Source organism: Paenibacillus sp. IHB B 3415 (genome assembly GCF_000802655.2).
Lineage (GTDB): Bacteria > Bacillota > Bacilli > Paenibacillales > Paenibacillaceae > Paenibacillus_AQ > Paenibacillus_AQ phytohabitans.
Genome location: NZ_JUEI01000017.1, coordinates 1 through 57,671, shown reverse-complemented (window position 1 = coordinate 57,671; position 57,671 = coordinate 1). Strand labels below are relative to the sequence as shown.

At 47.4% G+C, this 57,671-nt stretch carries 50 protein-coding genes, 2 tRNA genes and 1 pseudogene (1 of these 53 running past the window's edge); 11 read left to right on the top strand and 42 right to left on the bottom strand.

Translation table 11 applies throughout. The annotated features are described in order from the left end of the window. The 27 genes and pseudogenes from rfbC to lonB all read right to left on the bottom strand — a co-directional run. Nucleotides 1–355, bottom strand: the 5' portion of a protein-coding gene (rfbC, locus tag QW71_RS09560; RefSeq protein WP_039296723.1) for a dTDP-4-dehydrorhamnose 3,5-epimerase. The gene continues 206 nt to the left of window position 1, outside the view; the window shows 355 of its 561 coding nt (coding positions 1–355); it begins with the start codon at nt 353–355; the stop codon falls past the left edge of the window. Between the two features lie 20 nt (nt 356–375). Beyond that, the gene (gene rfbA, locus QW71_RS09555; protein WP_039296721.1) at nt 376–1,254 is read right to left on the bottom strand and encodes a glucose-1-phosphate thymidylyltransferase RfbA; all 879 of its coding nucleotides are present in this window, start codon (nt 1,252–1,254) and stop codon (nt 376–378) included. A 133-nt stretch (nt 1,255–1,387) separates the two neighbouring features. Continuing rightward, nucleotides 1,388–1,867: an HAD family hydrolase gene (locus QW71_RS09550; protein ID WP_039296719.1), complete on the bottom strand. Its 480-nt coding sequence runs from the start codon at nt 1,865–1,867 to the stop codon at nt 1,388–1,390. Next, complete coding sequence (locus QW71_RS09545; RefSeq protein WP_039296716.1) at nt 1,864–2,829, bottom strand: SIS domain-containing protein; 966 nt, start codon at nt 2,827–2,829, stop codon at nt 1,864–1,866. Before QW71_RS09545 ends, QW71_RS09550 begins: the two co-directional genes overlap by 4 nt. A 19-nt stretch (nt 2,830–2,848) precedes the next feature. Next, entirely contained in the window at nt 2,849–3,619 is a 771-nt protein-coding gene (kdsA, locus tag QW71_RS09540) for a 3-deoxy-8-phosphooctulonate synthase (protein WP_039296712.1), read from the bottom strand. 13 nt (nt 3,620–3,632) lie between these two features. Beyond that, on the bottom strand, nt 3,633–4,283 hold the full coding sequence (locus QW71_RS09535; protein WP_039296709.1) for a cytidylyltransferase domain-containing protein: 651 nt from the start codon (nt 4,281–4,283) through the stop codon (nt 3,633–3,635). 23 nt (nt 4,284–4,306) lie between these two features. Then, on the bottom strand, nt 4,307–5,710 hold the full coding sequence (locus QW71_RS09530; RefSeq protein WP_047013701.1) for an oligosaccharide flippase family protein: 1,404 nt from the start codon (nt 5,708–5,710) through the stop codon (nt 4,307–4,309). Then, a complete protein-coding gene (locus QW71_RS09525; RefSeq protein WP_052769949.1) occupies nt 5,707–6,495 on the bottom strand; it encodes a 6-hydroxymethylpterin diphosphokinase MptE-like protein in 789 nt (262 codons plus the stop codon). Before QW71_RS09525 ends, QW71_RS09530 begins: the two co-directional genes overlap by 4 nt. 46 nt (nt 6,496–6,541) lie before the next feature. Continuing rightward, nucleotides 6,542–7,807, bottom strand: a complete 1,266-nt coding sequence (locus QW71_RS09520; RefSeq protein WP_039296706.1) for an O-antigen polymerase — start codon at nt 7,805–7,807, stop codon at nt 6,542–6,544. 27 nt (nt 7,808–7,834) lie between these two features. Beyond that, nucleotides 7,835–8,821, bottom strand: a complete 987-nt coding sequence (locus QW71_RS09515; RefSeq protein ID WP_052769948.1) for a glycosyltransferase — start codon at nt 8,819–8,821, stop codon at nt 7,835–7,837. A 78-nt stretch (nt 8,822–8,899) separates the two neighbouring features. Beyond that, nucleotides 8,900–9,691, bottom strand: coding sequence for a glycosyltransferase family A protein (locus QW71_RS09510; protein ID WP_039296701.1), 792 nt, complete (start codon nt 9,689–9,691; stop codon nt 8,900–8,902). Nucleotides 9,692–9,840: 149 nt separating this feature from the next. Beyond that, nucleotides 9,841–10,029 (bottom strand): annotated as a pseudogene (locus tag QW71_RS41265) (DapH/DapD/GlmU-related protein); the annotation flags it as partial. A gap of 447 nt (nt 10,030–10,476) precedes the next feature. Next, nucleotides 10,477–11,607 carry a glycosyltransferase gene (locus QW71_RS09500; protein ID WP_039296698.1) on the bottom strand — a complete coding sequence of 377 codons (1,131 nt, stop codon included), beginning with the start codon at nt 11,605–11,607 and terminating at the stop codon, nt 10,477–10,479. Nucleotides 11,608–11,612: 5 nt separating this feature from the next. Then, a complete protein-coding gene (locus QW71_RS09495; RefSeq protein WP_039296695.1) occupies nt 11,613–12,491 on the bottom strand; it encodes an NAD-dependent epimerase/dehydratase family protein in 879 nt (292 codons plus the stop codon). A gap of 50 nt (nt 12,492–12,541) precedes the next feature. Further along, nucleotides 12,542–13,162 carry a sugar transferase gene (locus QW71_RS09490; RefSeq protein ID WP_039296692.1) on the bottom strand — a complete coding sequence of 207 codons (621 nt, stop codon included), beginning with the start codon at nt 13,160–13,162 and terminating at the stop codon, nt 12,542–12,544. A gap of 104 nt (nt 13,163–13,266) precedes the next feature. Further along, nucleotides 13,267–14,250 (bottom strand): stalk domain-containing protein, encoded by a 984-nt coding sequence (locus QW71_RS09485; RefSeq protein ID WP_235441432.1) that lies wholly within the window; start codon nt 14,248–14,250, stop codon nt 13,267–13,269. An 11-nt stretch (nt 14,251–14,261) separates the two neighbouring features. Next, a complete protein-coding gene (locus QW71_RS09480) occupies nt 14,262–14,924 on the bottom strand; it encodes a hypothetical protein (RefSeq protein WP_039296686.1) in 663 nt (220 codons plus the stop codon). A gap of 22 nt (nt 14,925–14,946) precedes the next feature. Then, the gene (locus QW71_RS09475; protein ID WP_039296684.1) at nt 14,947–16,779 is read right to left on the bottom strand and encodes a nucleoside-diphosphate sugar epimerase/dehydratase; all 1,833 of its coding nucleotides are present in this window, start codon (nt 16,777–16,779) and stop codon (nt 14,947–14,949) included. A gap of 42 nt (nt 16,780–16,821) precedes the next feature. Further along, nucleotides 16,822–17,508: a CpsD/CapB family tyrosine-protein kinase gene (locus QW71_RS09470; protein WP_039296681.1), complete on the bottom strand. Its 687-nt coding sequence runs from the start codon at nt 17,506–17,508 to the stop codon at nt 16,822–16,824. Further along, nucleotides 17,489–18,265, bottom strand: coding sequence for a YveK family protein (locus QW71_RS09465; RefSeq protein ID WP_039296677.1), 777 nt, complete (start codon nt 18,263–18,265; stop codon nt 17,489–17,491). The genes QW71_RS09470 and QW71_RS09465 overlap by 20 nt, the downstream gene beginning before the upstream one ends. A gap of 100 nt (nt 18,266–18,365) precedes the next feature. Continuing rightward, nucleotides 18,366–20,363 carry an S-layer homology domain-containing protein gene (locus QW71_RS09460; protein ID WP_039296675.1) on the bottom strand — a complete coding sequence of 666 codons (1,998 nt, stop codon included), beginning with the start codon at nt 20,361–20,363 and terminating at the stop codon, nt 18,366–18,368. Nucleotides 20,364–20,449: 86 nt separating this feature from the next. Beyond that, nucleotides 20,450–21,232, bottom strand: coding sequence for a tyrosine-protein phosphatase (locus tag QW71_RS09455; protein WP_039296672.1), 783 nt, complete (start codon nt 21,230–21,232; stop codon nt 20,450–20,452). 101 nt (nt 21,233–21,333) lie between these two features. Next, a complete protein-coding gene (locus QW71_RS09450; RefSeq protein ID WP_039296669.1) occupies nt 21,334–21,921 on the bottom strand; it encodes a hypothetical protein in 588 nt (195 codons plus the stop codon). Nucleotides 21,922–21,949: 28 nt separating this feature from the next. Beyond that, on the bottom strand, nt 21,950–22,615 hold the full coding sequence (gene yihA / locus QW71_RS09445; protein WP_039296666.1) for a ribosome biogenesis GTP-binding protein YihA/YsxC: 666 nt from the start codon (nt 22,613–22,615) through the stop codon (nt 21,950–21,952). Nucleotides 22,616–22,627: 12 nt separating this feature from the next. Beyond that, nucleotides 22,628–25,021 (bottom strand): endopeptidase La, encoded by a 2,394-nt coding sequence (gene lon, locus QW71_RS09440; RefSeq protein WP_047013700.1) that lies wholly within the window; start codon nt 25,019–25,021, stop codon nt 22,628–22,630. A gap of 246 nt (nt 25,022–25,267) precedes the next feature. Beyond that, entirely contained in the window at nt 25,268–25,771 is a 504-nt protein-coding gene (locus QW71_RS09435) for a hypothetical protein (protein WP_039296664.1), read from the bottom strand. Between the two features lie 703 nt (nt 25,772–26,474). Continuing rightward, nucleotides 26,475–28,184: an ATP-dependent protease LonB gene (gene lonB / locus QW71_RS09430; protein ID WP_039296661.1), complete on the bottom strand. Its 1,710-nt coding sequence runs from the start codon at nt 28,182–28,184 to the stop codon at nt 26,475–26,477. A gap of 190 nt (nt 28,185–28,374) precedes the next feature. Here lonB and QW71_RS09425 point away from each other — a divergent pair, with 190 nt between their 5' ends. From QW71_RS09425 to QW71_RS09410, 4 genes are read left to right on the top strand one after another with little or no spacing between them, the layout of a single operon-like run. Further along, nucleotides 28,375–29,838: a spore germination protein gene (locus tag QW71_RS09425; protein WP_200905906.1), complete on the top strand. Its 1,464-nt coding sequence runs from the start codon at nt 28,375–28,377 to the stop codon at nt 29,836–29,838. A gap of 43 nt (nt 29,839–29,881) precedes the next feature. Next, the gene (locus QW71_RS09420) at nt 29,882–31,087 is read left to right on the top strand and encodes a Ger(x)C family spore germination protein (protein ID WP_039296653.1); all 1,206 of its coding nucleotides are present in this window, start codon (nt 29,882–29,884) and stop codon (nt 31,085–31,087) included. Continuing rightward, nucleotides 31,084–31,293 (top strand): hypothetical protein, encoded by a 210-nt coding sequence (locus QW71_RS09415; RefSeq protein WP_039296650.1) that lies wholly within the window; start codon nt 31,084–31,086, stop codon nt 31,291–31,293. The genes QW71_RS09420 and QW71_RS09415 overlap by 4 nt, the downstream gene beginning before the upstream one ends. Nucleotides 31,294–31,324: 31 nt before the next feature. Further along, nucleotides 31,325–32,422, top strand: a complete 1,098-nt coding sequence (locus QW71_RS09410) for an endospore germination permease (RefSeq protein WP_039296647.1) — start codon at nt 31,325–31,327, stop codon at nt 32,420–32,422. A gap of 107 nt (nt 32,423–32,529) precedes the next feature. Here the strand turns inward: QW71_RS09410 and ispG are convergent, their stop codons facing one another. The 5 genes from ispG to QW71_RS09385 form a co-directional block, all read right to left on the bottom strand. After that, entirely contained in the window at nt 32,530–33,675 is a 1,146-nt protein-coding gene (gene ispG / locus QW71_RS09405) for a flavodoxin-dependent (E)-4-hydroxy-3-methylbut-2-enyl-diphosphate synthase (protein WP_039296744.1), read from the bottom strand. 128 nt (nt 33,676–33,803) lie between these two features. Further along, nucleotides 33,804–35,060, bottom strand: coding sequence for an ATP-dependent protease ATP-binding subunit ClpX (gene clpX / locus QW71_RS09400; RefSeq protein ID WP_039296645.1), 1,257 nt, complete (start codon nt 35,058–35,060; stop codon nt 33,804–33,806). Between the two features lie 12 nt (nt 35,061–35,072). Next, the gene (gene clpP / locus QW71_RS09395; RefSeq protein ID WP_039296642.1) at nt 35,073–35,663 is read right to left on the bottom strand and encodes an ATP-dependent Clp endopeptidase proteolytic subunit ClpP; all 591 of its coding nucleotides are present in this window, start codon (nt 35,661–35,663) and stop codon (nt 35,073–35,075) included. Between the two features lie 304 nt (nt 35,664–35,967). Next, a complete protein-coding gene (tig, locus tag QW71_RS09390; protein ID WP_039296639.1) occupies nt 35,968–37,323 on the bottom strand; it encodes a trigger factor in 1,356 nt (451 codons plus the stop codon). 96 nt (nt 37,324–37,419) lie between these two features. Beyond that, a complete protein-coding gene (locus QW71_RS09385; RefSeq protein ID WP_039296637.1) occupies nt 37,420–38,349 on the bottom strand; it encodes a hypothetical protein in 930 nt (309 codons plus the stop codon). Between the two features lie 150 nt (nt 38,350–38,499). Between QW71_RS09385 and QW71_RS09380 the strand changes: the two genes are divergently transcribed. Further along, nucleotides 38,500–38,573: transfer RNA gene (locus QW71_RS09380), tRNA-Arg, on the top strand. Between the two features lie 57 nt (nt 38,574–38,630). Then, nucleotides 38,631–38,704: transfer RNA gene (locus tag QW71_RS09375), tRNA-Arg, on the top strand. A gap of 556 nt (nt 38,705–39,260) precedes the next feature. On the opposite strand, the gene QW71_RS39765 is transcribed toward QW71_RS09375, so the two are convergent. The 9 genes from QW71_RS39765 to QW71_RS09335 all read right to left on the bottom strand — a co-directional run bounded on the left by QW71_RS39765 (nt 39,261) and on the right by QW71_RS09335 (nt 48,710). Further along, the gene (locus tag QW71_RS39765; RefSeq protein ID WP_152679724.1) at nt 39,261–39,548 is read right to left on the bottom strand and encodes a hypothetical protein; all 288 of its coding nucleotides are present in this window, start codon (nt 39,546–39,548) and stop codon (nt 39,261–39,263) included. An 85-nt stretch (nt 39,549–39,633) separates the two neighbouring features. Then, nucleotides 39,634–40,005, bottom strand: a complete 372-nt coding sequence (locus QW71_RS09370; RefSeq protein ID WP_039296634.1) for a hypothetical protein — start codon at nt 40,003–40,005, stop codon at nt 39,634–39,636. Continuing rightward, complete coding sequence (locus tag QW71_RS37000) at nt 40,002–40,805, bottom strand: RQC-minor-1 family DNA-binding protein (RefSeq protein WP_052769946.1); 804 nt, start codon at nt 40,803–40,805, stop codon at nt 40,002–40,004. Before QW71_RS37000 ends, QW71_RS09370 begins: the two co-directional genes overlap by 4 nt. 563 nt (nt 40,806–41,368) lie before the next feature. Beyond that, nucleotides 41,369–43,246, bottom strand: a complete 1,878-nt coding sequence (locus QW71_RS09360; protein WP_039296632.1) for a FapA family protein — start codon at nt 43,244–43,246, stop codon at nt 41,369–41,371. Between the two features lie 207 nt (nt 43,247–43,453). Then, nucleotides 43,454–44,335: a phosphate ABC transporter permease PstA gene (pstA, locus tag QW71_RS09355; RefSeq protein ID WP_039296629.1), complete on the bottom strand. Its 882-nt coding sequence runs from the start codon at nt 44,333–44,335 to the stop codon at nt 43,454–43,456. Continuing rightward, nucleotides 44,335–45,279 carry a phosphate ABC transporter permease subunit PstC gene (gene pstC / locus QW71_RS09350; RefSeq protein ID WP_039296625.1) on the bottom strand — a complete coding sequence of 315 codons (945 nt, stop codon included), beginning with the start codon at nt 45,277–45,279 and terminating at the stop codon, nt 44,335–44,337. Before pstC ends, pstA begins: the two co-directional genes overlap by 1 nt. Nucleotides 45,280–45,370: 91 nt before the next feature. Further along, nucleotides 45,371–46,234 carry a phosphate ABC transporter substrate-binding protein gene (locus QW71_RS09345; RefSeq protein WP_039296622.1) on the bottom strand — a complete coding sequence of 288 codons (864 nt, stop codon included), beginning with the start codon at nt 46,232–46,234 and terminating at the stop codon, nt 45,371–45,373. 65 nt (nt 46,235–46,299) lie between these two features. Next, entirely contained in the window at nt 46,300–47,718 is a 1,419-nt protein-coding gene (locus QW71_RS09340) for a PD40 domain-containing protein (protein ID WP_152679722.1), read from the bottom strand. A gap of 545 nt (nt 47,719–48,263) precedes the next feature. Beyond that, nucleotides 48,264–48,710, bottom strand: a complete 447-nt coding sequence (locus QW71_RS09335) for a hypothetical protein (protein WP_039296615.1) — start codon at nt 48,708–48,710, stop codon at nt 48,264–48,266. Nucleotides 48,711–49,234: 524 nt separating this feature from the next. Here QW71_RS09335 and QW71_RS09330 point away from each other — a divergent pair. From QW71_RS09330 to QW71_RS09310, 5 genes are all read left to right on the top strand, one after another. Continuing rightward, a complete protein-coding gene (locus tag QW71_RS09330; protein WP_039296740.1) occupies nt 49,235–49,966 on the top strand; it encodes an ABC transporter ATP-binding protein in 732 nt (243 codons plus the stop codon). Continuing rightward, nucleotides 49,963–51,000, top strand: a complete 1,038-nt coding sequence (locus QW71_RS09325) for an ABC transporter permease (RefSeq protein WP_039296611.1) — start codon at nt 49,963–49,965, stop codon at nt 50,998–51,000. Before QW71_RS09330 ends, QW71_RS09325 begins: the two co-directional genes overlap by 4 nt. A 66-nt stretch (nt 51,001–51,066) precedes the next feature. After that, on the top strand, nt 51,067–51,747 hold the full coding sequence (locus QW71_RS09320) for a TetR/AcrR family transcriptional regulator (RefSeq protein ID WP_039296608.1): 681 nt from the start codon (nt 51,067–51,069) through the stop codon (nt 51,745–51,747). A 280-nt stretch (nt 51,748–52,027) separates the two neighbouring features. Next, entirely contained in the window at nt 52,028–55,378 is a 3,351-nt protein-coding gene (locus QW71_RS09315) for a DEAD/DEAH box helicase (RefSeq protein ID WP_235441430.1), read from the top strand. A 481-nt stretch (nt 55,379–55,859) separates the two neighbouring features. Continuing rightward, nucleotides 55,860–56,441, top strand: a complete 582-nt coding sequence (locus QW71_RS09310) for a thioredoxin family protein (protein WP_039296602.1) — start codon at nt 55,860–55,862, stop codon at nt 56,439–56,441. A 519-nt stretch (nt 56,442–56,960) separates the two neighbouring features. Here QW71_RS09310 and QW71_RS09305 read toward each other — a convergent pair. Beyond that, a partial coding sequence (locus QW71_RS09305) for an exosporium glycoprotein BclB-related protein (RefSeq protein WP_039296597.1) occupies nt 56,961–57,671 on the bottom strand: 711 nt, incomplete at its 5' end.

Here is a 57,671-nt window from a genome sequence, read left to right as displayed (position 1 = left end):
GGGCGAACCCTTTGGGAATCAGCAGTTGCTTCTTGTTCTCGGCACTCAGTTCAATTCCAAACCACTTGCTGTACGTAGGACTGCCTTGTCTGACATCCACCGCCACATCGAATATAACTCCACGCGTGCAGCGGACAAGCTTCGTCTGAGCTTTAGGATTCAGCTGATAATGTAATCCCCGCAAGGTACCTTTTGTAGCTGAATAAGACTGATTATCCTGTACAAAAGCTATATCGATGCCCTGCTCTCTAAATTTCGCATCACTGAACGTCTCCATAAACCATCCCCGGTGATCTCCGAACACCGTAGGTTCCACGATAAATACGCCAGGGAGCGCCGTTTCCGTTAATTTCATATCCTCCACACCTTTACTGCTTAATATTGAATCTTCCCGGTAGCTACCTTGATCAGATATTGCCCGTAGCCCGTCTTGCTTAGCTTCTGCCCGCAGCTTAACAGGTGTTCTTTCGTAATCCACCCATTAATATATGCAATCTCTTCAAGAGCGGCAATCTTAATCCCTTGATGGTCTTCAATCGTCCGGACAAAGTTCGTAGCATCCACCAGACTCTGATGAGTTCCGGTATCCAGCCATGTGAAGCCACGACCCAGAAGTTCAACATCCAGCTCTCCCATTTTAAGATAAGCTTCATTAATGGAAGTAATCTCAAGTTCGCCTCTGGAGGAAGGCTGTACATTCTTAGCAATCTCTACAACACGGTTATCATAGAAGTACAGACCAGTGATCGCATAATTAGACTTAGGCTGTGCCGGCTTCTCTTCCACGCTTAACACTTTACCTTCGTCGTTGAATTCAACCACACCGAAACGCTCCGGATCTTGTACGTGATAACCGAACACAGTCGCACCTTGTGCTTTGTCCGAAGCATGCTGAAGCATTTTACGGATTCCATTCCCGTAGTATATATTATCCCCAAGAATCATAGCCACAGAGTCATCCCCAATAAACGCTTCACCCAAAATAAAAGCCTGAGCTAAACCGTCAGGACTTGGTTGAACTATGTATTGTAGGGAAATACCGAACTGAGACCCGTCGCCGAAAAGACTTTGGAATCTCGGAGTATCCTCAGGTGTGGAGATGATAAGGATCTCATTAATTCCGGCAAGCATTAAAGTAGATAGCGGGTAATAGATCATAGGTTTGTCGTAAACGGGTAGAAGTTGTTTACTGGTTACCATGGTTAATGGGTAGAGGCGGGTTCCGGAGCCGCCGGCTAGGATGATGCCTTTCATAAATATTCACCTCCAAATATAATTTTTTAGTGATAAAAAAACAACTTCTCTCCATCTTGAATTACTCGTTACAAACGAGAGTCTCAAATATTAGAGAGAAGTATATCTGACATATCCCAAATCTTATAAAAATTCACGAAGATAAATCTTCTGCATTTCGAACAAGAATATTTTCAATAAACTCTCTAACTGCTCCGTCTCCACCATTAAACCTACTTGTGAAATTCACGAATTTTTTTATAGTATCCATCGCATCTGCTGGACACCCACTATATCCACACAATTTCATGCATTCTAAATCATTTTCATCGTCTCCAATATAAGCTATATCATTAAATGCCAACTCGTATTTATCGCTTATCATCTTTAAACCCGAAATTTTATCATGTATACCTTGGTATACATCAACTATATTTAATTCTCTTGCCCTATTAGCTACAATTTCTGAACTTCGAGCAGTTAGTATAACTGGTTTAATTCCAGTCGCATTTAATTTAGTAATTCCCAAGCCATCTTTTACATTAAAAGCTTTCATTGATTCACCCTGTGGTCCAATGTAAATTTTCCCGTCAGTTAATGTCCCATCTACATCCATTATAAGCATTTTTATCATATGATAATTCCTTTGTTCAAGATTGCTTGTATTCTAACGGTTCCTACTGCTTTGTTTTGCTTATCAACTACAGGCGCACATGATATGTTTTTTTCTTTTAGTATTTGAAGAGCTTCAACTGCCATACTATCATGTTTAACGGTGACAGGAGTTTTTGTCATAATCTCATCTACTGTTAGACCATAGACATCAACACCTTTTTCCAGTTGTCGTCTTAGATCTCCATCAGTTACAACACCAATAATATTAGCCTCATTATCAACTACGGTAACTATTCCAAGACCTTTTTTTCCCATTTCAATAATTGCACTTTTTAAAGTAACATCTTTTTGTATCACTGCATTATCTTCTCCATACGCCATTACATCTTGAACTTTGATCAATAACTTTTTACCTAACGAACCGGCAGGATGGAACAATGCAAATTTCGTTTCAGTAAATCCATATACCTTTGACGCTACAACAGCTAATGCATCTCCATAAACTAAAGCAGCTGTTGTACTTGATGTTGGAGCTAAATTCAGGTAGCAAGCCTCATCAAAAAACGGAAACACCTGTGAATAGTCACTATACTTCACTAATGTAGAATCAGCATTTCCTGAGATTCCTATCAAGGTTGCACCTATTGCCTTAATATTCGCCAGCACTCTAGTAATCTCTTCGCTTTCACCGCTATAGCTTAAAGCAATAACGACGTCATCATTAGTGACCATTCCCAAATCCCCATGAAGAGCTTCTCCAGGATGTAAATAGAATGCCGGTCCCCCTAGACTTGCCATTGTTGCAGCAATCTTACGTGCAACATGACCCATCTTCCCCATACCAGTGACTACCACTTTCCCTCTGCATTCCGTTACAATTCTTAAAATATTACTAAAATCGTCATTTAAATGGTCTCTTACAAGCTCAAGTGCTTTAATTTCTATATCAAAAACTCTTTTGGCTTGATCTACATAGTCCATGCTTCTAGCCCCTATTCTATTAATTCACAGCATGATATACCTTTATTAATTTTTCTAGGATTAATTTTAAGTCACTTAACTTAACCATATTAGGACCATCAGATTTTGCATTATCTGGATCAGGATGAACTTCCATAAATAACGCATCTATTCCTACGGCCATTGCAGCTCTAGCAAGATATTGGACATGGTCTCTATTACCACCAGTTGCATCCCCTTTTCCACCTGGTTTTTGTACACTATGAGTAGCATCAAACACAACCGGATATCCAAATTTCTTCAACTCTACTAAACCGGTCATGTCAACAACTAGAGTGTTATATCCAAACGTAGTACCACGTTCGCAGAGCATAATATTTGTATTTCCACCTTCTTCTAATTTCCGAACAACATTTTTCATATCCCAAGGTGCAAGAAATTGTGCCTTTTTAACATTTATAATTTTCCCGGTTCTCGCTGCAGCAACCAGTAAATCTGTCTGTCTACACAAAAAAGCTGGAATTTGAATTATATCAGCAACTTTTGAAACAGGCTCAGCTTGATATGGTTCATGAATATCAGTTGCAATCTTTAAATTATAGGTGTCCTTGACCTTTTGCAAAATCCTAAGACCTTCCTCAAGCCCTGGTCCTCTAAATGAATCAATCGAAGTTCTATTAGCTTTATCAAACGAAGCTTTAAAATAATATTCAATTCCTAGTTCATCTGTTATTTCTTTGACCTCTTTCGCAATCTGTAATACCAATTCCTCACTCTCAATTACACAAGGTCCAGCTATTAATTTAAACATAATTCCACTCCTCTTATTTATCTTGTATTAATCGTAATGCAAAATCATAATCTTCTTTAGTATCGATATCTACCGCTTCAATACTATCAACTTCTTGTATATAAGGATTGAAACCAATTCTCCTACGATATTTAGTAAATAGTTCCTTTTCAAACATAAAAAAAGCACTTGTTTCTACATAAATAGGTTCCATATCCTGAGTACGGGGTACATCATTTAGATCATAGTTTATTGGCTCGCCCTTATACCATGCAAAAGTCTGTATTTTCTGTGCGGAGAAGGCAGAATCATTACCTTTATTCAAAATATAATTTAATGAATTACTAATAGACTCAGTTTTTATGAATGGTGAAGTCGTGTGTGCTAAAACATAAATATCTGCATCCACTTGATTAGTAAAGGCTTCGTAGATTTCAAACCCTTTTACCATATCACCATCTAATTTCTGATCTCTTTTCAGGAATTTCGCTTCTGACGGTATATAATTTTTCACTTCCTCATCACTACAAAAAACATATATTTCGTCAATGCCATCAACATTGCACAAAGTATCAACAATGTGCCAACATAAAGGTCGCCCTGCAATTGGGAGAATATTTTTATGAGGCAGTCTTTGACTATTTAGTTTTATTGGAACAAAAGCTACTACTTTTCTATTACTCAAAAATTAACCCTACCTTCTGAATATTATTTTAACAAAGACGAAAATCTTCCTTTTTTAACTGAAAAGATGATGTATATACCAAAACCAACAAGAGCTAAAGACCATCTAGCCAGAAAATAATCCATAAGAACATATGTAAATCCTACAGATAGAAACATCCAACTAATCGGTTTTATATACACCCTAAATGGAAATAAACCTTTGTCTAATTTCCTAGCAGCACGATAATGAATAACAAATGAAATTATATATGCTGCAACAGTAGTATAAGCTGCACCCAACGCTCCATACTTTGGAATGAATATAAAGTTCAATCCCAAATTCACTAAAGCAGCAATGATTGTGTTAGTTGCAATTACTTTAGTCGATTTATAATAGTATTCTAGATTAACAGATATTGAATATAAAAAAATAAAAAATGAAGCTAACACAACTGGTGGTATTAATATATTCCCACTCCAATATTCTTGTGGTGCCATAAAAACGAGCACTTCTGGGCCTATCATTAATATTCCAACCATTACAACAAGTGCAATTTCTATGTATAATGCTACACTCTGGTTTATGATTTCTTTCTTTCCATCATGTATTTTTTTATTAAACCAGGGTATCCATACACTCTCTAATGACGCAGTAACGACTGCAGCAACCATACTTAAATTATAAACTAAGCTATATATACCTGCTTCGGAAGAGCTACGAAATATAGTTAACAAAGTTCTATCAGATGTTGCTAGTATATTAATTGATAACCCATGAAAGATAAGAGGAATAGATAATGTTATCGCATATTTCCAGTAGCGTTTATCTATCAATTTTTTACCTGTAATGAAAGACCTAGCCAAGTAATAAACTCCTATTACACTCGTAACAATAACAAATGGCAGAATACGCCCTAGGTACTTAGTATTTTCTATGTTTATGAGCCAAACAACTGACATAATAACTGTAATTACATTTGGCAGTGCTAATAAGAGGGTTTTCTTAATATAATCCATAGACATCATGTATTTGATATCAATACTATTAATTACAAATGTCATATAGGACTGCACTAAGCAAAGGGCTACTAAAAGTATGTCTAATTCTTCAATGAAAAAACAAGAAATTAAGATTATTATAGAAGATGTTACCACGAAATTTAAGAACGACAAAAAGAAGATTGATGAAACGTATCCTTCTAAATCATCCTTGAAATCTTTATAAGCACTTCTTATAGAACTACCTAAAGACAGTCCAACTATTAATGAAAGAATCGAAACCCATGAAAGATACGTATTTACTAAACCAAAATCTGAGGTTGACATCATTCTAGTAAATATTGGTATTGTTAAAAAGGCGATGGCTTTATTAAAAAGGTTGCCAGCCAAATAAAGTCCACCAGCTTTAGTGTTTTTGTTATTTATCATTTTTTTAAATTTCCTCATTCTCTCTCCTTCGTACCTAACACATCATCTAAATCAACACGAGGAAATACTTCTAGCATTCCTCCTCTTGTAGCATTAAATATCTTAATTCCCTGGTCATCCGCATATTTTTTTGCAACTTGATATGCTAATAAATTATATTCAAGATCTGGATTTCCTCCTGCTTTTGCTCCCATTCTTTTATCTGGATAACTTTGTTCGTCAATCTTGTTGTCTTTCATTATATAATTAAAATCAACACCCAATAAATATATTTCCTTAAATCCCATATAACAAGCAAACTGAATCATGGAATAAGTTACTGTGTATCCATCTTTAACATTTTCAGTTATTTCCTCGCTGAACTCTGGTAAAATCCTCTTTTTATAGTTATTGTAGTCAACATTAAAACAAATAGCATTATCATCGGTATCTTGACTATAACCTGTTGGTTTAATGAATTTTGTAGATGTTATTTTTTTTTTAATATCTTCTATATTGTTCCTAAGTACTGTAGAATCTTGACAAAAATAATATGATGTTCTCCAATCTGTTCTATCATATAAAACATATATAGAATTAGCAGCGAAAGTATGCTCATATTTTAATTTTTCTAAATCAGCAATAGATAAACTTGGACCATTCCCAATAATAAAACATCGTTCACCATTATGTTTATTCTTGTATTTGATAAGTTCACCTTGATTAAGCTTGTTATAACAACTCCTATTTACTGTATAATTTAATTTTAAATGCCACAAAGGTCTAAAGACGTTTTTGAGTATTCCCTTAATTTTATAACTCATATAAAAAATCCTCCATTAACTTACGCCATCTCACTTTATTTTAGTTTTATTTAAATTCACTTAGTTTCAGTTCTTCATTTCGCTTCTTTTCTCTGCTGAAAATCAGAAGAAAAATTATCAATAAACTAGAAGCAATTGAGGTTAAATTATAAGCCATAGTGCTATTTATTATTAATGAATATAAAAGTAGAAGGATTCCTATTGTTCTAATACTTCTGGTCTTCTTAAACATTTTTTGAAATATACAAACTGCACTGGTTATTAAAGCTATACCCACAATAACCCCTATTGCTCCAAAATCTCTGATAAATGTATACAAAATCGTTGTATTATTGTTATAGTAAGTTACTTTCTCAACACCAATATTGACAAAAGGTTGTGCATAAATATTAAAATGATAACTGGGCACATCAATATCTAAAGCAAAAAAAAGTTTCAGAGCTAAGATAATAGGTTCTAATAGAAATCCAAATGTTAAATAACCATACATCGGGGGATCAAGTAGCCCATATAAATGCGGATGTGAAATTATAAATTCTAAAAATGAAAATGAACCAACATAATATAAAACACCCATATCTAATACTGATAATCCAGTGGTTCCCCTTAATAAGGTAACAATAGCTAATATAATTATGGCTATCAGGATATAAGATTTTTTAATTTTTATATATTTATATTTTTTCAATATAAGAAAAGCCGAAATATAATATATTATAAAATTCAATATTAAATACCTTCCACCAAAGGTGATAGTACCAATAAATATACAAATTAAAGAAATTTTCAAAAGCTTAGTTTTATTATCTGCTAAATTAATTGCAGTTATAATTGAAGCAGCACTAAAAATTGCAATCGGAATATTATTAGTAAAAAACATATAAAAGAATCTTTCGGAATATGACAATGATGCGTAGTTAATTCTTACACTAGATAAGCTAAATCCAGTTGTTATCAACGTTTTTACAGCTGTTATCGTATTGGGAAGAATCAATATAAGCCCTAGAATACACATACCAGTTATTAACTTATAATTAATATTAAATTGCACTTCAATATCTTCATTTATAGATTCTTTTAGGTTATTAGAGAATATAAAGTACAACAAATTGAATGTGATTATTGACAATATAATATAGAGATGTATTTGTAAACTTGGTCTTAATAAACCTAAATTATTCGTACAAGCTAAAACCCCTCCTGCACACCAAATCACAGAAAATATTGTATTCGGGAGTATAAATGTTTTAAACTTAACTTGAGTAGAGATTAATATCAAAGATATAAGAATGCAATATATAGTAACTAACATTTTATCATAAACTTCTTTCTGCCATTATTACATCTTTTTAAGTATGGAATATAGGCGATAAATTATTATTGCTAAAGTTTTATTTAATGAGAACGACTTAATTAAAATTTTATTTTTTATTCTGGTTTTTTTGAATTCTTCACTATGTTTCACGATTTCATAATGATTAGCAAACTCAATCAATATAGTTTTTCTATGATTTAACTGATTTTGAATATTGCTATAGTTTAAATCATAATACAAATAGACACAGTACATACACAGTAAAATATGAGCCTGATTAATATACTGTGGTACACTAATTTTACATTTAGATAATACATAATTCCCTGCATATATCATATCTAATTTTTGTGAAGTATATGTACTTCCCATGATACTTGAACTTCTTTGAAGATAATTATAATATTCTCCTTCAATACTTACTAATTTTTTTGTATGAAGAACTAATTCAAAAGAAACCATTGTATCTTCGAATAATCGACCTTCTACCATACGTATCGAATCGAATAAGTGCCTTTTATAAAGTTTATTCCATACTACAACATTTATTTTCGTTTGAGCAAAATATGCCTCCAACACATCTTCATTATTATTATAACTTTCATTGAGACCGGTATACTTACGAAGAACCCCACCATTTTCTGATACAGATCTATATCCACATTGGACAATATCTGCATTTTCTTGTTCTGCTACATTAAGAAGTTTTTCGAACATGTCAAATTCAACCCAATCATCACTATCGACAAACCCAATATAATTACCAGTAGCCACATCTAAACCAGCATTTCTGGCCGAACTCAACCCTCCATTCTTTTTATGAATCACTTTTATTCTATTATCTTGAAATGCATAGTCATCACAAATGCGTCCGCAATTATCTGGAGATCCATCATTCACTAGAATTATTTCGAGATTTTTATAAGTTTGATGAATGATACTTTCTATACATTTGACTATAAAGTGTTCAACATTATATATAGGAATAATAATACTTATTACGGATTCCATCTACTTTATCCCATCTCTCAAATTGTGTTTATAGAATAATAGAACACATGAATTTTTCTATTTACAATTTCTTTCTATTCAACGTAGTTTCGATATTATAATCCTTCTAATATATTTAGCCCAAAAGAATAAACGCAAAAACAAATAAAAATCAATACTAATAATTGATTCTCTTTTCAGATCTTTAATATTCTTCACATTTCCATCATACATCCCCTTCAAATTAGCTGATAAACCACTGTATCCAAATGTAGGCTTTCCACCTCCACAGTTTACCATTTGTATAGGTAAGTGATAATAATTATAATAGGCACAAATTCTTAGAAAATAATTTCCATCTTCTGCATACTTTTGTTCTTCATCAAAATAACCAATTTCATTAATAATCTTTCTTCTAAAAAATGCTGCCGGTGTTACAGGGAAGCTTTTTAAGCATAAATCTTTTACGCTCGCCTTATAAAGACTATCAATTTTTTTAAATAAAATACGTAATCCCAGTCCATTTGAATCTCCGCCTAAAAAATCAATATACGGGTGCTTTTCTATTGTTTTTAATTGAACTTCTATTTTGTTAGGCAGCCATTCGTCATCCGAATCAAGCAGAGCAATCCATTCCCCCATAGAAATCTTCATTCCAGCGTTACGTGCAGATGAAACCCCTCCGTTCATTTTATCAATTAGAATGATAGGCATGTCATGGTTAACTAATATATAATCATTAACCATATTCAAGGAATCATCTGTAGAACCATCATTAATAACTATAATTTCAAGTATTTCATTGTATGCTGTTTGTATTTTGACTGAATTGAGTGTATTAGTTATTGTATTTTCGCTATTATACATCGGTATTATTACCGAGACTTTCATTAACCTCACCTTTTTGTTGTCATTATTTTTCTAAATATGCAGAAATAATGTACCTTATAAAACAATTTGACATTCACCTTATGATTTACCCACTAATTATTTTCCATATCAAAATACTATAAAGTATTGTGGTTAAAAACGCCAAGTTCCTACTTCCACTTATCAGTTGATAAATCATACTTCTTTATAACCTTAGCTGGATTACCAGCAGCAATACTATTCTCTGGAATATTCTTAGTTACCACAGCATTTGCACCTATGATACACCCATCGCCAATAACAACTCCAGGCAATACTGAAACATTCTCACCTAGCCAAACATTATTCCCGATATGTACTTCTTTATAATGTAAAGGGCGCTTGTTGGGTGAAACTGTTGGGATAGAATCCCCACTATATTCCGAATAATCACCATGGTTAGTATCAGTTATAAATACACGGGATGCCATAAGAACTCCATTACCAATGGTAACCAAATGGTTTGCAACTATATGAGCATAATCTCCAATCACACAATCTTTACCAATCGTTAGTTTCCCTCTCGCTTTAATACCGTTCATTTCAATACGACAACTATAACCAGTAGTAAATCCAGTACCATAACTCATACATTCCTTGCCCCTAACTCTTATTGGAAGGCGTATAAGTCTTGCTTTTCTCCAAAACAATTTAGTATATATGAGAGAGAGGCCATTAGTAACAATTTCTCCAATACCATAATTACTTGATCTTTCATTACTCAATTATTTCACCACACTTTTAAAAAGTTTAATAATTACCAATAATTAATAGATTCGTTGAAATACTTTTTCCAATTTAATATTAAATGCTTCATGTGAGAAAAGACTTTCGAACACTTTTTTAGTATTCTCTCGCATTAACAAGATGTCTGATCTTTCAAGTGCGACTACATTCGCTGCTACATCTTCAATATTATCTTTTGTAACGTTAATACCTATACTATGTTTCTCTATTAAATTAGCTGTATCTGCTTGAATATTATTTAATATTGGTAATCCTGCTTGAAAGTAGTCAATAGATTTCATTGTCAAACCTACACAAACAGAGTCCTTCATCATATTTATCCCAAATAAGCATGAGTCAAAAATCGCTCTCTTTTTTTCTTCATTATAGATTCTTCCATAATACTCAACCCTAATACCAGATTCGTTAGCCTCATGTATTAACTGCTCTCTATTCTCACCATCCCCGATTATGTGTAAGATAACTGGTTTTAATTTATTTATAGCAGTCAGCAATTTTACTATTAAAGGAATATCTATAATGCTATTAATTGAACCTAAATAGGAGATATTTATTGTATTAATATCTATATTGGGCGTGCTAACGATCTCACTTTTTTCCTTAGTCAAGTAAAGCACTTCTTTATTAGCCCCGTTCAATATACACTTCAATTTTTCTTGATATAACTCACACTCTGTAACTATCACATCTGCGGAGTTTAAATTATTATCTCTTAGTTGCCTCCATAATTTAAAAGGTAATGACAGCAATAATTTAGCTTTGTCAGAAGGAAATGTTTCAGGCCATAGATCATACAAATCATATATAATTTTCACATCATTTGTATTTTTGTATTTAGAAATAAATTTCGCTAAATAGTTAGGTGGCAACATTACATACAGCAAATCTGGTTTTATCCGATTTATTTCTCTCAAAGTTTTTTTAGCAAATAAGTAATGTGAAAACAACCGTTGGATTGATAAATTTTTACTATAAGCATTAACTCTAATTTGAATTGTATTTGGCCTATCAATTCTATATCTAATTTTATCAATATGGTCGAAATCAGAGGTTATATATAGAACATCATAACCCTTCCTTTTCAAATGTTGTTCCACATGTTTTAGTCTATTATCATAATAATTGAAACAGCTAATACAAACTGCCTTCATTGTAATTACTCCTCGTAACCTTCTGCTCTTTTTATTGACTCCTTTAAACTTACAACACAGTATTCGCGGTTATGATCCGAGATATTGATATCGTAAATTAAATCACCAAATATTTTATTGAGAGTTCCACTTTTTCTTATCAGAAAATCAAAAATAGGCCTAAAGAATTTTATAAACCTCACTTTCTTACCATGAACATCAGCTATCATTCTCACCATTTCACTTGTACTTACATACTCTTTATTTTGAGGTGTAAATATACCTTTCGCATCATCGTTTATTAGTATTCTAATAAACTCAGAAAGATTATCAATATAAATCATACTTCTTCTGTTCTTAACATTTGGAAAGACAGGTAGCTTTAAAGTGAGCTTTGAAAGTCTTGTATAGTTCCCTTTGCAGTTCTGTCCATACACCATCGGAGGTCTAACAATTGCTACTTTGAATTTATAGTCCTGAAGTTTCTTAATATGTTCCTCAGCCTGTAATTTTGATATACCATAATTGGTCTGTGGATTTGGAACTGTATCACCACTAATGTTCCCACGTTCCAATCCATAAACGCTCATTGAACTTAAAAATATGAACTGCTTAACGCCACTATTCTTAGCTTTATGAGCCAGTTCAATCGTTAAATCTCTATTTACTGTTGAATAGAGGGGAGCATTTTTTTTGGTTTCTTTTATATGAGCAATACCTGCAACATGATAAACAACATCATATCCTGATAAATCCTTTTTTGTCCAATTTGCATCTTTCATATCAACGGTATCCACTATAAAAGAATTTGACTCTTTATGTTTTTCGACCCACTTTTTAAAGGAAGACCCAATATAGCTATTTAGACCTGTTATAAGTATTTTTTTTGAGTCATTAGTATTCATTTGGGTTCTTTCACCATCTATTATTCTCCAATCATTTTTTATTCCTAATTTTATGCATCAACACTGTTTTTGTTGAGTTTTCCTGTTCCCCCTTCAATAATTCCTTCCCGTTTAAAAACAATTTTTATCGTTTCATAAAAACAGATTAAGTCAAAGCGAAAACTAATACGTTTAATATAATCACCATCTAATTGTGCTTTAGCTTCGATCACAAGCTCGTCCCTGCCATTAATCTGCGCCCACCCAGTCAACCCTGGCTTAATATCATTAGCCCCGTACTTATCACGCTCAGCAATCAAATCATATTGATTCCACAGCGCCGGACGAGGACCAATAATACTCATTTCACCCTTAAGAATATTAATAATCTGAGGAAGCTCATCCAAGCTTGACTTTCTTAGAAATTTGCCTACCTTCGTAATGAAGAATTCTGGATCTTGAAGTAGATGCGTAGGCATATCACTTGGTGTATCTATACGCATCGTTCTGAACTTTAGGATATAGAACTCTTTCTTATTCCTGCCTAAGCGCTTTTGACGGAAAAGAATAGGACCTTTAGAAGTAGACTTGATCACAATCGCGATAATCAACAAAAAAGGCCATAACAGGAGCATTCCAATTAGAGCCAATGCAAAATCTAAGGTTTGTTTAATAAAAATATACGGCTTCATACGCTCACCATGTCCTTAGGATACTATGGTCACCGCTATCGTTACCTGCGAAGAATGAGGATAGCGATGAACCACGTTTCTAATATTGATGATTCTCTGAACTTCTAATTTATAAAAGATTTAGCTCCGGCTATACCTCCCTGAAGTGATGCTTCAAATGCATCTTTATACTGCTGAATGATAGCTGTGCTATAACCATTATTGTTTAGTTTTTGTTCAGCGTCAGCGATTATACTATTGAAAGAAGCTCTAAAGGATGCTAACTGCTGTTTCCCTTTGGCTATGATACTTTCTCTGGTTGCATCATCTTTCGCACTCACGTATTCCAATAAGGTTCCCATTAGTGTAGACTCACTTTGCGACTGCAAAGCATTCAGCTTCGCTTCTGTTGCGCTTGTAATAGACTCATAGGAAACCTTCCCCGTCGCAGTTGCTGTCGGTGTTGCACTGGCAGATGGACTCGATCCATTGCCGTTCGAATTCAAATTTGCATTTTTTTCTTCATAACTCTTAGAATTAGCCGTAATTGTCTTTGTCTTCTGATCCCAGCTAATGGAATTGCCCACGGATTCCGATAAAAATCTTAGTGGTACATATATGGAACCGTTCAGCAGATAACTGGATTGGCCCTTAGGTAACGCTTTATTATTCCCATTAAATACATAACTTGCATTTACGTTGTTCAGAGCAATATTCTTCGTTGCAAAAGCGGAATTATCCGTAGCATTCATTAAGTATTCTTTAATGACGACCAATTCCGAACTAGTTGGCTCTGCCACTGTTACCTTAAGATTCTTGGCATCCCAGCTTACACTCTTCTGCAGAGCATAAGACATGAACCGTAGAGGAACATAGGTAGTGTTGTTATACATAAACACGTATTGTCCTGCTGGCGGCTGTAGAGCCACACCATCAAAGAGTAACTTCACATCTACATTCTGCACTTTGATTGTATTCGAAGCCTTTGTAGTTGCTGGAGAAGCAGTTACTGTAGAAACAGCAGCTGAAGCCGAAATAGGCGCCGATGCTGTTAATGGTGCTGATCCTATTAACGCTAATGTCAGTAGGGTTGCTGCGGGAATTTTCACCTTAAACAAGATCATTCACTTCCTTTTTCTTGTGCTTTGAGTTGTTCTTCTTCAGCAAGTATTTGATCACGTGTCTTGCCTTGACTAACACCGTATTTCTTGGCGACTTTTGAGAGCTCGTTATATTGTTCTTCGGAGACTTTACCAAGAATAATACTACGTGCTTCCCGCTTTTCTTCATTAGTTAGTCCGCCTTTGGCTAACTCTTGTAATCTCTTAATATCAGATACACTCAACTGTTGTGCTACTATTGACGCTACATTGGCTTTATCTGTAATCGAAACGTTGTCTTGAACTTCTTTAGCCTTATCCGTTGAGATATGAGCAATCCCATCCACACTCTCTGGTGTTGGAACAGGAGTAGTTGCTGGCTTAGTGGTACTGACAGCCGTTTGTTCTCCGGCATCAGTAGAAGCTGGAGTGCTGTCTGGTGAACTTGTTGATGTTGGATCAACTGAAGCTGCTGGTTCCGCAGACGGATCACTCTCCGCTACTGTAGGCTCAACAACTTGCCCCTGAGGCACATTAACAGTATCTTCCGCTTCCATATCAAACCCATCCGACATAGAGTTCATCAGCTTATCGACAGCATAATTGGCAGCGAATAGTCCGCCAACTCCCAACACCACGATGACCGACAGCGTCCAGATCAATACTTTCTTCCATCTTTTCACTTCAGTTACCTCCAAATTCTAATTAGCTAATCGCCGCCTGGATCACTGGCTGCATCGGCACGATCTGATTAATCACTTCACGAATGGCTTCTCCGTCTTCAGCAATAACACGTTCTAGCCGTTTGAACTCCAGCTCCATTTGACTCTGACTAATGACATTCGGTCTGCCTATGAAGATCCGGTCATGTTGAGTAGAACCCAGGTTCTCTTCATCTGTCAGCAGCTCTTCATATAACTTCTCGCCTTCACGGATACCTGAGAAGGTGATCTCAATATCCTTGTAAGGCTCATAACCAGACAAGGTAATTAAGTCCTCAGCTAAGGTTAGAATCTTTACTGGTTCACCCATGTCGAGCACAAACACTTCGCCGCCATTGGCGAAGGAACCGGATTGAATCACCAGTTGCACGGCTTCAGGAATTGTCATGAAGTAGCGGACCATCTCAGGGTGCGTGACGGTAACCGGTCCCCCTGCTGCAATCTGCTGCTTGAATGCAGGTATTACACTGCCTCGACTACCAAGTACGTTGCCGAAACGAACTGCCGAGAACTTGGTTGGGCTAGCTACGTTAAGACTCTGAACATACATCTCAGCGATTCGTTTCGTTGCGCCCATGACACTAGTAGGGTTAACCGCTTTATCCGATGAAATTAGTACAAAACGTTCTGCTCCGTACTTGTCCGCACAATCTGCCACGTTGCGTGTGCCGAAGACATTATTCTTAATCGCCTCGGAAGGATTACGCTCCATCAGAGGAACGTGCTTATGTGCTGCCGCATGAAAGACAACCTGCGGCTTGTGGCTCTGGAATATATCCATCAGCCTTGCACGGTCTTGAACGTCAGCAATGATTGTAACAATATTCAGATAAGGGAAGCTCTTGCGTAGCTCCATCTCTATGGTATAGATACTGTTCTCCCCATGACCCAGGATCATCAGCTTGTCCGGTGCAAACGGAGAGATCTGGCGGCATAGCTCTGATCCGATAGAACCGCCTGCTCCCGTAACAAGTACGGTTTTGTTATGAACATAACCCAGGATACTGTTCATGTCGGCTACAATAGGCTCACGGCCCAGCAAATCTTCAACACTGACATCCCGCAGCTTCTTGACAGAGATCTTACCTGCGATCAGGTCATTTAGTGCAGGTATGATCTTCAGCTTCGCACCTGTAGCCTTAGCCAGATTAATGATCTCAGATATTTCTGTTCTGGAGACGGAAGGCATCGCAATAATAATCTCGTGAATCTCCCGTTCCTTCACGATTCGTGGAATATCATAACGGTTACCTAGCACGGGAACACCCAATATAGACAGGTGATATTTATCTGTACTGTCATCAATGAATCCGACCAGCCGTGTATCAGCGAATGAAGGGCCCATCATCTCTCTGGCAATCAATATACCGCAGTCTCCAGCTCCAACAATTAGGGTATGGACCTCCGTATCCTTATTGTTGAAACGGTCATTACGGAACACCCTCCAGAAGAAGCGGGCGCCCCCTACCAGCAGCAGTATCGTCTCCATCGACCGGACTTCTATACTAAGCGGCACACGCTGCGGCAGGATAACAAAAGCTACTGCGTATGAGAGTATGGCTCCTACTACAATAGCCTTGAGAACAGATATAATCTCGCCTATGCTGGCATACTGCCACATTCTGCGGTACAACCCGAAATAGACCAGGCTTCCACCGATAGCGATCGTTGAGATCAGCCCATACACCACCATCTGCACAACATATTCCTCAGGAATATGGTTATAGAAACGGAACAGGTAGGAAGTTACGATACTGAACCAAATAATCGCAATATCGATCAGAAACAGTACCAATACTCTGGTTTTCGCTGTCATTTTTAGTGCCTCCAAAAATAACAATTTTCATCAATAGGAAACTTAATTGCCATAATAGTAATAATAATAGCCTTCACTGGCTTTACGCTTAACATTGTTCAGTACTACGCCCAGCATTCTTGCTCCTACCCGGTCCAGACCCGCCTTAGCCTTAACAGCAATATCACGCTTCACCTTGCCGTAGCTCACAACCATAATGACACCATCGCTCTTGGAGGCCACAATCTGCGCATCTGTAACTGCCAGTAATGGCGGTGTATCGATTAAAACAACATCGTATAACTGGCGCAGCTCTTGCAGGACAGCACTCATTCGGTTGGAAGCCATCATCTCTGCCGGATTTGGCGGAATCGGCCCGGATGTCATCAGCGAAAGGTTATTTACACCGGATTCTTGAATGACTTCAGACAAATCGGCCTGCTGAGATAATAATGAAGACAAGCCATAACGATTACTTAGCGAGAAGGTCTTATGAGCGGTAGGCTTACGCAAGTCACCGTCGATGAGTAGCACCTTCTTATCCGCTTGAGCATACGCTGCGGCAAGGTTAGCTGTCACTGTAGACTTTCCTTCCTCCGGCCCGGAAGAAGTGACCATAATAATCTGAATCCGTTCATCTACCGAGGAGAAATCAATATTCGTGCGCAGTGCCCGAAAAGCTTCTGATACAGGAGAGCGCGGGTTCGTCACGGTAATCAGATGGCGTTGTTTATTTGGCTGCTGTGACATGTTCAAGTTCCCCCGCCTTTCTGGTCTGCGTCTGTACTTGCTGTTCTGTAGTCTTCGTTTCTTCTTGTCCAAGCCGTGTAATCATGGCGATCGTTGGCAGTCCAAGGTATTTCTTAATGTCATCTTCTGTCTTGAGCGTATCATCCAGGTATTCCAGCAAGAAGGCAATTCCCAGACCGATCATCAAGGATACAATGAAGGCAATCGCGAGGTTCATCACCACATTCGGCTCTACCGGTCCTGGTGCTACAGGTGGATTAAGCTTGGCTTCATTGAGGATAGATACATTCTGCACGTTGAACAGGCTCGGAATCTCCTGCTTGAACACAAGTGATATGGCATTCACGATTTCTGCGGCTCTCTGATATGAATTATCTCGAACGACAAGTGTCATCACCTGCGTGTTGTTTACGGAGCTAACATTAACCTTCTTCAGCATCTCCTCCGCAGTAATAGCGAATTGCGGATAGTTCTTAGCCACAACGTCGAGGATTGCCGGTGTCTTAATAATTTCCTTGTACGTGTTAATAAGCTGAATATTCGTATTAATCTGGTTAAGATCCAGCTGTCCTACCGTAGATTGGGTAGGTGTCTGATTAACAATAATCTTCGTTGAAGCCTCATACACCGGATTCTTGATGTATAAGCTGTAGACCCCGGCAAGAACACATGCCACGATAACAATGCTGACAATCATCCACAGTCTCTTCCTGACAATCTGGAAATAATCGCGCAGATCCAATTCTTGTGCTGACAAGTGAATTTCCCTCCAAGCTGTTTCTGTAATATTTCACCTAAGCTAAAAAAGTGCCTCCTCTCTAACAGACGAGAGGAGGCTCTCCATACTTACTATTTACTTACTTGAAGTTAATTGTACGGTAGATAATAACTGCTGCTTCTGCACGGGTAGCAGTGTTGTTAGGGTTGAACTTGCCGGCGTTGCCGATAACCAGGTTATTGCTGGCAGCGAAGGCAACTCCGTCTCTCAGTGATGCACTAATCTTAGCAGCATCGGAGAATTGGCCCAATGCAGTTGTGCTAGTAGTGGCAGCAGGGTTAACCGACTTAACCGCACGGGAGATCATAGTCGCCATTTCTGCACGGGTAATGGTTGCATTAGGATCGAATTGTGCAGCGCTGCGTCCGGTGATGATACCCTTCTCAGCAGCTACAGCTACATATGGAGCATACCAAGAAGTAGAGCTTACATCGTTGAAGCTCTGCTTAGCGGAGTTGTTCTCTAGGTTCAATGCACGAATCAGCATCTTGGCAAATTCTGCACGGGTCACATTGCTCTTCGGAGCAAAGTTGCCGTTACCCACGCCTTCAATTGCGCCCTTGGCAGCTACAACGGCAATTTGTCTTCCCGCCCAAGCCTGTACACTTGCAGTGTCTTTGAAGCTTACTTTGTTCTCCACTACTGCGTAGGAAGAGAAGGTATCACGTGGTTCAGTGATATATTCACCGTCTACAACACCACCCTGGAATTGAAGAGCACTATATACAATCTTCGTAACGGAGAGCAATTCTTTGTCAAGGCCAGTTGTATTCTTCAATGGCAGTTTAATAATGATTGGCTGCTGGAGGGTTGTTGTTGCAACGCCGCCTACAGTCAGATCAAATTCATACACGCTGGATGCCAGTTTCAGGCTGGAAATCGAAGTCACTGTAGAATCAGCAATTGTCGATGCTGTAAGTGTAATAGCTTCACTGAATTGGCCCACTGGAATCGTTACGGTCAAGCCGTTGAAGGTAATAGCGATATTAGCAATACCTTTAGCCTTAGCAGCTTCGATGATTGCTTTGGACAATGGAACTTCCACTGTTGCAGCATTCACTGTACCCAGGTTCAGGGTAAGTGTAAGACCTGTCTTACCGGCATTAGCAGCAACCAGAGCATCAAATGCTTTCAGTACGTCAGCATCCACCAGCTTCAAGGTAGCTTTATCTCCAACAATAGTGACCAGCTTGGATACATCATAAATTCCTGCCGCTGTTACTATTGGCGTAACCGGAGTTGTTACTGTCGAGCTACCGCCACCGCCGCCAGAACCAGTACCAGGATCAACAACTGCACCAGACTTAAGATAAACGTCATAGTAAGCGGCTGCAAGGATTACGGCTGCGTCTTTAGCTTTTGTAACAGATGGAATAGCTTCCAGATTAGTCTTCAGTGTGGATGCGAGGTTAGCATCAACGCCAAGTTCCAGAAGCGCAGCCTTCAGTGTGTAATCTGTTCCTGCTACTACATTAGTATTGAGCGCAATATTCTTCGCTTGAACTGCCAATGCGCTGCTTGGATTTTTGGCTGCTGCATACAGATCCGCCAGGTTTGCTCCTTTGAAGGCTGCAATTTCCTTCTGCTCAACTACAGAAATGAAATTATATACTTTGCCGACAGTCAGATCTGTAATACCGGCTTGTTCACCAATATTCTTCACCAGCGCCTGATAAGCAGGATAATTCGGTGATTCCAGAATATCTGTAATCGCTGTTACATCAGGATTGTAGTAAGAACCTACTACCTCTAGATAGAAATCAAACAATGTTGTCTTCTCTGTAGAAGTGAGAGTAACATGATCCAGAATCGGTGCAAGGGCAGTTTCAAGTTCGGTACGGGATACCGACTGGAGCTCTGCGCGGAACTCACGGAGTGTCTGCTTGGATGCATCACTTAATTTGCCGTACAACAGATTGGCACGGGCTTTCAAAGCGTCATAGTTTGCACTCGCTGCAGAAGCTGTACCCACGATTCCAGATTGTCCAAGAATACTGCTTAGGGGCAATCCGGCAACGGATGCCGCCGCCATGCTTACTGCTAGTGTAGATACTGCCAATTTTTTCTTCAAAGTCACTTGTCATCCACCTCATTGTATGTATTTTTATAAATATTATAGCTTTAATCCAGTAATACCCATTCTACCATTAAAAACTAGGAAGGTCATCCCTTACGAGAAAAAAATCCGAACAATCTATGAAGTTTGCTGTTGGATTGAACAGGATTAACTCGAATAATCTCCTCATTAGCAGCAATTCTACGCGCATTGTGTAGAAAAAAGTCGAATGTCTCATTTCCCAAATGTTTCTTCACGACTTCGTAAGCCTCGCTTAAACCAAACGGACGATTACTAGAATCATGCGCATCTGATGCAATCACATGTATAGTCCCCCGCCGGCACAAGTCTAGTGACAGCTTCTGCAGCTTACTCCCGAAGGTCCCGGCAAGACTCTGCGCCGTCAGCTGTCCCAGTGCTCCCAGTTCAGTTAACCGCTCCAGCTTGGACGGATTCTCGGCAACCTCGGCATTACGCTCCGGATGGGCGATTACCGGTACATAGCCTTGGATGATCAGCTCATGGCAGGTCTCCTCCATATTACGCGGCACCCGCGAAGAGGGCATCTCCAGCAGAATGTATCTGGAACCGGCAAGCGTCAGCAGTTGTCCCTTCTCAAGATCATCCAGCAGATCGCCGTAGATACGAATCTCCTGTCCGGGCAGCACCTGAAGCGGATTGCCCGCTTCTTGAAGCTTCTCATTCAGCAGCCGCACAGCTGCTTCAATATCCGGAGCCGGATTCATATAGACTCCGTTCGCATGATGAGGCGTAGCAACTACAGTGGTAATACCATCGTTATGGGCGTCTTGCGCCATGGCGAGAGCGGCGTCAATATCAGCGGCTCCGTCATCTATGAAGGGTAGAATGTGGCTATGGATATCTATCATATGTAGTTTATCGGTCCTTTTCGAGAAGATATGTATAGTTTACGTAAAAAAATACAACCATTTCACTAGGAAATGATTGCTAAATTTTAAAATAAATTTCGTTAAGCTTCTAATTGAAACAGCCGATAAGTTGCCAGCCTAAGCTGTTCGTCTACTTCACGGATGGCCGCTTCATGCTGACAAGTATTGCGGAGATCCAGCAGGCTATTAATCTTCCAGCGCTCCTGCTCTATCTCCTGCTCTACCGTCTGCAGCTTGTAAATAGACATCATCTCTACTAATGAATATTTGTGCTGATAGATCAGCTTGGTGCCGCCGGGTCTCACTTCCGAGATCCGGCGCACCGAGCCGCCCTCATAGTAATACATCATGGTTAATTCCTTATAAATCCGGTTCACGGTTCCCGTGCCCTTATACATGAAGAAGAGCTTACGGACCGCATTGATCAGATGAGGATTCACTACCCTGCAGGACAAGGAACCAATATAGATGCCGCCTTTGCGTTCAAAAGACAGATGTACCTCCTCACCCCCGGCCTCCTCCAGCACAATCTCCTGTTCACCCGCGCCAAGGATCTTCACGCGGTGACTGATATAGCTGGTATCGGCGGTAAGCAGAAACTGGTTCAGCTGAAATTCGGTCATTTGCATTGTTGCATTCACATATTCCATAGCCAGACGCTGAGCCATAACCATCCCTCAATTCTATGACAAACCCTTAAGTCTCAGAAGAGTCTTCGTGCTGTGGTTCATCCCCGGAATCCTGATCGTCCGGTTCTGCCGGAGGTTCTTCTTCGGTAGGAAGAGTATGTCTATCGATAAGTTCCCATAGTTCGTCTTTGCCAAGTCCAATTTCTGAAGAATAGGCAATGAAGTTATCACCCGGCAGCACACCGAGCTCTTGCTTCATCACTTTGATATGCTTCGGCCAGCGGGTCTTCGGAATCTTATCCGCCTTGGTTGCCACTACACAGAGCGGCAGATCATAGTGCTTCAGCCAGTCGAACATCATCTTGTCATTGCCGGTTGGCGGATGACGAAGGTCTACAACGAGCAGGACCATCTTCAGCGTTTCGCGCTCAGACATGTATTTCTCAACCATTTTGCCCCAGGAGGCGCGCTGTGTCTTGGAGACCTTGGCGTAGCCGTAACCCGGAAAGTCGACGAAATACATACTTTCATTAATGCGATAATAGTTCATATGCTGTGTCTTACCCGGTGTAGAACTGGTGCGGGCAAGATTCTTGCGGTTGATCATGCGGTTAATCAGAGATGACTTCCCTACATTGGAGCGCCCTGCCAGAGCAATCTCCGGCAAGGCATCCTCAGGGTACTGATCAGGGCCCACGGCACTGATCACAAATTCGGCATTGTTAACTTTCATAGGACTTCCTTTCTAATGCACACTACTTGGCGCTTCAATACTTATTTCTGTATCCGTATCTGTGTCTCTGCCGCTGACGGCCTCATGATCCACAAGTGCATGCTTCAGCACCTCATCCATATGGGCTACCGGCACAAACTCCACATCGTTCAGGACACTCTCGGGAATATCCTTAAGGTCACGCTCGTTGTCCTTAGGGATGAGGATCTTCTTGTAGCCTGCACGGTGGGCAGCCAGTGATTTCTCCTTGAGGCCCCCGATCGGCAGCACACGCCCGCGCAGCGTAATCTCGCCGGTCATCGCCACAGTCTTCGAGACATAACGTTTCGTCAGGGCGGAGATCAGTGCTGTTGCAATCGTAATCCCTGCGGACGGACCGTCTTTGGGGATCGCACCTTCAGGAATGTGGATATGAATATCGTTCTTCTCATGGAAATCCGGTGCCAGTCCCAGCTCCTCCGCCTTAGAGCGGGTATAGCTGAAGGCGGCCTGCGCCGACTCCTTCATCACATCGCCCAGCTGTCCGGTCAGCGTCAGCTTGCCCGTACCTTGCACAACCGTTACTTCGATCAGCAGCGTGTCGCCGCCAACCTCGGTCCAGGCCAGCCCGGTTACGGTGCCGATCTGATCCTCCAGCTCCGCCATTCCATAGCGGTACTTGGAAGCGCCCAGATAATCCTTGATCTCTTCCGGAAGAATGCTTACGCGTTCTTTCTCTTCCGAAACAATCTGCTTGGCGGCTTTGCGGCATAGGGCAGCAATCTGCTGCTCCAGGTTCCGCACCCCGGATTCCCGGGTGTACTCGCGGACAATCTTCAGCAGCGTATCATCCTCAATGGATAATTGCTCATCTTCCAAGCCGTGGTTCTTGCGCTGCTTCGGCAGCAGATAGCGGCTGGCAATCTGCAGCTTCTCCAGCTCCGTATACCCCGGAATGAACAGCATCTCCATACGGTCCAGTAATGGACGCGGAATATTATGCACGGCATTCGCTGTCGTTACGAACATGACATTCGAGAGATCGAACGGCAGCTCTACGAAGTGATCGCTGAACGTATTGTTCTGTTCAGGGTCAAGCACCTCCAGCAGAGCCGCCGACGGATCGCCGCGGAAGTCCGCTGCCATCTTGTCGATCTCATCCAGCAGGAAGACCGGGTTGATGCTGCCCGCAGTCTTCATCCCCTGAATAATACGACCCGGCATAGCACCGACATAGGTACGGCGGTGACCACGAATCTCCGCTTCATCCCGTACGCCGCCCAGCGAGATGCGGACGAACTTACGGTTCAGCGAGCGGGCGATGGAGCGGGCGAGCGAGGTTTTACCAACGCCCGGAGGACCTACCAGACACAGAATCGGACCCTTCAGACTCTTGACCAGCTTCTGTACAGCCAGATATTCCAGTACGCGTTCCTTCGGCTTCTCCAGACCGTAGTGGTCTGCATCCAGCACCTGCTCCGCCTTCTTGATATCCAGATCATCTTCGGTTGCTTCGCTCCACGGCAGACCCAGCAGCCAATCCACATAGTTGCGGATGACGCTGCCTTCGGCCGAGCTTGCCGGCATTTTCTCCAGGCGGTCGATTTCCTTCTCAATCTTCTCCTGCACACGCTCCGGCAGCTTCTTCTCTTCCATCTGGGCGCGCAGCTCATCCGCTTCGCCTGCCCGGCCTTCCTTCTCGCCAAGCTCCTTCTGGATCGCTTTCATCTGTTCGCGCAGGTAATACTCCTTCTGGGTCTTCTCCATCTGCTTCTTCACGCGCTGGCTAATCTTGCGTTCCAGCTCCAGCACTTCACGCTCATTATTAAGGATATCGAGCAGCTTCTCCAGACGTTTGCTGACGTCAATGGTCTCCAGAATCTCCTGCTTCTCCTTAATCTTCAGCGCCAGATGACTGGTGATCACGTCGGCCAGCCGGCCCGGCTCTTCAATATCGGAGACAGCGGCCAGCGTCTCGGGAGTAACCTTCTTCGACAAGGTGATGTAATGCTCGAACTGGCTTAGCACGGTACGCATGAGGGCATCGCTCTCCTGATCGACATCCTCCTGCTCCGGCAGCTCACGCGCCATTACCTCGTAGTACTCCTCGTTATCCGTATAATGAATAATCTCGGCCCGCTCCACGCCCTCCACCAGCACACGGATCGTGCCGTTGGGAAGCTTCAGCATCTGCCGCACATTCGCAACTGTACCCACCCGGAAAATATCTTCTTGTCCCGGTTCCTCTATATTCACTTCCGACTGGGAGCAGAGGAGAATCAGGTTATCTTCAACCATAGCTTTTTCCAGTGCCCGGACTGACTTCTCGCGGCCTACATCTAAATGCAGAACCATGCTGGGATATACAAGAAGACCTCTAAGCGGTAATAAAGGAAAACGACGACCTTTCGATTTGCTTTGTATCATCGCTTTCGCACCTCCCATGGTTCATAAGTAGTGTCATATGCATTCATTCTAACAAAAGCGGCATGAAAACACCAACAAGCCTTGTGCCGCGGCAAATGCTGTGGCGCAGTCGTCTTTTAGTATTCGCTGAACTTAAGTGTACTATGCCGTTGCCTTTACTTAAAGGCTGCCTGGTTAATTAAAAGAAAAGAACGCCCGGCATGGACGTTCCCCGAATGTATTGTTATTTTGGACGATTAGCCCTGATTACGCATTTACACTTTGTACCTTACGGTCCTGCCTTGCATGCAACGTCTTCATTGCCAATCTTGCGATCGGCTGCGCAACCAGCAGTTCAATCCAGAAGGCTATCCCAAAGCTTCTTGGCCAGATATGAAGGAAGTTTCTGATGGGCTCCAGACTTACATGTCCCGTTCCAACCCATGTGCCGATAACCGACATTGAAATCGATAATACTGTAACATTCAAAATAATATTCAGGAGAACCCTGGCATTAAATCCGTCGGTTTGGCCTGTGAATTTCGGCAGCACTTTGCGGACAATAGGTCCGGCCACCAGCCGTACCAGCAGAACTACGATTACCCACATGAATGGAAGGATCTTCAGTGTATCCAGGTACACTTCCTTGCTGAATCCGAGCTCCAGCCCTACGATAAGAGGAGCAATCGTATTTACTGAAATGATTGAAACAATTAACAAAAATAATAAACCTTCTTTGGCGTTTCTGGGCAGTCTTGTTTCTCCGTGCATGTACGTCAGCTCCATAAAAAATAGTATTTCAGATGGCAGACGTATCCTGAGACATATATTTTTAGTCTATCAAAGACTAATATCTCCACACACTGATCTATTCATTATATCATTTCGGGCGGAGGAATGTCAGCACTTCTTCTCAAGAACTTGATCTCTTTACCAAGTGGAGACGGCCCGCAAAGTCGTGCTTTAGCTTGGACGTTGAATCAATCAAATACTTTACGGGGGGGGGGACCCCAAGAGCTACATTCTGCGGACAAAAGGGGAGAATGCCGCGGGGATACGGACTGATGCCACAAGCAAGTGGATAAAGGTATCTTAATTTGTTGATTTCGGCGGATCGGGAGCAAGCAAGTGGAAAAACAACATTTAATTCGGGTGATTTAGCTAGTTTGAGTGAAAGGCGATAATTTAAGTGCTGTTTATCCAACTGCTGTTTCCGAAGGGTTTAATCGTTCCTCAGCAAGTGTAGATAGTCCATCTATTTCCGGGCTAGCTGCATCCGGTCCGTTAGCCCCGTGCCAAGTCCCCCTTTCGCTAAAAAAGCGGCCTTACGGTCCCTAAGGCTCAGGAATCATTACATAACGAACAAGCTGAAACAGCTCCGCCGTCCTCCAAAGGACGGTACCGTTTCAGCAAGTTACGCAAAAAAAAGGTCCCCCAGTATATGATCTGAGGGACCTCTTCATATAGACTAGTGCTATCCCGGCAAGCTCTCCCCCGAAGCATCCGCCTTCAGTAGGGAAGGCGCCGAAGAGAAGGTCTCGCCCGACACGGCCGGCATTCTCACGTCTGCCGTATCCGTGCCGAACAGATGGCGGAAGACTTCTTCGACGGTGTCCATCGGGATGACCCGCAGGGGGCCGAGGTCGGCGAACAGCGACTGCCAGTTCTCCTTAGGGATCAGCACGGTGGTTGCACCGGCCTGGAAAGCCGCCTCGACCTTGGCGACCACGCCGCCGACCGGCTTCACACGGCCGTGGATGCCGATCTCCCCGGTAATCGCTACCGTGTTGTCCACCGGCAGCTGCCGGATGGCGGAGACGATAGCGACCGCCATGGCTACTCCGGCGGACGGGCCGTCAATCGGCGTACCGCCGGGGAAGTTAATGTGCAGGTCGTAGTGGTCCGGGTCCAGCTTCATCGTACGCAGTACGGTCAGCACATTCTCGATGGAGCCTCTGGCCATACTCTTGCGCCGGGTCGTCCGTGAGCCGCCGCGCAGCTCCTCTTCATCGACTACACCGGTTATATTCAGTCTGCCTTGTCCATTAACAGCTGGTGCGGCGGAGACTTCGATCTCCAGCAGCGTACCCATGCCCGGACCGTAGACGGCAAGGCCGTTAACCAGCCCGATCTGCGGAGACGTTGGAATCTTCCGCTCCGTCCGCAGCGGCAGCTGGCTGCTGCCCGCGACCCATTCCACTTCGGCAGCGCTCAGGGTATCCCGGCCTTCGGTCAGGGCCAATCCGGCGGCCAGCTGGATCATATTCACGGCCTCCCGGCCGTTCGTGGCATATTGCTGCACCACTTCCACCGCTTCGGGGCTTGGCTTCAGCCCGACCTTCTGGACGGCATCCCGTCCGATCACCGCAATCTCCTCCGGCAGCAGCGGCCGGAAATAGATCTCCATGCAGCGCGAACGGAGCGCAGGCGAGATTTCATCCGGCGAACGTGTCGTTGCACCAACCAGCCGGAAATCGGCGGGCAGGCCATTCTGGAAGATATCATGGATATACGCCGGCGTGTTGCTGTCTTCTGAATTATAGTACGCACTCTCCAGCAGCACCTTGCGGTCCTCCAGCACCTTCAGCAGCTTGTTCATCTGAATCGGATGCAGCTCCCCGATCTCATCCAGGAACAGAATCCCGCCATGCGCCTTAGTTACCGCTCCCGGCTTCGGCTGCGGAACTCCGGCCACCCCCATGGCCCCCGCACCCTGATAGATTGGATCATGCACCGAGCCGATGAGCGGATCGGCAATCCCGCGCTCATCGAAGCGCGCAGTAGTGGCATCGATCTCTGTGAATTTGGCATCGCGCTTGAACGGGGACAGCGCATTCTTCTTCGCTTCCTCCATGACAACACGCGCAGCGGCTGTCTTGCCTACACCTGGCGGCCCGTAGATAATAACATGCTGCGGATTGGCACTGCAGAGCGCGGCCTTAAGTGCGCGCAGCCCGTCCTTCTGTCCAACGATATCATCGATGGAGGCCGGACGTGTTTTTTCTGAGAGCGGCTTGGTCAGAGAGATCATCCGCATCTTGCGCAGCTTATCCAGCTCCTTGCGCGATTCCCGGTCTACCGCCGTCTTGTTGGTCTTCTGTCCACGCAGCAGATTCCAAAAATAAACGCCGATGACCAGCGCGAAAAAGAGCTGCACGATCATCAGCAATATACTTAGTTGCATAGCACACCCTCCTGTTTCCTTCCGTCTGCCTGTCCAGTATTTAACTACTACTAGGTAGTATAGCCGTTTCAATCATTCGTAAACGCCTGTGCCAAAAAAACAGAAGCCGCCAGCACCCTTCCCGGCCCGCAGATTGCATACGATTCCCATAAACGGAAAGACTATACCGGATAACAGGAGGCGAATGCACATGACGCAGCTGGAAAATGCAGGATCGCCGCAGGAGAAGCTGCCGGAATCTCTGTCCGTTTTTATAGAGGGAATGCAAGTCCGCCTGGGCAAAAGTACAGATATCATCTACCGGTTCATTACACTTGGCCCTTTGCCCGCTGTGCTTGTCTTTATTGAAGGCTTGTCTGATCCGCAGTCTCTCATTCAAGCGATTCACGAGGATGCCGGCCTGTTCCATGAACTGGACGAATTCACGCCGGTAACATGCCTCGAGCTGCTGCAGGAACGGACGCTTACCCTGGGCAAAGTTGGGGAGATCAGCAACTATACAGAGGTTGAAACGGAAATTCTGGCCGGCAACACGATTCTCTTCATTGAAGGCAGTGTTACGGCGCTGTCTGCCGGCACTGCGGCGCTTAAGCAGCGCGCGGTAGAAGATGCCAGCTCCCAGTCGGTGGTACGGGGCCCGCGCGAGGGCTTCACCGAATCCCTGCGGGAGAATACCGCTCTGGTCCGCAGGCGCATCCAGAACCCGAAGCTGCGGATCGAGTCACGCAAGCTGGGGGAGCAGACCCAGACGGATGTCGCGGTGATGTACATTGAAGGCAATGCCGATCCCGTCGTGCTGGAGGAGCTGCGCAGACGGCTGGATAATGCCAGGCTGGATAGCGTACTGGAGAGCAATTACATCGAGGAGATGATTCAGGACAAGCGCTATAGCCCTTTCCCGACCGTCTATAATACAGAGCGTCCGGATGTCACCGCTTCGGCACTGCTGGAAGGCCGGATCGCCATTCTGGTGGAAGGGACTCCGTTTGTACTCGTGGTTCCCGCACTGCTGGTGCAATTTTTTCAATCCAGTGAGGACTATTACCAGCGGAGCGATTTCGCCAGTCTGGTGCGTCTGCTGCGATTTTTTTGTTTTGCCATTGCTCTGCTAACCCCTTCCTTCTATATCGCCATCACTACTTTTCATCAGGAGATGATTCCGACTACACTGCTGATCAGTCTGATCGGGCAGCGCGAGGGGATTCCTTTTCCGGCATTCCTTGAAGCCTTCATCATGGAGATCACCTTCGAGATTCTGCGCGAGGCCGGTATCCGGCTGCCCAAATCCATCGGCCAGTCCGTGTCCATCGTCGGAACCCTGGTTATCGGTCAGGCCGCGGTCGATGCGGGGCTGGTTTCAGCAGCCATGGTCATCGTGGTGTCCATCACAGCAATCGCCAATTTCGCATTACCGGCCTTCAATGTCGGCATTTCTGTGCGGATGCTGCGTTTTGTGCTGATGGCGATTGCCGCTTCCTTCGGCCTGTACGGGATGATTATCGCGATGATTATTCTGGGTCTGCATCTGTGCAGCCTGGAATCGGTGGGCGTCCCTTACATGACCTCCTTCGCACCTATACGCTGGCAGAGCCAGCGGGATACCTTCATCCGCGTCTCGCGGCGCAGTATGAAGAAGTTTTTCGGACGAAACTAGAATTTGCCCAGCCGTGAATCTATAACGAAAGGAGCGCTGCCTTATGTGGGGAAGACGCGCCTTAACCCTCCTTCTGGTTCTATGCCTCGCTTCGCTTACCGGCTGCTGGAGCCGCAAAGAATTAAATGATCTGGCGCTCGTCATGGCACTCGGCATTGATCTGGACCCGGAAGGGTATGCGGTATCTGCCCAGATTATGAATCCCAGCGAGACCGGCACCCAAAAGGGCTCCTCCGGAAGTCTTCCCGTTGTCACCTACAAATGTGTTGGCCGGACAGTCCCTGAAGCGCTGCAGCGGATGCTGAGTGTGGCTCCCAGGATACCGTATCTGGCCCATATCCGTGTACTTGTAGTCGGAGAGGCACTTGCCCGCAGCGGGGTCAGTGATGCATTGGACTTCATCTCACGTGATCATCAGCTGCGCAACGACTTCTACCTGCTGGTAGCCAAGAATAGGAAGGCTGCGGATATCCTGGAGATCCTCATCCCCTTCGAGCATATTCCGGCAAATTCCCTGTATTCATCGATTCTGGTCGCCCATAAGAAATGGGCTGCTACCGGAAAGGTCACTCTCCAGCAATTCATTACCGAGCTGGAGCGCGGCGGCTCTAACCCCATAATGTCGGGGGTGCAGCTGCAAGGGGATGTGGAAGAGGGAGATTCGCCCCGGAATGTACAGAGCATTCGTCCGAAGACCCTGATTCAGCATGCCGGAATCGCTGTGTTCAAAAAAGACAAGCTTGTCGGGTGGCTGGATGAAACACTTAGCAAGAGTGTGAATTATGTGCTGGCTGATGTGGACACAACCGTCGGGAATATAACCAGCCCCGGCGGAGGTACTGTAGGCTTCACCGTGTCACGGGCAGATACCTCACTGGACATCAGGCTTAATGATCAGGACCAACCTGAATTCCTCGTTAAGCTCAACATCGAAGCGGATCTGACAACGGTGGAAGGTACGCTTGATCTGAACAAGCCGTCCAGCATTCAGGCTATTGAGGAGGCGCTGCAGAACAAATACAATATTAAGATGGCCCGCGATATCCGGACCATCCAGCAGCAATATAATAGTGATATCTTCGGCTTCGGGGAAGCGCTGCACCGGAAGTATCCCCATCTGTGGAAAGACTACCGTGAGCATTGGGAGGACAGCTTCCAAACCGTCAAGATTGATGTTCAATCCAAGGTTACGGTCCGGCGGATTGGCTCTGTTATACAGCCACTCAAAAGGGAGATTGAGGAGAAATGAACTGGAGTCTGCTGTTACTGTTCTTCCTGCTGCTTGTACTCTTCCTCAAGACACCCGGCATCATAAGGCTGCGTTCTGCACGTGATGCCGCTGCATTCTACGGAATCTGGGTGCTAACCGTGATGGTTACTCTCGCGGATTGGGCAGATTGGCCTCAGCTTAGACCGCTCGACTGGGTACGCAGCGTTATGGAGCTATTGTCCTGAACATAATAACGAGAAAGGATGTGAGCCGGAGGTGAAGAGCCGCACAGGCATTGCTCCAAGGCAGTTCTATATTCTTACATTTGGTTTAACCATCGGGACCTCAATTCTGGTCATCCCGAGCGGACTGGCGAATACAGCCAGAGAAGACGCCTGGATTGCCTCGTTATGCAGCCTTGCTCTCAATCTGGTCATGGTGCTGCTGTATATATTCACTGCCCGGCTTCATCCCGGCAAGAATATCTTCGAGATTCATGAAGCTATCTGCGGGAAATGGCTGGGTAAATTAATCTCGCTGCTGTATCTGTTCTTTTTTCTGATTCTCACCGGCACTTTGCTGGGTGACCTCGGATTCTTCATGTCCAGTGAGATCATGCCGGAAACGCCGATTGAGGCGATCCAGATCATATTTCTGCTTGCCGCTGTTATGAGTGCAAATCTGGGGATTATCGTACTCGCCAGAGTGGGAGAGCTGATGTTTCCCTGGGTGGTGTTCCTGTTCCTGATTCTGGTTCTAACGCTGAGTCCGCAAATTGATTGGAATCATATCAAACCTATACTAGAGGATGGCTGGAGTCCTGTCCTTCAAGCCGGCTTCCAGTCGGCCATGTTCCAGGAGCTTATTGTGCTCATGACCTTCGTGCCCCTGGTGAACAAGCAAAAAAGCGGAGAGAAGGCCTTTCTGTGGGGAACGGTTACAGGCGGCGCCGTGCTTCTTCTTATTGTACTGCTCAGCATCCTCATCCTGGGCATTGAACAGACGGAGAACAATACGTTCCCGGCTTACGCTCTAGCCAAAACGATCAATATCGGGAACATTCTGCAGCGCGTCGAGGGGATACTGATCACCATCTGGATATTAACCTTTTTCATCAAAATCTCACTGCTCTACCTCTCCATATTGAAAGGTATCCAAACCGTGTTCCAGCTTAAAGCTCCCAATCATCTGATCTACCCGCTGGCCGTATTGTTCCTCATCATCGCCTGGAATACATATATCAACACCGTATATGTCAACGAGGTCATTGCCAAGGTGTGGGGGGGATTCGCCTTTATCTTCCTGATACTGATTCCGTTCCTGCTCTATTTGGTTAACCAGCTGGAAAGGACTCTCCGCCGAAGACGCACCTAAAAAGCGCCCCGCCGCACACGTCTGATCGAACCAGACATCTGCAGCGGGGCGCTTCATGTATATAAACATAGTTGCTATTAGGATAGGATGCGATAGAATCAGTTCAGTTAATTGCTGCCCTCAGGGTTGCCAACAACTACCGCCGGAGCCAGTCCCGCATGCTTGCGGCCGGGAATCTCACCCGTTTCTTCAAAATGGGCCACAATGATGTCAATTTCCTTCTTCAGCTCGGAGACCAGCTCCGCCTCAGGAACCTTACGGATCATCTTGCCGTAGCGGAACAGCAGACCCTCCCCGCGTGCGCCGGCGATGCCGATATCGGCTTCCCTTGCTTCACCCGGTCCGTTCACAGCGCAGCCCAGTACAGATACCTTAATCGGCACCTTCAGCTTGGAGATGTACTCTTCTACTTCATTGGCGATAGAGAAGAGATCAATGTCCAGGCGTCCGCAGGTCGGGCAGGAGATCAGTGTAGCAGCGTTCGAGATCAGGCCAAAGGTCTTGAGCAGCTCACGTGCCACCTTAACCTCTTCTACCGGATCAGCACTCAGGGAGATACGTACCGTGCTGCCGATTCCCATGGAGAGCAGTGCACCAATCCCGGCGGAGCTCTTCACGGTTCCCGCGAACAGCGTACCGGACTCGGTGATCCCCAGATGCAGCGGGTATGGGATAACCTCCGCCGCCTTGCGGTAGGCTTCAATGGCCATCGGCACATCGGATGCCTTCAGCGATACGATAATATCATGGAAATCCAGCTCTTCGAGAATCCCGATATGGTACAGGGCACTCTCGACCATAGCTTCCGGTGTAGGATAGCCGTATTTCTCCAGCAAATGCGTCTCCAGGGAACCGGCGTTCACCCCGATACGGATTGGAATCCCCTTGTCCTTGCAGGCTTTAACTACAGCTTCTACCTTATCGCGGCGTCCAATATTGCCGGGATTGATCCGCACCTTGTCGATGCCGTTCTCAATCGCCAGCAGGGCCAGCTTATAGTTGAAATGAATATCCGCTACCAGCGGGATATGAATCTGTTTCTTGATTTCCTTAATTGCCGCCGCCGCTTCTTCATTATTGACCGTCACACGCACAAGCTGGCATCCGGCTTCCTCCAGCCGTAGAATCTCGGCTACGGTCGCTTCCACATCGGCGGTTTTGGTCGTACACATGCTTTGGATAGCAACCTCGTTGTTTCCCCCAATAATAACCCCGCCGACATTGACGGGACGGGTCTGGTGTCTCAAGAACATGGTTTTCTCCCCCATAACGATCAAAGCTCCACCCTCTCCGCTCCCGCAGGTACTGCGGGGTGTGCGGGAGAAAGTGGAGACCCTGAATTGTATTGTTAAGCTGCACTAAGCAGATGATTACTCATTGCTTACGCACTTTCTTCTTTTTTCTTGTCTTTCTTGAGACTAAGCTCCGGCAGGGACTTCTCCTGGACAACCTTCTCGGTAATGACACAATCCTTGATGTCATCACGCGAAGGAACCTCATACATCACGTCGAGCATAATGCTCTCGATAATTGCACGCAGTCCGCGGGCACCGGTGTTGCGTTTGATCGCTTCCTTGGCAATAGCTTCCAGGGCAAGCGGCTCAAACTTCAGCGCTACATTATCCATCTCAAGCAGCTTAATGTACTGCTTCACGAGCGCATTCTTCGGCTCGGAGAGGATACGTACCAGTGTGTTCTCATCAAGCGGCTCCAAGGTCGAGATGACCGGCAGACGGCCGACAAACTCAGGAATGAGGCCGAACTTGAGCAGATCCTCAGGCAATACCATGGAGAGGTATTCGCCGGCTTTCAGGTCCTTCTGACCTTCAGCCCCTGCGTTGAAGCCAATGACTTTTTTGCCGATACGGCGTTTGATCATTTGCTCCAGTCCGTCAAAGGCACCGCCTACGATAAACAGAATGTTCGTGGTATCGATCTGGATGAATTCCTGATGAGGATGCTTACGTCCGCCTTGCGGTGGAACAGAAGCTACAGTACCTTCCAGAATCTTCAGCAGAGCCTGCTGTACGCCTTCACCGGAAACGTCACGGGTAATGGACGGGTTCTCGGATTTGCGTGCTACCTTGTCAATTTCGTCTATATAGATAATGCCGCGTTCGGCCTTCTCCACATCATAATCAGCCGCTTGAATCAGCTTCAGGAGAATGTTCTCAACATCTTCACCGACATAACCTGCTTCCGTAAGGGAAGTGGCATCTGCAATGGCAAAAGGAACGTTGATGATCTTCGCCATCGTCTGCGCCAAGAGGGTCTTACCGGAGCCTGTAGGTCCGAGCAGCAGGATGTTGCTCTTCGTCAGCTCAACATCTTCAATCTTGCTCTGGCTGTTCACACGCTTGTAGTGATTGTATACGGCAACGGAGAGCGATTTCTTCGCTTGATCCTGGCCGATTACATATTGGTCCAGAATATCACGGATTTCCTTCGGTTTCGGAATATCCTTCATATCCAGTTCTTCTTCGTGACCGAGCTCCTCTTCCACAATCTCTGTGCACAGCTCGATGCATTCGTCACATATATAAACGCCAGGTCCCGCTACGAGCTTACGAACCTGCTCTTGTGATTTGCCGCAAAAAGAACATTTCAGTTGCCCTTTTTCATCATTAAATTTAAACATCTTACCACCCCTTTAAGATATGATCGGTGAAGAGAGTACCTGGTCAATGAGCCCGTATTCCTTCGCTTCTTCCGCGCTCATGAAGTTATCGCGGTCCGTATCCCGTTCGATTTTGTCAAGGGGCTGACCTGTGCGCTCTACATAAATCTGATTCAGCTTCGCCTTCGTCTTCAGAATCCAGTCGGTATGGATCCAGATATCGGATGCCTGCCCCTGAACGCCGCCAAGCGGTTGATGAATCATAACTTCGCTGTTGGTCAGCGCAAATCTCTTGCCAGGCGCTCCAGCTGTAAGGAGCAATGATCCCATACTGGCAGCCATCCCTACACAAATCGTTGAAACATCCGGTTTGATATATTGCATCGTATCATATATACCCATGCCGGCTGTGACAGAACCACCGGGCGAGTTGAGGTACAAGTGAATGTCTTTTTCGGGGTCATCTGCTGCCAGGAACAATAACTGGGCAATAACCAGATTGGCGACATCATCGTCAATTGCACTGCTTAGGAAGATGATGCGATCCTTGAGCAATCTGGAATAGATATCGTATGAGCGTTCTCCCCGACTTGTCGTTTCCACAACCATTGGTACCAGAGTCATGCCACCAACCTCTTTTCTCTATACAGATTAGTCTTTCCGTTTCAGAAATATTTTAACACGTTCAAAGCGGGATGTCATTTATTCACTGCTGCTCTCGTAGCCGCACTGCTCATGTGCATGCCATTATATCGCAATTCCGCGGGCAATGCCAATTCTTGATTCGTGGTATGTACTCACATAACGTCCGCCCCGATAAAAATAAGGCACGTAACAAAAACTTACGTGCCTTATCTGCTCTTTATGGAGGCCTAATGGAAATGGCCGTGCTAGGTAAAATTTCTAAAGAAGACTACTCAGCAGAAGACTACTCAGCGCTTGCTTCTTCAGCAGCCGCTTCTTCAACGGGTGCTTCTACAGCCGGAGCCGGAGCATCAACTTCTACGCTATTGCTAACGAGGAACTCAATAGTCTTGCGCAGCGAAATTTCGTCACTCAGGCTGCTCAGGGAACCATTGGCCGCCAGAATGCTGCGGATTTCTTCAGGAGTACGTTTGTAAGCTTCTGCCATAGTAGCAAGCTCTTGCGTAACCTCCTCTTCGGAAACTTCGATCTTCTCTTCCTTAGCGATGACTTCCAGAACAAGGTTGTTGCGAACGCGCTTCTCGGCATCGCCCTTCATCTGTTCCTGCAGGTCTTCACGTGTCTGGCCGGAGAAGCTGAGGAACATATCCATGTTCATGCCCTGCTGGCGAAGACGGGTGTCGAAATCACGAACCATGTTCTCTACTTCACTGGCGATCATAGCTTCAGGAATTTCAACTTCAGCATTAGCAGCAGCTGCATCAACTACTGCAGTTTCGCGAACGCCTTTGAGTTCTTCCTGCTTGCGGGACTCCAGCTGTGCCTTCAGATCTGCCTTGTATTCTTCCAGGGTGTCGAATTCACTTACATCCTTAGCGAATTCATCATCCAGTGCAGGAAGCTGTTTGCGTTTGATTTCGTGCAGCTTCACTTTGAATACAGCTACTTTGCCGGCAAGCTCAGCAGCATGGTAAGCCTCAGGGAAAGTAACTTCAACATCTTTGAAGTCTCCAGTGGACATGCCAACTACTTGCTCTTCGAAGCCTGGAATGAAGGAGTTGCTTCCCAGTTCAAGGGAATGACGCTCAGCCTGTCCGCCTTCGAAAGGAACGCCGTCAACGGAACCGTCGAAGTCGATCACAGTGATGTCGCCGTTAACTGCTGCTTCATCTTCAACTACAACAAGCTCAGCATGACGCTCTTGCAGACGTGTCAATTCAGCATCCAGCTCTTCATCAGTTACTTCAGCCTTCTGTACAGGAACTTCCAGACCTTTGTACTCGCCCAGCTTCACTTCAGGCTTCACGGTGATCTTCGCTTTGAAGATGAACGGCTGGCCTTTGGCGAATTGCTCGATGTCTACTTCAGGACGGTCTACAGGGAAGATGTCGGTTTGTTCAACGGCTTCGCCATAAGCTTCAGGAAGAAGAATGTCGATGGCATCCTGGTACAGGCTTTCCACGCCAAAACGGGATTCGAAAATCGGCCGCGGCACTTTACCTTTACGGAATCCAGGTACGTTTGCTTTCTTAACCACTTTATTAAAAGCTTTGTCGAGTGCTGCAGCTACACGGTCTGCTTCTACTTCGACTTCAAGAACTCCAAGGTTCTTCTCTATTTTTTCCCAGGTTGCTTTCATAATATACTTTTCCCTCCAAAATTGGTTACATGTTTACTTAAAAAAAGTCATACAATTCACGCACAGAATAACCATTATATTATATACAACATTACTTTATTTATCAAGTAGAGAACTCTTTACAAATCCTTTGAGCGAACGGTAGGCCCCTTCGAATTGAAAGCGCATGCTGTCCGTGATCCCGTACATACTCCGTGTTTCCTCTTCATTGCGGTTTCCGTTCAGGCTCTCCGACACCATCTGGTGCAAGGCTCCGGCCCAAATATCCAGCAGCGAATACTCTCCGTCCAGCAGCTCGCGGTATTCCTTCGTTCCATAAATCGACATGATGAACTGCCCCCAGAGCTCCTGGGCAAAATAGTACAGCGTAGGCTCATGCACCTCGGCCTGCTCCGCCACCCGCTCCAGCACCTGGCTTACCTGCGGCGGGAACTCGTCATTCTGCAGCGGCACAGCCTCGATCTCCACCTCAGCAGCTTCGTGGCCGCGGCTCAGCCTGACCGCCCCCTGAGCCCCGCGGCGGCGGAGCGTCTGCAGCGTGCGGAACTGCAGCAGCGGATGCACCTCAGCCTGCTGCAGCCAGCCGGTCAGCGCTTCATCTACATGGCTTCCCTCCAGGTAGGAGAGCTGCTCCAGCGCCAGAACGGTCGCTTCTGACAGCGGCTCATTCATGACCCGCTTCAGCAGCTTATCGGGATAATCCGCGTCCTCCTCCAGCTTGGATTTGGCCAGAATCCGGGCCATATCCTCTTCCTTAAGATCCTGCTCTTCTGCAGAGGGGGTACCATCCGCATCCCCACCCTGTGCGGCATAGGGAAAAGCCGCCTCCAGCCAATCCAGCAGCGACTGCCACTCCTCGTAGTGCCGCTCTTCCTGTCCTTGGCACTGCAGCAAAAAGCGCAGCAGCTCCATCGCTTCCCCGTAACGTTCACTTTCCAGCATTACCGTAAGCTGGATCTGGTAATAATCCAGCGTCTTCGGGAACAGCACGATATTCTCTTTGGCAGGGGAATTGAATTGATTCATGAGGGCACCTCCTTTTCTCCGTTCCTCTTCATCCGAACCCTAATCAATTGTAGATTATAGCATATCCCCGTACGGTTTCAAAAAAACAAGTTGAAAAAATAATCTATATATGATAACATATTTTTTGCTTGCTTTTCAGTCAGGCACCATGTCCCGGTAGCTCAGTTGGATAGAGCATGCGCCTTCTAAGCGCACGGTCGGGGGTTCGAATCCCTTCCGGGACGTCATAGAACAGCCTCCCTTCGGGGAGGCTGTTTGTTTGCTTTTCAGTCAGGCACCATGTCCCGGTAGCTCAGTTGGATAGAGCATGCGCCTTCTAAGCGCACGGTCGGGGGTTCGAATCCCTTCCGGGACGTCATAGAACAGCCTCCCTTCGGGGAGGCTGTTTGTGCGTCCGGAGGGATGAGTGCCCTTGGCGCCAGCAGGGGACGCCCGAGCATACGCTTCGTTAGCACCTGCTTCGCAATCAGCCCGAATGGGCTGTATCCCTTCCGGGACGTCCGTGCCAGCACATAGCTGCATCCTTGCGGACTGGAGGGCCCTTATTTGGGCGGATCACACCATTCCGCAGGCTATGCGGACTCAGATTTCGTTAAGTAACCCGTTCCCCCGCATTTTGAGCTCCAAAAGACAATATAAGCGCTCCTGAGTCCGCATCAGGCAGAAAAGCAGCCTTTTTTCGCCAAATAGCGTCATCTGAGTCCGCATAATTCGGCAAGCGGCCCCACCAGCTCACGCACCCTCCACACCATCAGTACTTTTCACGCTGCTCATCCTGTCTTGCCTCTCTTAACCGCAATGTTACTCAAACCACCGCTCACCCACCTCTCTCAACTTAGCTCCCATATCACTTACACCAATATTCTGCGTCTCCGGGAAGACTACGTTCTATCTACGCACCGCAGCACTTCTTATGCTTCTTCCCGCCGCAAGGACAAGGATCGTTGTGGACCAATCTTCTGATCCAGCAGCTTTTGCCAGCTCCGATCTTGCTCGACTAACTCCATACAGGGGATGGACTGCTCAGGACTGCAATGACGCAAGATGTTCTGCAAATGAAATTTCGTATTATTATCAATAGAACGCGATAGGTGCAAAGCCAGCAGCTCGCGGATGGTCTCTTCGGTCTGAGGGAACCTATAGGCAGGGAACAGGTGAACCGCTTCGGCATCCCCGGATTGCTTCAGCCTTTCTAACACAAGCGGTATTGCTTACAATCGGCTCCGGATGGAGGATATAACCTTTTACTTGTTCAGTTGTAAACATTAGCATCCCCCTCTCTCATTATGATTCATTCGGCTTCTTCAGCACATAGTGAGTAGCGTAGTTTGTTTCAATATTGTGATCCCCGGACTTCGAAAAGCGAAGCGGCCGCTTGGGGCCTTTGCCCCATCTCATATAAGCAGTGTAGGATGGATTCAGATCAAGCTCCCGCGCTTTCCCGCGAAGTAATGACATGATATAGCTGAATTGAGACAGATTACCGTGAAGCACCCGTTCCAAATAAGGAACTCTACCGAAGCGCCATTCTTCTACCAGCTTAGGGGTAATGGTCCCGAGCCTTAAGAATACATCCAGCGGACTGACAACGCCCTTCTCCGAAATGAGATCATCGACTATTCCTTGTACTTTCTTGCGCAGCTCTAGCCTATTCATACCGATTGTTCCTCCTGCTGTCTGCAATAAGAACATTTCTCCGGAAAATGAAGCCCATCCGCCTTGTAACAGCTCAACAAGAGCTCATCAAAAGCAAACGGGTCACCGCATTCCTTACATACCAGTATGACCGGCTTGCGCGAACGTACGAGCAGTGTTTGTGCACGTTCCCGCAGCAGCGAATGCCACTGCATCTCCTCCAGTTGGTCACGCCCATTCAGGGCTTCGATCACCTGCCGGATTTCGGCTTGCACCTTGTTGAAGTCAATGGGTTCCCACTGCTGCAAATACGGTATGTATTTCCTATCACCTGAACATAGGATTTTAAACAATAACATGAAGATCATGCCGCGGTTTCGTTCCTTCAAATACTCCATGCTGACCGGCGTAATCCCGTTATCAAGCCATTGATCCCATTCCCGCAGAAATTCTTCCGCCCGCCGTTCCCGCTCAATCGCCCAGCCGCGCGGAGTGAACACGATCATTGGGAGCTTGCCGGAGTACTCGGTTCGCAGATAATCGGCATCAATTAATTCATCCACTTTCTCCATAATCTGCTCAAGCGTGATATCACGGTAAAATCCATAGGAGGGATTGCGGTCCAGACCGAGCTCAAGCAGCTTTTTCTCCTTCGAGCCCTTCAGGATCTTGGACAGCAGCGTACGTCCACCTTCGGCAATGATATCATCGGCTGCCCGCAGAATCGCATGCATCTCCGGAACCGGCAGCGTTACATTCATATGACTTTTGGGCGAATCCTTCCGTTTCAGTTCCTTGCGGCTTGTCTTCCGATTACCCAAGTGGTCCTGCCTCCTTATCAATTTACTCATGCCTTATCATCAAGTTGCAACAATTTTCCACCTAAGATTATAGCATAACCAAGCAAGTGAATCGTTACGATCCGGCTGCCTCCTTGCGGACTGGAAGGCCCTTATTTGGGCGGATCACGCCATTCCGCAGGCTATACGGACTCAGATTCCGTTAAGTAACCCGTTCACCCGCATTTTGAGCTCCAAAAGACAAAATAAGTGCTCCTGAGTCCGCAACGTGCAGAAAAGCAGCCTTTTTCGCCAAATAAGGTCATCTGAGTCCGCATATATTCTTGAATACTCTATTTCCTCGCATACAGTCAACAGCGCCCCTCTTCGCTTTAATCTTATTCCTCACCGCTTCTTCTATCTTGCCTGTTACTCCCTGCACCTGCATCATCCTGCCGCTTACCTTCACTTAATTTCATCCCTGCCACCCGCAACCGCATCCCCGCACTCTGACGTTCTCCTTCACTTAGCCCCTACTTCATACTGCAACATAAACAAAGAGCGCCCACGCAGCCACAAGGCATACAGGACGCTCTAATATTACACTACCCTCTCCCGGACTCCGCCGACAGCTTCATGCTCCGCAGACTCTCGGCGTCGAAGACCAGGTTCTCGACCGGCTCGGTGATGTCTGCGGTATAGCGGTCAATGGTGACTTTGCCCAGGTACATTTTGCGGACGGAGATACTTTGTTTGGCCTTGAGGTAGGATTGTGCGCCGCTCTCCCCGCCGACATAAAAGGCAGAAATGCTGCCCCCGGCCTCCAGCTTGGAGCCGCGGCAGACGGAGAATGTTTTGAGAAACGTAATATTGCCCGAAGAGAACAGCTCACTCTGCACAATCCCGTCCCGGTGGATGATGATGTCACCGTTCGATTTCAGCGTGCTGTTCTGGCATTTGCCGATGTTAACCTCGACCTTAGTCTCCTGCATCCGGGCCACACCCATATGCAGCTCCTCCAGCATGCCGATCACTCCGCTGAGCGAAGCTTCACTCATATAATCCACCAGTTGGGCCGGCTTCAGGAACAGATTCAGGAAATGCAGCGTCTGCTCCAGATCCTGATGATAGGAGGCCTGAACGGTTGCCAGCACCGAGAGCAGTTCCTTGATCAGCTGCGGGATCTTCTGGAACTTGCTCTCCAGCAGCAGCAGCACAGCCTGTCCGTACTTCACGCTCTGCTTCCGGCCTTGGACGGCCTGAACCAGCATCCGGACCGCGGTCTGGAGGATCCTGGTCTCTTCAATCAGCAGCTTGGAGCAGTTGTAGATCCGGTTGTACATCACGCCGAAATACCCGGAGTACAGATTGCTGTTCACCACATTGCCTTTGACGAGAATGCTGCCGGTGGCTGTGATGGTGGAGTTATAGATGCTGCCGGCAACATAGACATTGCCCAGCGATTCAATGATCATATTGTCCTCGACATCGCCCCGTATAATGACATCGCCGGAGAATACAATATTGCCGGATTTAATGTTCACATTGCCGGGTACGATGTAGGACGTGCAGATGTCGAAATATTTGATCCGGTCACCGGTCACCCGGGGCCGGCCTTCACGGAGGGCGCGGATTTCATTGCCGATCAGCAGGACTGTATTATTTTTGGCGAGAATCGTAAGGTCTGCAGGCGGCGGAGGGTATAGAATCTCTCCATATACGTCATAGCCGGGAATCCCCTCGATAACCGGAATTTTGCGCGCCAGCACTTCACCGCGGATCGCGGAAGGAATACGCAGATGGCTGCGGTAATCCACCTGGCCTTCAATCTCGCTGAATTCATTCTCAATCGTCTCGGAGAAAAACAGTTCAAGATGCGCATTCTCCCCCGGCACAGCCGCTCTGCCCTGGGCAGCGGTAATTGGCTGATAAGTGGGATTCTGGAGTTCAGCATGAATTCCGGAGATATTCAGGTTCTGAATGATCCCCCTGCGCTCAAAGTCGGCAATAATCTGGTTCAGGCCCAGAATTCCGACAACATTCTCCGTATTCATCACGGCGTCTACTTCCACCATTCCGGCGGAGAAATGATCATTCAGCTTCCAGGAGAATTTCTTCGTGGAATGGAGGGTGAAAAAAGCCAACAGACGATCCTCCGACACGGTAATCGAATACAGCGGCGGCTCCGATATTTCCCACTCTATAGTATCCTCCGTAGTCACCTCGGCCGGGCCGGAAACCGGCTCGCCGTTGATATATAGATTAACCGGAAGAACTCCCATAATCACTGCGGGCGAACCGCCGGGCAGCGGGTCCTGTACGAAGATTTTGTCAGCCCGGACCAGCACCCGCCCCCCGTGGTCATGATCCGGGTCATCGGATACCATAAATGAAATATCAAACTCTATATCACCGTCACCTTGCGACAGCTCCAGCATATTAATCAGCTTATTCAGTTCCTGCTCGGACATACGGTCAGGCATTCGGCATACCCCCTGTTCCTTATAACCGCTTTCATTCTAGTATTATTATAATTTTTAGCAATGGAAATAGATAGGCTCCCCTGTGAAAAAAACCTCCGGCTGCTGCGATCCTCTCCGCTGCTCTTGTCACGTCAAACAGGCTGCCCGCCGTGGATTATCCACAGCAAGGCAGCCTGTCATTCACATATACAGCTCCAAGTCTAAGTCTCAGCGCCCCCGGCGGCGGTTCCCCAGCCACAGCGGAAAGCGGAAAATAAAGTTAATCAGCAGGACTACGAACACCAGCACCGCAGCGGATTTGTCCGCGATCTGCCGCGCATCCTCGACAATCGCCTCGGACTGCACGTACCACAGATGTACAGCCAGGGTCTCACCCGGCGAGAACAGATTGAAATCCCACATCTCGCCGGAGGTGCTGAGTCCGGCGGTCAGGATAATAACCGCCGATTCCCCGAAGGCGCGTCCGGCCACTAGGCAGACGCCGGTGATGATTGCCGGAAGGGCTACCGGCAGCACGACCTTGCGGATGACATGGAACTTCGTCATGCCGAGTGCATAGCCGGCTTCACGGATCTCGCCGGGGACCGCGCGCACGGCTTCTTCCGTGACGCGGGCCAGCATCGGCAGATTCAGCAGTGCCAGGCTGACGCCTCCGCCGAGGATCGTCAGGCCGACGCCAAAATACTCGGCGAAGATGGCCAGGCCTATGAGGCCGAACACGATGGACGGAACTGAGGCCAGGGATTCCACACAGATGCGCAATGCGCCTGTGAAGGCATTATCCGGCGCATACTCCGCCATATAGATACCTGCCCCGATCCCGATCGGAACCGAGATCAGCAGCGAGATGAACAGAATATAGAAGGAGTTGAAAAGCACAGGGCCGATCCCCCCGCCGGCATCCATTTCTTCCGGCTGCTTGATCAGGAAGTCGGGCCGGAGCGCCGGCAGGCCTTTGCTTAAGATGGTGAACAGCAGCCAGAAAATCAGCAGCATCACCAGAGCGCCCAGTGTGTAGAAACCTATGGTTGCTATTTTGTTGCGCCGCTGCGCCCTTGCCGTATATCGTGTACGAGTAAATCCGTTCATCAGGCATCCCTCCGTTTGCGGCCCAGCACGCGGATAATTAGAATCAGCACAAAGGAAATGAGCAGCAGCAGGAAGGCCATCATATGCAGGGAGTAGTTCCAGGTGGACTCAAACTCAACATTAGAGATCTGCATTACGATGTTGCTGGTCAGCACGGAGGTTGGCGTGAACAGGGTCTTCGCCAGCTGCGGCGTATTGCCGATCACCATAACCACCGCCATGGTCTCGCCGATCGCACGGGTCATACCGAGAATAACAGCCGAGATAATCCCCCGGCTCGCTGCCGGCAGCACAACGCGCATAATCACCTGAAGACGGGTCGAGCCCAGCGCATATGCGGCGTCACGGTATTTGCGCGGAACGGACACAATGGCGTCATCGCTGATCCGGCAAATGGTCGGCAGGACCATCAGCGCCAGCACGAGGGCTGCGGCGAGCAGTCCGTCCCCCAGACCCTCTCCGCTCACTCTCCGCAGGAAGGGAAGCAGTACGGTCAAGCCCAGATAGCCGTATACAATAGAAGGAATGCCGACCAGCAGATCCAGTACCGGACGGATGAAGCTTGTCAGCCATTTGGGAGCGATCTCCGCACAGAGCACGGCCATAGCGACTGAGATAGGTACAGCGATGACCAGGGTCAATGCGGTAAGCGATAATGTATTTACAATAAAGGCAGCGGCGCCGAAGGCATCCTCTTCCGGTGTCCAGTAGAACGAGAAGAAGAAATCGAGCGGCGAGACGCTCCCGAACAGCAGCAGCGCCGTTTTGCCGATGAATACAATAACTAGTCCAAGCACCACACAAAGCGCAAGGATACTGAACAGGAAATAATAACGGGATATCGTGTTGCCAAGCAGATGTCTCTTATGTCTTCTGGTATTTACTTTAACTTCCTCAAGGCTCTTCTGTGTCTGTGCTGTCAGGCTATGAACCGGTGCCCCCATACTTTCCCTCCTGTAAGAGGCCAACCCCGCATGAAGCTCCGGAGCTGGCCGCTGTTACCTATCAGTCTGTTACCTTGTACTATGGTTAATCCTAGGATTGCATTGCCGCAATCGGAATGAATTTAAGCTTTTTGAGCGAGCCCTGCTGGAATTTCTTGCTCTGTACGTACTCGATGAATTCTTTGGTAGCTCCGGTAGGCTGGCCTTTGGTCATGTAGTAGCCGTAAGCCCAAATCTTGTATGAACCGTTGATAACATTGTCTGTAGTTGCTTCCACACCGTTGAACTTCACGGCTTTGATGTCACTGCCGGTCACGTAGACAAGGTCGATGTATCCGATAGCGTTAGGAGTAGTGCCCACAGCTGTTTTCATGTCGCCGCTGGAGCCGGTTTCCTTGTAGTTCTTCTCTTTCTTCACAATATCTCCGCCGGCAAGTGCCTTCGCCTGATAGTTGACCCGGGTACCGGAACCGAAGGCACGGGTGATAACCACGATGTTGGCATCTGCTCCGCCGACTTCCTTCCAGTTTGTGATTTTGCCGGAGTAGATTCCTTTAAGCTGTTCTGTAGTCAAGTTGTCTACACCGACGTTTTTGTTCACGATGGTTGCAAAAGGAATGACCGCTACCTTGTTCGCTACCTGTCCTTCAAAAGCTTTGAAGCCCGGAACATCAATGCTGGCATCCCAGTCGCAGGCGCCGATATCCGCAATGCCTTTCTTCACGGCTTGAGGTCCGGTTACGGAGCCTTTGCCTGAAGCGGCGATTTTCACTTTAGGGTGAAGCTTCTGGAATTCTTTGGCGGCCTGCAGGGTCAATGGAAGCAGTGCGGTCGAACCGTTAACGGTGATTTTACCCTTGAGACTGTCCGCAGCAGCGGCAACCCCTGCAAAAGCTGCGGTAACCGCGATAACCGCGGTGAGCGCTGTAACTGTTAATTTCCGGAAAACCTTCATGTAAAATTTCTCCTCCCGGCGGCCAGCGCCGATAAATGTTGTTGTGAAGCATTGAAAGCTCAGTATTAGTTGGACAGCTGTACTGCTTTGCCGTTCTGAATCACAAGGATTTTGCCGTCGCTGACAATTGCCACTTTGCTGCCGTCATTCGATACTGACACCTCGGACACATCCTCTGCCGTACGGAACAATTCAACCGGAGCCGCGCCGCCTGCAATAGAGTAGATTACAGTGCTGCCGTCTGCACTCAAGCCTGCAACCACCAGACCTGCACTTGTTCCGGCAGACCAGTTGGCTTCAGCACTCAAGGTGATATCTGTGCTGGTGCCGTCAGCTGTAATCGACTTCAGGGTGTTGACGGCAGTGCCCTCCGGATCTGCACTCAGGTACACTACGCTGCCGCCCGCAAGAATCTCCGGGTACAGCTTGTTGTCGAGCGCAGTAGTCAGGGCTGCCGGCTTCGCGCCTTTGGTGGCCAGATCCAGCTTGTACAGCTGTTCTCCGGCTTTGCTGAAGTCTACAGTCAGTGAATCTTCTGTACTGTCGGCATCATTCTTGGCTGTGCCTGTTACATTGACAATGTACACGGCAGTTTTGCCGTCCGCCGATACCCGAAGCTCCGATTTATTCTCCACTTTATCCTCAAGCAGCGCTTTGACCTCTCCGGTCTCTACAGAAATCTGCGCCAGCTTCTCCTGCTTGTCGCCTTGAATGAAATAGATCGTCTTGCCGTCGCTGGACCATACGAGGTCCGTCTTCACGCTGGTGTCTTTCCCAAGGGTAGTGATCACTCCGCTGGACAGGTTGATCAGCTGCAGAAGGCCTGTCTCACCGCTGAACACCCCCCACTGCTGATCCGCAGAAACTGCATAATCCACAGCACTGCTGTTGGAAGAGAACCATTCATAATTGCCCGGCACCTGGCTGAATTTATAGAGCAGTGTGGATTCAGCGTCGCTTTGGTTCGCGATCAGGCCGCCGTCCGCACTCCAGTGGAGGGTATCAAATTGGCCGGCCGGCCGGGCGAAGCTCAGGATACTGCTGGTTTCAGCCTGCAGTTCACCGCCAAGTGCGGTAACCAGCTTCGTGAGTTCAACATAGGTTTTGCTGTTATGAACGACAGGTGCTACTGTAAATTCCTGTGCTTCACCATCAACCTGATAGCTTTTCACACCCGCCTGAATCTGTACATTATGTAGGCCCTTGCTGTCATTTAATAGAAATCCGCTGCTGCCGAGCACAAGTCCTGCTCCAAGCTCCCCTGCCACCTGGCTTAACGAATAGAGTTTATATCCACCGCTGTTGATTGTGCTGAGTGCAACCGGCGTACCATTGATACTCCATGTAGTACTTCCCTCCGCGACTGCGGATGTCTTGACGGCGGCGGCGCTCACACTGCTGCTTGTAGCCAAAACACTTACTGATCCCCCTGTTACGAGAAGTGCTGAAGCCAAAGCTGCGCCGATCCATTTACTGTTTGTCAATTAGATTCACCCTTTTCCTATAGGTAACTGCTAATGTTATTTTCATCTACGAATGTCAATTCTGTTGCAGAGGAATGTTATGGAAATATTAATTGTAAAAGTAATCACATTTTTGCTCTCCTAAATGGATTGAACTTTAAACTTTTCGAGAAAAAACCAGTCGCCACTGCGGTGAATATTTGGACTTCCAGCCGCTGTTGTCCCCAGATTTCTTGATTGTTACCGCTATACGCGGTGGAAATCCGGGGACAAAGGCGGGAACTTTAAACTTTTCGAGAAAAAACCAGTCGCCACTGCGGTGAATATTTGGACTTCCAGCCGCTGTTGTCCCCAGATTTCTTGATTGTTACCGCTATACGCGGTGGAAATCCGGGGACAAAGGCGGTCGCTCCCGCTCCTACAGTTCCAAAATTCCCCTCCGTCACTCCTTTTCTTTCTCAACTTGTCCATCCAATCTATTAAAAAAAGCAAAAATGTTTATGGGGAGGAAAATAAAACGGCGGGCCCCGGAATAACTCCAGGACCCGCCGTTTGTAAAAATGATATTAATTCAGTATCCACGTCACAATAATCTCATTACCGCCGGGCTTCGAGTCCGAGCTGCTGCCGATAATAGAATACGAATAAGAACCGCTCACCTTGCCATTAATTAGAATGTTGTTGCTGTCGACAATCTCTGTGCCGCGTTCCAGGTCCTTGTCCCTTACATATTTCTGATATGTACTTCCGAGAGCGGCCATACTTTCCTCTGTCTCATAGATCAGCATAGAGGATTTCTTCCCCTCTGCCATTTCACCTTGGGTAAACGTAATTCCCGCGCCTTCCGGTATCGGCAGATCGTCAGGCAAATACTGCTGCGCTTCCGCATTCTCTTCCGCCAGGGTATGAAAAGCTCCGCTGTCCGCTTCCGCTCCGTCTGTACTGCTGCAGCCGCTAAGTCCGGCCGCTGCCAGAAGCACTCCCAGAGTAAGGAGCAGCTTATGTCCTGCCATGATTCGCACCACCTTCTAATGTAATGGGTTCCGGTTGCCGGTAATCTCCAGTATTCTCCTTATTACCCTGATAACCGGTAGGTGGAAACGGGTAATCCATAAAATTTAATATGTTTGTTGCGGCGGCAAGCGGAAACGGCTCCGCGTCCTTAATACATCGGGCATGTGCTCTGCGGGAGCCTGACGAAGCTTCTCATAATCTGTCCGCCAGTCTGGCGGACTTACAATCAGCTATTTCGGGTAAAACATGCAGATTCCCAGGTTAATCGGACTCAGATTCCTTTATTTGACCGCAAACCCTGCTTATCAAGCCCACAGGATCAAGATAACGGAATCTCAGTCCGCTTCGCCCGGCTCACACTCATATCCCGGATTTCACGCAATCTTGTCCGCAATAGCGGAGATCATTAGAGCGTCAGATATATATTTTTGTGTACTTGGAAAAGAAATTTACTTTTACCAAGAGAATCTTTATTATTATGAGTGAGTACTCACTCATTATGCTGAGAATTGAGGAGATCACAATGAACCAAGCGAACCCAGTGATTACAGTAACCCATGTTGACCGGGCTTTCGGCAGCAAGAATGTATTGAAGGATATTACGCTGCAGGTGGAGCAGGCGGAAACCTTCGGAATTCTGGGCCCGTCCGGCTCCGGCAAAACCACGCTGGTCAAGCTGCTCACGGGCATAGACGAAGTTACCTCCGGCGAGATTAACGTCCTTGGGGTACGGATGCCGAAGCTTGCCATGCTGCAGCAGATCGGCTATATGGCCCAGTCCGATGCGCTATACACGGAACTGAGCGCCAAGGAGAATCTGGAGTTCTTCGCTTCCCTCTACGGTCTGAAGGGCGGCAACCGCACACGGCGGATCAGAGATGTAATGGAGCTGGTGAACCTGCAGGAGCATTTGCGTAAAAGAGTAGACCAATACTCCGGTGGCATGAAACGCCGCCTGTCACTGGCCATCGCGCTGCTGCATGAGCCGCCGCTGCTGCTGCTGGATGAACCTACGGTCGGGATTGATCCGGTGCTGCGCCAGTCGATCTGGAAGGAACTTAAGGCTTTGAACCGTAAAGGCACCACGATTGTACTCACCACACATGTTATGGATGAAGCGGAGAAATGCGGCCGGCTGGCTATGATCCGGGATGGCGTTCTGCTCGCAATAGACACTCCCGCCGGACTGCTGCAGGCAACCGGCTCCGCTACCATTGAAGAAGCCTTCCTGTACTATGGAGGTGTACGCTCATGAGAATCCGTGCGATTACCCTGAGAATTCTGCAGCAATTCATCCATGATAAAAGAACCATGGCGCTGATGTTCATCGCGCCCCTGCTGGTGCTCAGCCTGATGAGCCTGGTCTTTAACGGCGATGCTTATGAGCCGAAGATCGGCGTAGCCTCTGGTGCTGCAGTGTTCAGCACCGCGCTGGAAGCCCAGAAGGCTGAAATTACCAGCTATGATAATGATGAATCCAGCAACGCCGCCCTTCAGGCGGGGGACATTGATGCTTATATTACAATGAAGGGAACCACTCCTGGGATCATGCTGGAAGGCAGCAACCCGGCAGCTAACCGCGCCGTAATGATGGCCCTGCAGGAAGCTATGCAGAGCCTGCAGCCGTCAGCGGCAGGCAGCGTACAGAATCAGCCGCAGATCAGCTATCTGTACGGCGCCGAGGATATGAAGACGATCGACCGTTTCGGCCCGATTATGATCGGGGTATTTGTATTCTTTTTCGTCTTCCTGATCGCGGGCGTCTCCTTCCTGCGCGAGCGGACCACGGGAACACTGGAACGCCTGCTCTCCACTCCGCTGAAACGCTGGGAAATCGTGCTCGGATATGTCTGCGGCTTCGGTATCTTCACCGTCTTTCAGGCGCTGCTGATCTCCTGGTTCTCGATCCAGGTGCTTGGCATTATGATGGCCGGAAGCTTCGGCTACGTTCTGCTGATGACCTTGCTGCTCTCGATGTCGGCACTGACGCTCGGCACCCTGCTCTCGGCATTTGCCGCCAATGAGCTCCAGATGATCCAGTTCATTCCCCTGGTTATTGTGCCGCAGATTTTCCTGAGCGGACTATTTCCGCTGGATACCCTTCCGCTCTGGCTTCAGCGCGTAGGACTGGCAACCCCCATCTACTACGGCGCCCAGGCGCTGATGGATATCATGATCCGCGGCAAAGGCTGGAATGATATCGCCCTTGATGTATTCATGCTGATCGGCTTCTCCCTGCTGTTCATGCTGCTGAATGTGCTGGCCTTGCGCAAGCACCGCAAAATGTAACTTCGAATTCGCGGTATGGGCTGTGGTACACTTGAAGGTAAGAGCAAGAGAGTTGGAGGAGCCATCATGGAGAAAGACAATGCTGCAGAGCAGCAGGGGCAGGAGCAGTGGATTCAAGAGCTGCTGGCCCTCAGTGAAAAGGAACAAATGACCCCCAAGCAGATGTCCATTCTGCAGGCGGCCATTGATACATTCTCGGAGAAGGGGTTCTCGGCAGCGGCCACCAGTGAGATCGCCCAGAAGGCGGGCGTGGCTGAGGGAACGATTTTCCGCTACTACAAGACAAAAAAAGAGTTGCTGCTGGCCATCGTTGTCCCCACCATGAGCCGGATGATCGCTCCGTTTGTGATGCGTAATTTCAGCGGTGTGCTGGATGTACCCTTTGAGAGCTATGATGCCTTCCTTAAGGCATTCATGGTGAACCGGCTCGATTTCGCCCGTAAGAATCTCAAAATTATCAGAATCCTTATCCAGGAGATCCCCTTCCAGCCTGCGCTCAAAGAACAGCTGGTCGAGAATATTCTCAGCCAGGTGCTGGAGCGTGTCACTGTAATCACGGAGCATTTCAAGGAGCAGGGCCAGATTATGGATGCTCCTACTCCTGCGATCATCCGCTTCACCATTTCCTCGGTCATCGGCTATCTGCTGGCCCGCCTGCTGCTGATGCCCGACCATGACTGGAATGACGAGGAAGAGATTGAGCAGACCGTCAGCTTCATCATGCACGGAATTGGCGGGGGAAGGTAAAAACGCAGGCCATATTTAACCCCGCGGGGGTGACGAGGAAGAGATTGAGCAGACCGTCAGCTTCATCATGCACGGAATTGGCGGGGGAAGGTAAAAACGCAGGCCATATTTAACCCGGCGGGGCACTGTACAGTCCCCGCCGGGTTTTTGCTTTGTCTTTTATCCATTCCCCTTTTGAAGGCGTACGCCTGTTCTGTTATTATGGGTACTATAACGATTGTCGAACGGGACAAACCAGGCCTTGGCTTGAGAGCAAATTAGCCATCAGGAATAGAAGGAAGTGAGGATTACATTGGGTTTCCAGGTACCGGAACGGGTAATCAAGCTGCTGTGCGGCAGAGCCGCTTTTGATCAGGGGGTAGCTTATTATCACGCTCATAAGGTTGATCTTATCTATACTGAGCACAACGATGACGGGGAATATTCGAAATACCGCGCTGCGGTTCATGGACTGGAAAGCCATGAAGTAGTGCTAACCATAGATAGTGACGGTGATGTTAACGGGGAGTGTACCTGCCCTGCCTACTACCGCGGCGGACCTTTCTGCAAACATATTGCAGCTGCACTGGTTAGTGTCCTTTATCTCGGCAAAGATATGGACATGGGCCAGACTCCCGATTCGGATGGGGAAGAGCCGGAAGCGTTCACGGGAGAGACCGGTACACTTACGCCCCGCCATTCCGGCTCTGGAGGAGACGGACACACCGGGCGCAGTGGTGACCGGCAGCTGGTGAGCAGCATGCTCGGGATGTTCACCGGAGTGCGGCAGCGGCCGAGCGGAGCCGGAACTTATATGGATCTGCGGACACCGCTTCAGGTAGAGTTCATCTGCAAGCCTTTCTCTTACAGCTTCGGCAGCACAATGCTGGGCATAGAGCTGAAAGTAGGCTCTAAGCGCCTCTATATCGTGCCCAAAATCCGGGGGTTTCTGGAACGTGTTCACCGGGGTGAGCCTTTTGAATTCTCCAGACATTTCAGTTATGATCCCGCCCTGCACAGCTTCTCGAAGGAAGATAATGAGGTGCTCGTGAAGCTGATTGAAATCATGCTGAATGAAAAAATATACCGCAGCAGCATCAGCCCTTACGCTCCGCATACCGGTACTTCGGGAAATGAGCGGCTGCTGGCTGTTCCTCCCTTCTTCTGGGAGAGCCTGCTGCCAGCACTCACGGCCGCCCCTGCAGCCCGGCTGCAGCACGGCCAGATCCTGCACGAACGTTTGTCTCTCTCCACTGAGGCCCTTCCGCTGAGCTTCCAGTTCGATCAGGCACAAGGAGAGGGGTACCGGCTGGATGTCCAGGGGCTTCAGCAGCTTACGATTCTGGAGGATTACGGGCTTGTATTGTCTGAAGGTAAGCTGCTGAAGCTACCGGTGCAGGAATGCGGGCGTCTCGCTGAGCTGAAAAAGCTGCTGAACCCCTCGCGGCAGGACGGAATTGCCATTGCCCCGGAGCAGATGGAGCCATTCATGGAGGGCGTCATTCCCGGACTCAAAAAATTGGGCCAGGTGTTTATTGCCGATGCCATCGCGGACAGAATCGTTCAGGCGCAGCTTCACGCCAGACTCTATCTCGACCGGGTCAGAGACCGGCTGCTCGCCGGGCTTGAATTCCAATATGGCGGGATTGTCATTAACCCGCTGGATGAGAAGGCGCATGAGCGGAGCAATGAGGTGATTCTGATGCGGGACGGGGAGGCCGAACGGCGGATTCTCGACCTGATGGCCCATGAGTCCTTCGCACGGACGGAGAGCGGATATATCATGCGGGATGAGGACGGGGAATTCGATTTTCTCCACCATACCATTCCGCTGCTGGAGCCGCTGCTTCAGGTCTATGCCACTACTGCGGTCAAGGAAAGAGTACTTACGGAGCATGCCATGCCCAAGGTCAGCCTGAGCTGGAATGAGAAGACCGACTGGCTCGACTTCAAGTTCAGCATGGATGGTATTCCGGAGAAGGACATCGTGCTGGTGCTGAAATCCCTGCAGGAAAAGCGTAAATATTACCGGCTGCCGGATGGTGCGCTGCTGCCGCTGGAAACTGCAGAATTCCTGGAAATTATCGCCTTGATGAATGAGCTTGGCGTTCAGAACGGGGACTTCAATCATGCAGAGTTCTCCTTGCCGCTGGTCCGGGGCCTTCGCCTGCATGTGGATACCGGCAAAGGCGATTCCGTCCAGATCGGCCGGTCGTTCCGGCGGCTGCTGGCCAATATGGCGAGTCCCGAGAATCTGGACTTCCCTGTGCCGGAGAGTCTGGCCCCTGTACTCCGCGACTATCAGCAGTACGGCTTCCAGTGGATGAAGACACTGGCCCACTACCGCTTCGGCGGCATTCTGGCGGATGATATGGGTCTCGGCAAAACGCTGCAGAGTATCGCCTTCCTGCTCTCCGAGCTTACGGATATCCGTCAGGGCGGAGTCCCTGCGCTCATTGTCACCCCGGCCTCGCTGCTCTACAACTGGCATAATGAGCTGAAGCATTTCGCCCCGGACATCAAGGCAGCCATTGCCGACGGCAGTGCGGACGAACGCAACCGGACGCTGCGGAATTCAGCGGGCCATGATGTCATCATTACCTCTTATCCGCTGCTGCGCAGAGATGCCGTGGAATACGCCAAGCGGTCTTTCCATACCCTCATCCTGGATGAAGCGCAGATGATTAAGAACCATGAGACGCAGACTGCCCAGGCAGTTAAGCTCCTGCAAGCCCGGTACCGCTTCGCGCTTACGGGAACGCCGGTGGAGAATGCGCTCGAGGATCTGTGGTCAATCTTCGGCGTAGTATTTCCCGGGCTGTTCCCCGGCAAGAAGGCTTTCCATGACCTTCCCCGGGAGACTGTGGCAAAGCGTACCCGCCCCTTCCTGCTGCGCCGCCTCAAAAGCGATGTCCTGAAGGAACTGCCGGACAAAATCGAATCACTGCAGGCCTCTGAGCTGCTGCCGGAGCAGAAAAGGCTCTACGTCGCTTATTTGGCCAGACTGCGCAAGGAAGCGCTCAAGCATCTGGACAGCGACAGCTTCGGCAACGGCCGGATCAAAGTCCTCGCCGGTCTCACCCGGCTGCGCCAGCTGTGCTGCCACCCCTCCCTGTTCGTGGACGGGTACACTGGAGGATCGGGCAAATTCGAACAGCTGCTGGAGATCATCGACGAATGCCGCAGCTCCGGCAAACGGATGCTGATCTTCTCACAGTTCACACAAATGCTGGGGATGATCGGGCGCGAACTGGCCCTGCTGGGTGTGCCGCACTTCTATCTGGACGGACAAACACCGGCTTCCCAGCGTACCCAGCTGTGCACCCGCTTCAATGAAGGGGAACGTGATCTTTTTCTGATCTCGCTGAAGGCGGGCGGCACCGGTCTTAATCTGACCGGAGCCGATACGGTCATTCTCTATGATCTGTGGTGGAATCCGGCTGTCGAGCAGCAGGCTGCTGACCGCGCCCACCGGATCGGACAGAAGAAGGTCGTGCAGGTCATCCGCCTGGTTGCACAGGGAACCGTAGAAGACAAGATGTACGAGCTGCAGCAGAAGAAGAAAAATCTGATTGATGAAGTGATTCAGCCGGGACAGGAAGCCCTGTCCAGCCTGAGCGAGCAGGATATCCGCGAGATACTCGCGATATGACCGGGGGCGAAGCTTGAGCTGTGGGCAATTGAGCGCGGGCTGGCTGCGGGGTATTGGGCGTTTTAAACCGGGGGCTGGCTGCGGGGTAGCGTTTTGACCGCGGACAAGCTGCGGGGTAGGCGATTTGACCGCGGGCTGGTTGCGAGCAAGGTTATGCCAAGCCTCTACGTTCCGAGAGCCTCCGTTCTAATTGCACTTTATACAGCAGGATCCGCCGAGAAATGGAATCTGCTGCACATTGTACAGCAGAATTCAGTGAAACTGGTGGTTTTCAGCGAAAATCCGGAAATCAATTGTATGAAATGCTGTAGAATGGGTTTCTGCGCCAAATCATACGGCTTCTGTTGCACAAAGTACAATCATGCTGAAGATCTCCTGAGATGCTGGATAGAAGAAAGTAATCCGGCTTAGTTTGGAAGCACTTGGCAAGTCCGGTATAATACAAGGGAAGGCTTGTATCTTATTCAGGAGGTGCTTGTAAATGAGCTTTACGTTGGCGCTTGGAGACTCAGCCCCTGACTTCGCCCTGAAGGCGACGGACGGACAGACTTATTCCCTGGAGCAATTCGCGTCCGCAAGGTTCCTGGTTGTTTTTTTCACCTGCAATCATTGCCCGTTTGTAGTCGGTTCCGATGAGCTTACCCGTGAGGCAGCGGAGAAATTCCGCGATCAGGGTGTCCAATTCGTTGGCATCAATGCCAACAGTGAAACTACGCATCCCGATGATTCCTTCGAGCATATGGTTGCCCGGATGGAGGAGCATAAGTTCCCTTGGACCTATCTGCGTGACGATACGCAAGAGACCGCCCGGGCCTATGGCGCGCTGCGCACGCCCCACTTCTATATCTTCGATGAAGCCCGCAAGCTGGTCTACACCGGACGCGGCGTTGATAATCCGCGCGAGACCGGCAAGCTGACCGTCAACAATCTGGATAACGCCCTGACAGAGCTGGTGTCCGGGCAACCGGTCAGTGTACCCCTGACCAACCCGATCGGCTGTAATGTGAAATGGGACGGCCAGGATGCTCACTGGATGCCGGCTGAGGCTTGCGATCTGGTGTAACACTGCCGGTTATATAAACCACACTTATGACAATAACCTAACCAGCTTACTGGTTAATCGCGGCGGGACGAGAGGAATATGTTAATTCCTTACACACAATTCGTTGCCGGCAGAATGTAGGCTTCTTAGTACGCACGAAGGCATAAATGTTGTACGTTTTGCAACTCCGATCCCTAGATACCTGGGTGTGCGGGAGGATTGTTGTATGAAATACAACAATCCTCTGCCTAAACCGCATGGAGAAGGAGAAATGCTGCATTTTCTACAACAATTTTGGATTTAGGGCGTGTTAATGGGGGGGAATGTTGTATTCTGTGCAGGATTTTATTAAAGTTACCTGATCTGTGCCACCAACAGCGGATGAAATCAGAACCCCCTACTTCAACATTAGCTACACAGAAGTACAAATATACAACTACAATTCAGTTCTCTACGCCATAAATAAAACAGGGACGCTCCTGAGCCTATAGGCTTGGGAGGTCCCTGTTTATTTATTTCTATTGGCTTGCAGCGCTGCGTTTAGACAATTGTAACTCCGCCGCTGGCATAACCGGCAACCGTTGTCGCTACATCAATCCCGGCTGTTACCGTTGCCGAGAAGACCATCAGCAGACGGGTACCGGCAGTGACCGGAATGGAGAGCCCTGTAGTTAATCCACTGCTGATTGTGCCAAGAGCAAGGACACCTGTCAACGTAGGAGCTAGTGTTACCAGCGCTCCGGGCACAGCGGTGAAGGTATTATTCGGTGTAGTAGACTGGAACAGCTGTGCAGTTATGGTTACCGTCGAACCTACTAAGCTAAGTCCCGCAGTTGTACTGAAATAGCCTGCCAGTGAGGTAATGGTGCCTGCACGCGGCACTGAGAAGGCAAAGTTGAGCAATGTTCCAGCCGCACCTGTCAAGTCAATGATCCCGCCTGTAACACTAACACCTGTAGAGCTGCTGCCAAAACCTACAAGACTGGACGTATTCAAGAGTCCGCCGATTACCGTTGTCAAAGATACTGGAAGGCCGGACGCATATGGAATGATTGCCCCTGAACCCGTTGCCCCTGTCGCACCGGTTACCCCAGTCGCTCCAGCTGTGCCTGTCGCACCCGTAACCCCAGTCGCTCCCGCTGTGCCTGTCACACCGGTTACCCCAGTCGCTCCCGCTGCGCCTGTCGCACCCGTAACCCCAGTCGCTCCAGCTGTGCCTGTCGCACCGGTTACCCCAGTCGCTCCGGCTGT

Excerpts from the sequence above, each read along its gene's own strand:
- rfbA (WP_039296721.1), bottom strand. The coding sequence starts at position 1,254 with ATGAAAGGCATCATCCTAGCCGGCGGCTCCGGAACCCGCCTCTACCCA.
- QW71_RS09550 (WP_039296719.1), bottom strand. The coding sequence starts at position 1,867 with ATGATAAAAATGCTTATAATGGATGTAGATGGGACATTAACTGACGGG.
- QW71_RS09545 (WP_039296716.1), bottom strand. The coding sequence starts at position 2,829 with ATGGACTATGTAGATCAAGCCAAAAGAGTTTTTGATATAGAAATTAAA.
- kdsA (WP_039296712.1), bottom strand. The coding sequence starts at position 3,619 with ATGTTTAAATTAATAGCTGGACCTTGTGTAATTGAGAGTGAGGAATTG.
- QW71_RS09530 (WP_047013701.1), bottom strand. The coding sequence starts at position 5,710 with ATGAGGAAATTTAAAAAAATGATAAATAACAAAAACACTAAAGCTGGT.
- QW71_RS09525 (WP_052769949.1), bottom strand. The coding sequence starts at position 6,495 with ATGAGTTATAAAATTAAGGGAATACTCAAAAACGTCTTTAGACCTTTG.
- QW71_RS09520 (WP_039296706.1), bottom strand. The coding sequence starts at position 7,807 with ATGTTAGTTACTATATATTGCATTCTTATATCTTTGATATTAATCTCT.
- QW71_RS09515 (WP_052769948.1), bottom strand. The coding sequence starts at position 8,821 with ATGGAATCCGTAATAAGTATTATTATTCCTATATATAATGTTGAACAC.
- QW71_RS09510 (WP_039296701.1), bottom strand. The coding sequence starts at position 9,691 with ATGAAAGTCTCGGTAATAATACCGATGTATAATAGCGAAAATACAATA.
- QW71_RS09500 (WP_039296698.1), bottom strand. The coding sequence starts at position 11,607 with ATGAAGGCAGTTTGTATTAGCTGTTTCAATTATTATGATAATAGACTA.
- QW71_RS09495 (WP_039296695.1), bottom strand. The coding sequence starts at position 12,491 with ATGAATACTAATGACTCAAAAAAAATACTTATAACAGGTCTAAATAGC.
- QW71_RS09490 (WP_039296692.1), bottom strand. The coding sequence starts at position 13,162 with ATGAAGCCGTATATTTTTATTAAACAAACCTTAGATTTTGCATTGGCT.
- QW71_RS09475 (WP_039296684.1), bottom strand. The coding sequence starts at position 16,779 with ATGACAGCGAAAACCAGAGTATTGGTACTGTTTCTGATCGATATTGCG.
- QW71_RS09470 (WP_039296681.1), bottom strand. The coding sequence starts at position 17,508 with ATGTCACAGCAGCCAAATAAACAACGCCATCTGATTACCGTGACGAAC.
- QW71_RS09455 (WP_039296672.1), bottom strand. The coding sequence starts at position 21,232 with ATGATAGATATCCATAGCCACATTCTACCCTTCATAGATGACGGAGCC.
- QW71_RS09450 (WP_039296669.1), bottom strand. The coding sequence starts at position 21,921 with ATGGCTCAGCGTCTGGCTATGGAATATGTGAATGCAACAATGCAAATG.
- yihA (WP_039296666.1), bottom strand. The coding sequence starts at position 22,615 with ATGAAAGTTAACAATGCCGAATTTGTGATCAGTGCCGTGGGCCCTGAT.
- lon (WP_047013700.1), bottom strand. The coding sequence starts at position 25,021 with ATGATACAAAGCAAATCGAAAGGTCGTCGTTTTCCTTTATTACCGCTT.
- QW71_RS09435 (WP_039296664.1), bottom strand. The coding sequence starts at position 25,771 with ATGCACGGAGAAACAAGACTGCCCAGAAACGCCAAAGAAGGTTTATTA.
- lonB (WP_039296661.1), bottom strand. The coding sequence starts at position 28,184 with ATGCAACTAAGTATATTGCTGATGATCGTGCAGCTCTTTTTCGCGCTG.
- QW71_RS09425 (WP_200905906.1), top strand. The coding sequence starts at position 28,375 with ATGACGCAGCTGGAAAATGCAGGATCGCCGCAGGAGAAGCTGCCGGAA.
- QW71_RS09420 (WP_039296653.1), top strand. The coding sequence starts at position 29,882 with ATGTGGGGAAGACGCGCCTTAACCCTCCTTCTGGTTCTATGCCTCGCT.
- QW71_RS09415 (WP_039296650.1), top strand. The coding sequence starts at position 31,084 with ATGAACTGGAGTCTGCTGTTACTGTTCTTCCTGCTGCTTGTACTCTTC.
- ispG (WP_039296744.1), bottom strand. The coding sequence starts at position 33,675 with ATGTTCTTGAGACACCAGACCCGTCCCGTCAATGTCGGCGGGGTTATT.
- clpX (WP_039296645.1), bottom strand. The coding sequence starts at position 35,060 with ATGTTTAAATTTAATGATGAAAAAGGGCAACTGAAATGTTCTTTTTGC.
- clpP (WP_039296642.1), bottom strand. The coding sequence starts at position 35,663 with ATGACTCTGGTACCAATGGTTGTGGAAACGACAAGTCGGGGAGAACGC.
- tig (WP_039296639.1), bottom strand. The coding sequence starts at position 37,323 with ATGAAAGCAACCTGGGAAAAAATAGAGAAGAACCTTGGAGTTCTTGAA.
- QW71_RS09385 (WP_039296637.1), bottom strand. The coding sequence starts at position 38,349 with ATGAATCAATTCAATTCCCCTGCCAAAGAGAATATCGTGCTGTTCCCG.
- QW71_RS09370 (WP_039296634.1), bottom strand. The coding sequence starts at position 40,005 with ATGAATAGGCTAGAGCTGCGCAAGAAAGTACAAGGAATAGTCGATGAT.
- QW71_RS09360 (WP_039296632.1), bottom strand. The coding sequence starts at position 43,246 with ATGCCTGACCGTATGTCCGAGCAGGAACTGAATAAGCTGATTAATATG.
- pstA (WP_039296629.1), bottom strand. The coding sequence starts at position 44,335 with ATGAACGGATTTACTCGTACACGATATACGGCAAGGGCGCAGCGGCGC.
- pstC (WP_039296625.1), bottom strand. The coding sequence starts at position 45,279 with ATGGGGGCACCGGTTCATAGCCTGACAGCACAGACACAGAAGAGCCTT.
- QW71_RS09345 (WP_039296622.1), bottom strand. The coding sequence starts at position 46,234 with ATGAAGGTTTTCCGGAAATTAACAGTTACAGCGCTCACCGCGGTTATC.
- QW71_RS09335 (WP_039296615.1), bottom strand. The coding sequence starts at position 48,710 with ATGGCAGGACATAAGCTGCTCCTTACTCTGGGAGTGCTTCTGGCAGCG.
- QW71_RS09330 (WP_039296740.1), top strand. The coding sequence starts at position 49,235 with ATGAACCAAGCGAACCCAGTGATTACAGTAACCCATGTTGACCGGGCT.
- QW71_RS09325 (WP_039296611.1), top strand. The coding sequence starts at position 49,963 with ATGAGAATCCGTGCGATTACCCTGAGAATTCTGCAGCAATTCATCCAT.
- QW71_RS09320 (WP_039296608.1), top strand. The coding sequence starts at position 51,067 with ATGGAGAAAGACAATGCTGCAGAGCAGCAGGGGCAGGAGCAGTGGATT.
- QW71_RS09310 (WP_039296602.1), top strand. The coding sequence starts at position 55,860 with ATGAGCTTTACGTTGGCGCTTGGAGACTCAGCCCCTGACTTCGCCCTG.